The sequence below is a fragment of the Bariatricus sp. SGI.154 genome, from assembly GCF_050313795.1.
Lineage (GTDB): Bacteria > Bacillota > Clostridia > Lachnospirales > Lachnospiraceae > CAMBRQ01.
Genome location: NZ_JBNPMC010000013.1, coordinates 1 through 57,671 on the forward strand (window position 1 = coordinate 1; position 57,671 = coordinate 57,671).

62 protein-coding genes (1 of these 62 running past the window's edge) are annotated in these 57,671 nt (G+C 42.9%); 28 read left to right on the forward strand and 34 right to left on the reverse strand.

Annotated elements, in window-relative coordinates; genetic code table 11:
- Positions 1-93 precede the first annotated feature (93 nt).
- The 19 genes from mutS (at position 94) to ACQRBN_RS07825 (ending at position 20,860) form a co-directional block, all read left to right on the forward strand.
- Positions 94-2,742, forward strand: a complete 2,649-nt coding sequence (gene mutS, locus ACQRBN_RS07735) for a DNA mismatch repair protein MutS (RefSeq protein WP_427738421.1) — start codon at positions 94-96, stop codon at positions 2,740-2,742.
- A 3-nt stretch (positions 2,743-2,745) separates the two neighbouring features.
- Complete coding sequence (mutL, locus tag ACQRBN_RS07740; protein WP_427738422.1) at positions 2,746-4,752, forward strand: DNA mismatch repair endonuclease MutL; 2,007 nt, start codon at positions 2,746-2,748, stop codon at positions 4,750-4,752.
- A 2-nt stretch (positions 4,753-4,754) separates the two neighbouring features.
- Positions 4,755-5,696, forward strand: coding sequence for a tRNA (adenosine(37)-N6)-dimethylallyltransferase MiaA (gene miaA / locus ACQRBN_RS07745; protein ID WP_427738423.1), 942 nt, complete (start codon positions 4,755-4,757; stop codon positions 5,694-5,696).
- Positions 5,690-5,983 carry a hypothetical protein gene (locus ACQRBN_RS07750; protein ID WP_427738424.1) on the forward strand — a complete coding sequence of 98 codons (294 nt, stop codon included), beginning with the start codon at positions 5,690-5,692 and terminating at the stop codon, positions 5,981-5,983. The genes miaA and ACQRBN_RS07750 overlap by 7 nt, the downstream gene beginning before the upstream one ends.
- Positions 5,984-6,002: 19 nt before the next feature.
- Complete coding sequence (locus tag ACQRBN_RS07755) at positions 6,003-7,289, forward strand: aminotransferase class I/II-fold pyridoxal phosphate-dependent enzyme (protein ID WP_427738425.1); 1,287 nt, start codon at positions 6,003-6,005, stop codon at positions 7,287-7,289.
- Positions 7,290-7,326: 37 nt separating this feature from the next.
- Entirely contained in the window at positions 7,327-8,565 is a 1,239-nt protein-coding gene (locus ACQRBN_RS07760) for an NAD(P)/FAD-dependent oxidoreductase (RefSeq protein ID WP_427738426.1), read from the forward strand.
- A 38-nt stretch (positions 8,566-8,603) separates the two neighbouring features.
- Positions 8,604-10,250, forward strand: coding sequence for an NAD(P)/FAD-dependent oxidoreductase (locus tag ACQRBN_RS07765; protein WP_427738427.1), 1,647 nt, complete (start codon positions 8,604-8,606; stop codon positions 10,248-10,250).
- Between the two features lie 94 nt (positions 10,251-10,344).
- Positions 10,345-10,605 carry a DUF4321 domain-containing protein gene (locus ACQRBN_RS07770; RefSeq protein ID WP_427738428.1) on the forward strand — a complete coding sequence of 87 codons (261 nt, stop codon included), beginning with the start codon at positions 10,345-10,347 and terminating at the stop codon, positions 10,603-10,605.
- 80 nt (positions 10,606-10,685) lie between these two features.
- A complete protein-coding gene (gene radC, locus ACQRBN_RS07775) occupies positions 10,686-11,378 on the forward strand; it encodes a RadC family protein (protein WP_427738429.1) in 693 nt (230 codons plus the stop codon).
- 15 nt (positions 11,379-11,393) lie between these two features.
- Positions 11,394-12,416 carry a rod shape-determining protein gene (locus ACQRBN_RS07780; protein ID WP_427738430.1) on the forward strand — a complete coding sequence of 341 codons (1,023 nt, stop codon included), beginning with the start codon at positions 11,394-11,396 and terminating at the stop codon, positions 12,414-12,416.
- Between the two features lies 1 nt (position 12,417).
- Positions 12,418-13,308 (forward strand): rod shape-determining protein MreC, encoded by an 891-nt coding sequence (gene mreC, locus ACQRBN_RS07785; protein WP_427738431.1) that lies wholly within the window; start codon positions 12,418-12,420, stop codon positions 13,306-13,308.
- A 3-nt stretch (positions 13,309-13,311) separates the two neighbouring features.
- Entirely contained in the window at positions 13,312-13,830 is a 519-nt protein-coding gene (mreD, locus tag ACQRBN_RS07790) for a rod shape-determining protein MreD (protein WP_427738432.1), read from the forward strand.
- Positions 13,823-16,765 (forward strand): penicillin-binding transpeptidase domain-containing protein, encoded by a 2,943-nt coding sequence (locus ACQRBN_RS07795; RefSeq protein ID WP_427738433.1) that lies wholly within the window; start codon positions 13,823-13,825, stop codon positions 16,763-16,765. The genes mreD and ACQRBN_RS07795 overlap by 8 nt, the downstream gene beginning before the upstream one ends.
- Before the next feature lie 17 nt (positions 16,766-16,782).
- Positions 16,783-17,373: a septum site-determining protein MinC gene (locus ACQRBN_RS07800; protein WP_427738434.1), complete on the forward strand. Its 591-nt coding sequence runs from the start codon at positions 16,783-16,785 to the stop codon at positions 17,371-17,373.
- On the forward strand, positions 17,355-18,146 hold the full coding sequence (gene minD, locus ACQRBN_RS07805) for a septum site-determining protein MinD (protein WP_427738435.1): 792 nt from the start codon (positions 17,355-17,357) through the stop codon (positions 18,144-18,146). The genes ACQRBN_RS07800 and minD overlap by 19 nt, the downstream gene beginning before the upstream one ends.
- An 11-nt stretch (positions 18,147-18,157) precedes the next feature.
- Positions 18,158-18,370, forward strand: coding sequence for a cell division topological specificity factor MinE (locus ACQRBN_RS07810; RefSeq protein ID WP_427738436.1), 213 nt, complete (start codon positions 18,158-18,160; stop codon positions 18,368-18,370).
- On the forward strand, positions 18,367-19,491 hold the full coding sequence (locus ACQRBN_RS07815; protein ID WP_427738437.1) for an FtsW/RodA/SpoVE family cell cycle protein: 1,125 nt from the start codon (positions 18,367-18,369) through the stop codon (positions 19,489-19,491). Before ACQRBN_RS07810 ends, ACQRBN_RS07815 begins: the two co-directional genes overlap by 4 nt.
- A 12-nt stretch (positions 19,492-19,503) precedes the next feature.
- The gene (gene mgsA, locus ACQRBN_RS07820) at positions 19,504-19,899 is read left to right on the forward strand and encodes a methylglyoxal synthase (protein ID WP_427738438.1); all 396 of its coding nucleotides are present in this window, start codon (positions 19,504-19,506) and stop codon (positions 19,897-19,899) included.
- Entirely contained in the window at positions 19,883-20,860 is a 978-nt protein-coding gene (locus ACQRBN_RS07825) for a D-alanyl-D-alanine carboxypeptidase family protein (RefSeq protein ID WP_427738439.1), read from the forward strand. The genes mgsA and ACQRBN_RS07825 overlap by 17 nt, the downstream gene beginning before the upstream one ends.
- Positions 20,861-20,936: 76 nt before the next feature.
- On the opposite strand, the gene ACQRBN_RS07830 is transcribed toward ACQRBN_RS07825, so the two are convergent.
- A complete protein-coding gene (locus ACQRBN_RS07830; protein WP_427738440.1) occupies positions 20,937-21,137 on the reverse strand; it encodes a DUF378 domain-containing protein in 201 nt (66 codons plus the stop codon).
- 83 nt (positions 21,138-21,220) lie between these two features.
- Between ACQRBN_RS07830 and ACQRBN_RS07835 the strand changes: the two genes are divergently transcribed.
- The 8 genes from ACQRBN_RS07835 to ACQRBN_RS07870 all read left to right on the forward strand — a co-directional run bounded on the left by ACQRBN_RS07835 (position 21,221) and on the right by ACQRBN_RS07870 (position 27,780).
- Complete coding sequence (locus ACQRBN_RS07835; RefSeq protein WP_427738441.1) at positions 21,221-22,183, forward strand: TIGR01212 family radical SAM protein; 963 nt, start codon at positions 21,221-21,223, stop codon at positions 22,181-22,183.
- Positions 22,184-22,213: 30 nt separating this feature from the next.
- A complete protein-coding gene (locus ACQRBN_RS07840; RefSeq protein WP_427738443.1) occupies positions 22,214-23,590 on the forward strand; it encodes an HlyD family efflux transporter periplasmic adaptor subunit in 1,377 nt (458 codons plus the stop codon).
- 15 nt (positions 23,591-23,605) lie between these two features.
- Entirely contained in the window at positions 23,606-24,301 is a 696-nt protein-coding gene (locus ACQRBN_RS07845) for a YggS family pyridoxal phosphate-dependent enzyme (protein WP_427738444.1), read from the forward strand.
- Between the two features lie 24 nt (positions 24,302-24,325).
- A complete protein-coding gene (locus ACQRBN_RS07850; RefSeq protein ID WP_427738445.1) occupies positions 24,326-24,874 on the forward strand; it encodes a cell division protein SepF in 549 nt (182 codons plus the stop codon).
- Between the two features lie 3 nt (positions 24,875-24,877).
- Positions 24,878-25,633, forward strand: coding sequence for an RNA-binding protein (locus tag ACQRBN_RS07855; protein ID WP_427738446.1), 756 nt, complete (start codon positions 24,878-24,880; stop codon positions 25,631-25,633).
- Positions 25,634-25,649: 16 nt separating this feature from the next.
- Complete coding sequence (gene lspA, locus ACQRBN_RS07860) at positions 25,650-26,159, forward strand: signal peptidase II (protein ID WP_427738447.1); 510 nt, start codon at positions 25,650-25,652, stop codon at positions 26,157-26,159.
- On the forward strand, positions 26,137-27,051 hold the full coding sequence (locus ACQRBN_RS07865; RefSeq protein ID WP_427738448.1) for an RluA family pseudouridine synthase: 915 nt from the start codon (positions 26,137-26,139) through the stop codon (positions 27,049-27,051). Before lspA ends, ACQRBN_RS07865 begins: the two co-directional genes overlap by 23 nt.
- Before the next feature lie 84 nt (positions 27,052-27,135).
- A complete protein-coding gene (locus tag ACQRBN_RS07870; RefSeq protein WP_427738449.1) occupies positions 27,136-27,780 on the forward strand; it encodes an AAA family ATPase in 645 nt (214 codons plus the stop codon).
- Between the two features lie 131 nt (positions 27,781-27,911).
- Here ACQRBN_RS07870 and ACQRBN_RS07875 read toward each other — a convergent pair whose 3' ends face one another.
- The 3 genes from ACQRBN_RS07875 to ACQRBN_RS07885 all read right to left on the reverse strand — a co-directional run bounded on the left by ACQRBN_RS07875 (position 27,912) and on the right by ACQRBN_RS07885 (position 30,568).
- Positions 27,912-28,646 (reverse strand): tRNA lysidine(34) synthetase, encoded by a 735-nt coding sequence (locus tag ACQRBN_RS07875; RefSeq protein ID WP_427738450.1) that lies wholly within the window; start codon positions 28,644-28,646, stop codon positions 27,912-27,914.
- A gap of 141 nt (positions 28,647-28,787) precedes the next feature.
- Positions 28,788-29,846, reverse strand: a complete 1,059-nt coding sequence (locus ACQRBN_RS07880; protein ID WP_427738451.1) for a tyrosine-type recombinase/integrase — start codon at positions 29,844-29,846, stop codon at positions 28,788-28,790.
- A gap of 362 nt (positions 29,847-30,208) precedes the next feature.
- Complete coding sequence (locus tag ACQRBN_RS07885; RefSeq protein ID WP_427738452.1) at positions 30,209-30,568, reverse strand: LysM peptidoglycan-binding domain-containing protein; 360 nt, start codon at positions 30,566-30,568, stop codon at positions 30,209-30,211.
- Between the two features lie 221 nt (positions 30,569-30,789).
- On the opposite strand from ACQRBN_RS07885, the gene lexA reads away from it, so the two are divergent.
- A complete protein-coding gene (lexA, locus tag ACQRBN_RS07890) occupies positions 30,790-31,404 on the forward strand; it encodes a transcriptional repressor LexA (RefSeq protein ID WP_427738453.1) in 615 nt (204 codons plus the stop codon).
- A gap of 139 nt (positions 31,405-31,543) precedes the next feature.
- Here lexA and rsfS read toward each other — a convergent pair whose 3' ends face one another.
- The 30 genes from rsfS to ACQRBN_RS08040 all read right to left on the reverse strand — a co-directional run.
- On the reverse strand, positions 31,544-31,897 hold the full coding sequence (rsfS, locus tag ACQRBN_RS07895) for a ribosome silencing factor (protein WP_427738454.1): 354 nt from the start codon (positions 31,895-31,897) through the stop codon (positions 31,544-31,546).
- Positions 31,898-31,933: 36 nt separating this feature from the next.
- Positions 31,934-32,518: a bis(5'-nucleosyl)-tetraphosphatase (symmetrical) YqeK gene (yqeK, locus tag ACQRBN_RS07900; RefSeq protein ID WP_427738455.1), complete on the reverse strand. Its 585-nt coding sequence runs from the start codon at positions 32,516-32,518 to the stop codon at positions 31,934-31,936.
- A gap of 9 nt (positions 32,519-32,527) precedes the next feature.
- Positions 32,528-33,139 carry a nicotinate-nucleotide adenylyltransferase gene (gene nadD, locus ACQRBN_RS07905; RefSeq protein ID WP_427738456.1) on the reverse strand — a complete coding sequence of 204 codons (612 nt, stop codon included), beginning with the start codon at positions 33,137-33,139 and terminating at the stop codon, positions 32,528-32,530.
- 30 nt (positions 33,140-33,169) lie between these two features.
- A complete protein-coding gene (gene yhbY, locus ACQRBN_RS07910) occupies positions 33,170-33,460 on the reverse strand; it encodes a ribosome assembly RNA-binding protein YhbY (protein WP_427738457.1) in 291 nt (96 codons plus the stop codon).
- A gap of 29 nt (positions 33,461-33,489) precedes the next feature.
- Complete coding sequence (gene obgE / locus ACQRBN_RS07915; RefSeq protein ID WP_427738458.1) at positions 33,490-34,773, reverse strand: GTPase ObgE; 1,284 nt, start codon at positions 34,771-34,773, stop codon at positions 33,490-33,492.
- An 86-nt stretch (positions 34,774-34,859) separates the two neighbouring features.
- Positions 34,860-35,141: a 50S ribosomal protein L27 gene (rpmA, locus tag ACQRBN_RS07920; RefSeq protein ID WP_427738459.1), complete on the reverse strand. Its 282-nt coding sequence runs from the start codon at positions 35,139-35,141 to the stop codon at positions 34,860-34,862.
- A gap of 5 nt (positions 35,142-35,146) precedes the next feature.
- Complete coding sequence (locus ACQRBN_RS07925; protein WP_427738460.1) at positions 35,147-35,479, reverse strand: ribosomal-processing cysteine protease Prp; 333 nt, start codon at positions 35,477-35,479, stop codon at positions 35,147-35,149.
- A gap of 14 nt (positions 35,480-35,493) precedes the next feature.
- Entirely contained in the window at positions 35,494-35,802 is a 309-nt protein-coding gene (gene rplU, locus ACQRBN_RS07930; protein ID WP_235231473.1) for a 50S ribosomal protein L21, read from the reverse strand.
- 204 nt (positions 35,803-36,006) lie between these two features.
- Positions 36,007-36,798: an amidohydrolase family protein gene (locus tag ACQRBN_RS07935; RefSeq protein WP_427738504.1), complete on the reverse strand. Its 792-nt coding sequence runs from the start codon at positions 36,796-36,798 to the stop codon at positions 36,007-36,009.
- On the reverse strand, positions 36,788-37,213 hold the full coding sequence (locus tag ACQRBN_RS07940; RefSeq protein WP_427738461.1) for a CBS domain-containing protein: 426 nt from the start codon (positions 37,211-37,213) through the stop codon (positions 36,788-36,790). The genes ACQRBN_RS07935 and ACQRBN_RS07940 overlap by 11 nt, the downstream gene beginning before the upstream one ends.
- Before the next feature lie 43 nt (positions 37,214-37,256).
- Positions 37,257-38,588, reverse strand: a complete 1,332-nt coding sequence (locus ACQRBN_RS07945; RefSeq protein WP_427738462.1) for an aspartate kinase — start codon at positions 38,586-38,588, stop codon at positions 37,257-37,259.
- 63 nt (positions 38,589-38,651) lie between these two features.
- Positions 38,652-39,236 (reverse strand): HAD family hydrolase, encoded by a 585-nt coding sequence (locus tag ACQRBN_RS07950; RefSeq protein ID WP_427738463.1) that lies wholly within the window; start codon positions 39,234-39,236, stop codon positions 38,652-38,654.
- Positions 39,237-39,251: 15 nt separating this feature from the next.
- On the reverse strand, positions 39,252-39,734 hold the full coding sequence (ybaK, locus tag ACQRBN_RS07955; protein ID WP_427738464.1) for a Cys-tRNA(Pro) deacylase: 483 nt from the start codon (positions 39,732-39,734) through the stop codon (positions 39,252-39,254).
- A 55-nt stretch (positions 39,735-39,789) separates the two neighbouring features.
- Positions 39,790-40,563, reverse strand: a complete 774-nt coding sequence (locus tag ACQRBN_RS07960; RefSeq protein WP_427738465.1) for a TIGR03936 family radical SAM-associated protein — start codon at positions 40,561-40,563, stop codon at positions 39,790-39,792.
- Positions 40,547-42,412: a TIGR03960 family B12-binding radical SAM protein gene (locus ACQRBN_RS07965; protein ID WP_427738466.1), complete on the reverse strand. Its 1,866-nt coding sequence runs from the start codon at positions 42,410-42,412 to the stop codon at positions 40,547-40,549. The genes ACQRBN_RS07960 and ACQRBN_RS07965 overlap by 17 nt, the downstream gene beginning before the upstream one ends.
- A 176-nt stretch (positions 42,413-42,588) precedes the next feature.
- On the reverse strand, positions 42,589-43,734 hold the full coding sequence (gene glgD / locus ACQRBN_RS07970) for a glucose-1-phosphate adenylyltransferase subunit GlgD (RefSeq protein WP_427738467.1): 1,146 nt from the start codon (positions 43,732-43,734) through the stop codon (positions 42,589-42,591).
- Positions 43,728-44,936 carry a glucose-1-phosphate adenylyltransferase gene (locus ACQRBN_RS07975; RefSeq protein WP_427738468.1) on the reverse strand — a complete coding sequence of 403 codons (1,209 nt, stop codon included), beginning with the start codon at positions 44,934-44,936 and terminating at the stop codon, positions 43,728-43,730. The genes glgD and ACQRBN_RS07975 overlap by 7 nt, the downstream gene beginning before the upstream one ends.
- Positions 44,937-45,069: 133 nt before the next feature.
- Complete coding sequence (locus ACQRBN_RS07980; protein WP_427738469.1) at positions 45,070-46,362, reverse strand: dicarboxylate/amino acid:cation symporter; 1,293 nt, start codon at positions 46,360-46,362, stop codon at positions 45,070-45,072.
- A 1-nt stretch (position 46,363) separates the two neighbouring features.
- Entirely contained in the window at positions 46,364-47,206 is an 843-nt protein-coding gene (gene rfbD / locus ACQRBN_RS07985) for a dTDP-4-dehydrorhamnose reductase (RefSeq protein WP_427738470.1), read from the reverse strand.
- Positions 47,207-47,307: 101 nt separating this feature from the next.
- On the reverse strand, positions 47,308-47,613 hold the full coding sequence (locus ACQRBN_RS07990; protein ID WP_427738471.1) for a hypothetical protein: 306 nt from the start codon (positions 47,611-47,613) through the stop codon (positions 47,308-47,310).
- Positions 47,614-47,675: 62 nt separating this feature from the next.
- Positions 47,676-48,959, reverse strand: coding sequence for a bifunctional phosphoribosyl-AMP cyclohydrolase/phosphoribosyl-ATP diphosphatase HisIE (hisIE, locus tag ACQRBN_RS07995; protein WP_427738472.1), 1,284 nt, complete (start codon positions 48,957-48,959; stop codon positions 47,676-47,678).
- Between the two features lie 16 nt (positions 48,960-48,975).
- The gene (hisB, locus tag ACQRBN_RS08000) at positions 48,976-49,563 is read right to left on the reverse strand and encodes an imidazoleglycerol-phosphate dehydratase HisB (RefSeq protein WP_427738473.1); all 588 of its coding nucleotides are present in this window, start codon (positions 49,561-49,563) and stop codon (positions 48,976-48,978) included.
- 14 nt (positions 49,564-49,577) lie between these two features.
- A complete protein-coding gene (gene hisD / locus ACQRBN_RS08005) occupies positions 49,578-50,867 on the reverse strand; it encodes a histidinol dehydrogenase (RefSeq protein ID WP_427738474.1) in 1,290 nt (429 codons plus the stop codon).
- Between the two features lie 30 nt (positions 50,868-50,897).
- On the reverse strand, positions 50,898-51,539 hold the full coding sequence (hisG, locus tag ACQRBN_RS08010; protein WP_427738475.1) for an ATP phosphoribosyltransferase: 642 nt from the start codon (positions 51,537-51,539) through the stop codon (positions 50,898-50,900).
- A 6-nt stretch (positions 51,540-51,545) separates the two neighbouring features.
- Positions 51,546-52,799: an ATP phosphoribosyltransferase regulatory subunit gene (gene hisZ, locus ACQRBN_RS08015; RefSeq protein ID WP_427738476.1), complete on the reverse strand. Its 1,254-nt coding sequence runs from the start codon at positions 52,797-52,799 to the stop codon at positions 51,546-51,548.
- 77 nt (positions 52,800-52,876) lie between these two features.
- Complete coding sequence (locus ACQRBN_RS08020) at positions 52,877-53,425, reverse strand: Holliday junction resolvase RecU (protein WP_427738477.1); 549 nt, start codon at positions 53,423-53,425, stop codon at positions 52,877-52,879.
- Complete coding sequence (locus ACQRBN_RS08025; protein ID WP_427738478.1) at positions 53,383-54,393, reverse strand: RluA family pseudouridine synthase; 1,011 nt, start codon at positions 54,391-54,393, stop codon at positions 53,383-53,385. The genes ACQRBN_RS08020 and ACQRBN_RS08025 overlap by 43 nt, the downstream gene beginning before the upstream one ends.
- 49 nt (positions 54,394-54,442) lie before the next feature.
- Entirely contained in the window at positions 54,443-55,018 is a 576-nt protein-coding gene (locus tag ACQRBN_RS08030; RefSeq protein WP_427738479.1) for a hypothetical protein, read from the reverse strand.
- A 28-nt stretch (positions 55,019-55,046) separates the two neighbouring features.
- Complete coding sequence (locus ACQRBN_RS08035; protein ID WP_427738505.1) at positions 55,047-55,817, reverse strand: SDR family NAD(P)-dependent oxidoreductase; 771 nt, start codon at positions 55,815-55,817, stop codon at positions 55,047-55,049.
- 26 nt (positions 55,818-55,843) lie between these two features.
- A protein-coding gene (locus ACQRBN_RS08040) for a YgiQ family radical SAM protein (RefSeq protein ID WP_427738480.1) crosses the window boundary here: on the reverse strand, positions 55,844-57,671 show its 3' portion. It continues 110 nt past the right edge of the window; only the last 1,828 of its 1,938 coding nucleotides appear in the window; its start codon lies beyond the right edge, outside the window — the gene reads right to left on this strand; the stop codon is at positions 55,844-55,846.

Below are 57,671 nucleotides of genomic sequence, written 5' to 3' on the forward strand. Positions count from 1 at the left end.
TATTATCCCATAAATGAGAAATTTCCATCTTTCCTATTTGGAGAAGAAATGCTATAATGAAATGTAAAAAATAAACGAAAGAGGAGAAACAACGTGGCGGAATTAACACCAATGATGCAGCAATACATGGAGACCAAAAAGGAATACCCCGACTGCATCTTGTTCTATAGATTGGGAGATTTTTATGAGATGTTCTTTGATGATGCCCTGACCGCATCCAAGGAACTTGAGATTACACTAACTGGTAAAAGCTGTGGTCTGGAAGAACGCGCTCCCATGTGCGGAGTCCCTTACCATTCCGTAGATGGATACTTGAACCGTCTGGTTTCCAAAGGCTATAAAGTAGCAATCTGCGAGCAGATGGAAGATCCGGCAACTGCCAAAGGACTGGTAAAAAGAGACGTCGTTCGTATCGTCACCCCGGGAACGAATCTGGATACTCAGGCGTTAGATGAGACGAAAAACAACTATATTATGTGTGTTGTCTATAGCGCTGACCGCTATGGATTATCCGTAGCCGATGTAACAACAGGAGAGTATCTGGTCACTGAACTAGGTGACAGTGAAAAATTATTCGACGAGATATACAAATTCATGCCCTCAGAGCTGATATGCAATGAGGCTTTTTATATGAGTGGCATGGATATGGATCTTCTGAAGGATAAGTTTGGAATTACCATGTATTCTCTGGATGCGTGGTATTTTGATGATGCAATCTGCCAGCGCACATTAAAAGATCATTTTCACGCAAGCACCATGGAAGGGCTTGGACTTGTGGATTATGACTGTGGAGTAATCGCTGCCGGAGCGCTTCTGGAGTATCTGAATGAAACTCAGAAAAGAGACTTGTCCCATATTACGAAACTTTCTGTATATGCAACAGGCAAATACATGCTCTTAGACAGTTCTACCAGACGGAATCTGGAACTTTGCGAGACACTTCGTGAGAAGCAGAAGAGGGGCTCCCTTCTCTGGGTTCTGGACAAGACTAAGACGGCAATGGGTGCAAGAACTCTTAGAAAATACATTGAACAGCCATTGATTGACCGAGGAGAAATCGAACGCCGGCTGGATGCAGTAGATGAATTAAAGCGTAATGCTATCTCCAGAGAAGAGATCCGGGAATATCTGTCTCCAATCTATGACCTGGAACGGCTGGTCTGCAAGATCACCTATCAGTCAGCGAATCCAAGAGATCTGATCGCATTCGAGAGTTCTCTTGCCATGCTGCCTCATATAAAATATATCCTTCAGGATATGAAGTCACCTCTTCTTCAGGAGTTATATGAAGAACTTGATACACTGGAGGATCTCTGCGTGCTTGTGAAAGATGCCATCAAAGAAGATCCGCCGATTGCCATGAAGGAAGGCGGCATTATCCGGGACGGTTATAATGAGGAGGTAGACTGGCTGCGTTCTGCCAAGTCAGACGGCAAGGAATGGCTTGCCAAATTAGAGGAAACTGAGCGGGAGAAGACTGGCATCAAGAACCTTCGAATCCGTTTTAACAAGGTGTTCGGATATTACCTGGAGGTTACCAATTCATTCAAGAACCTGGTTCCTGATTATTATACGCGTAAGCAGACACTTGCTAATGCAGAGCGTTACATCATTCCGGAGTTAAAAGAACTGGAAGATACGATTCTTGGCGCAGAGGACAAACTCTTTGCCTTAGAATATCAATTATACAGCGAAGTCCGTGATAAGATTGCAGGAGAAGTAATCCGCATTCAAAATACAGCCAAGGCAATTGCGAAACTGGATACATTTGCATCTATGGCACTGGTAGCAGAGCGCAACCAGTATGTCCGACCGAAGATAAATGAAAAAGGCGTGATTAATATCAAGGATGGCCGCCATCCAGTCGTTGAGAGGATGATTCCGAACGATATGTTCATTTCCAATGATACATACTTAAATGATAAGAAGAGCCGGATATCCATTATTACAGGTCCTAATATGGCAGGCAAATCCACCTATATGCGTCAGACAGCGCTGATTGTCTTAATGGCTCAGATTGGATGTTTCGTTCCTGCGGCCAGTGCAGATATCGGACTGGTGGATAGAATATTTACCAGAGTAGGAGCATCAGATGACCTTGCAAGCGGTCAGAGTACTTTCATGGTGGAGATGACAGAAGTGGCGAATATTCTGCGTAATGCTACCAACAAGAGTCTCTTGATCCTAGATGAGATTGGACGTGGAACCAGTACATTTGACGGGCTCAGTATTGCCTGGGCTGTAATCGAACATATCAGTAATAGCAAATTACTTGGGGCAAAGACACTTTTTGCAACACATTATCATGAATTGACTGAATTAGAGGGCAAGATCGATAATGTTAATAATTATTGCATCGCCGTAAAAGAAAAAGGAGATGATATCATCTTCCTTCGTAAGATTATCAAAGGAGGCGCTGATAAGAGTTATGGTATTCAGGTGGCAAGGCTTGCCGGAGTACCTGATTCTGTCATTCAGCGTGCCAAAGAGATTGTTGAGGAACTGATTCATGCGGACATTACTGACCGCATCAAGGATATTGCTGCCCATGGAAATGAGCAGCCCAAAACAAAGGCCAGGCATTATGACGAGGTTGATCTGGCACAGATGTCCCTGTTCGACACTGTAAAAGATGACGATGTCATAGAAGAGATCAAGAATCTGGATCTTGGCAATCTGACACCGATCGACGCACTGAATACACTGTACCAGTTACAGAACAAACTGAAAAACAGGTGGTAAAACATGAGTAAGATACAAGTATTAGATCCGGTTACTATTGACAAGATTGCGGCAGGTGAAGTGATTGAACGACCGGCATCTGTGGTAAAAGAATTAGTGGAGAACGCAATTGATGCCAAGGCAACTGCAATCGTAGTCGAGATTCAGGAAGGCGGAATTTCGCTGATCCGAATTGCAGATAATGGATGCGGTATCGACCGGGAGGATGTTCGGAATGCTTTCTTAAGACATTCTACCAGCAAGATTCGTTCCGTGGATGATCTGGTACATATCGGTTCGCTTGGATTTCGTGGGGAGGCATTATCCAGCATCGCGGCAGTTTCGCAGGTGGAAGTGATTACCAAGACGGCGGATCAGACCTTCGGTACCAGATATCGGATTGCTGGGGGCAAAGAAGAAGACATGGATGATACGGGAGCCCGTGACGGCACAACCTTCATGATTCGCCAGCTTTTCTACAATGTTCCTGCCAGGCGGAAGTTTTTGAAAACTCCTATGACAGAAGCGAGTCATGTAGGTGATCTGATGACGAGAATGGCGTTATCCCATCCGGAGATTTCTTTCCAGTTCATTAACAATGGACAGTCAAAACTGCACAGTTCTGGCAACGGGAATCTTAAGGATGTCATCTACCACGTCTATGGACGTGAGATTGCTTCGAATCTTCTTGCGGCAGACTATGAAGTGCCAGGGATAAAGATTACAGGATTCTTAGGAAAACCGGTCATATCAAGAGGAAACCGAAATTTTGAGAATTATTTTATCAATGGCAGATATGTGAAGAGTAATATCATCTCGAAAGCGATTGAAGATGGTTATAAGGACTTTAGTATGCAGCATAAATATCCTTTTGTGGTACTGCATATCCAGATTGACGGAGAACACGTTGACGTAAATGTTCATCCGACGAAGATGGAACTGCGGTTTAATAATCAGCAGGAAGTCTATAATACTATATATGCAGCAGTCGATCGGGGACTGCATGCAGAAGAACTGATTCCCCATGTGGAAGTTGACGTTCCAAAGAAAACACTCTCCAGGGGAGATATTGTCAGAGAAAACCCATCAACTGCATCGGGCATCCCGGCTGCAAAAACAGTTCCACCCTTGGAAAACAGCAAGCCTTCAGATTCGTCACAGGTAAGAAATCTCGATTACTTTATGGCGAAGATGAAAGAACGTGTTCAGGCGTATCACGATAGAAGTTCATCTGCGGAAGTAGTCGATCAGACAAAGATATTCAAACCAGAGATTCAGGCAGACAGAATCCGTGAAAGTGTACAGTATGCCAAGAATATCCGTAAGCAAGATGATGCCCCTATGACGCCAAAATACATCCAAAGAGACGTGGAAGATATTCCGGCAGCCACAGAAAAGGCCCCTAAACAGTTGGATTTCTTTGAAGAGAAACTTCTGACCAAAGAAGCCAGAAGCGAATACAAGTTAATCGGTCAGGTCTTCGATACTTACTGGCTGGTAGAATATCACGACAATCTGTATATCATTGACCAGCATGCTGCACATGAACGCGTACTGTATGAGAGAACCTTAAAGAGCATGAAGACCAGGGAATTCACATCCCAGATGATCAGTCCACCGATTATCCTTGATTTAAGTATGCAGGAGGCGGAATTGCTGAATCAGTACATAGATCAGTTCACCCGGATCGGGTTTGAATTCGAAGAATTCGGGCAGGAATCTTATGCCGTGAGAGCGGTGCCTGATAATCTCTTCAGCATTGCCAAGAAAGACTTGCTGTTGCAGATGCTGGACAGTCTGTCTGATGAGATTAACCGGAATCTGTCGCCGGACCTGATAGATGAAAAGGTGGCTTCTATGTCTTGTAAAGCCGCTGTGAAAGGAAATATGAAATTGTCCGTTGCAGAAGTGGATACTCTGATCGGAGAACTTCTGACGCTGGAGAATCCATATCATTGTCCCCATGGCAGACCAACCATCATTGCCATGAGCAAGCGGGAACTGGAAAAGAAATTCAAGAGGATTGTATAGAGATGAAGAAACCATTAGTAGTGCTTACAGGACCTACTGCTGTAGGAAAGACCAAGGCCTCCATAGGACTTGCCAAAGCAATCGGCGGGGAGATTATATCAGCCGATTCCATGCAAGTCTATAAACATATGGATATCGGCTCTGCTAAGATCCGCCCACAGGAGATGGAAGGGGTGCCTCATTACCTGGTGGATGAGTTGGAGCCATGGGAAGAATTCCATGTAGTACGTTTTCAGCAGATGGCGAAAAAAGCCCTGGAGGAGATCTATTCTCGTGGCAGCATTCCTATTATCGTAGGCGGTACGGGATTCTATATCCAGGCGTTATTGTATGATATCGACTTCTCAGAAAATGACGGTGATACTGCCTATCGGGAAGAACTGGAGGAATATGCCAGAATACATGGCGGCAGCGAACTACATGAGCGGCTGAAAACAGTAGATCCAAAAGCGGCAGAAGATATCCATGCCAACAATATCAAGCGAGTAATCCGGGCGCTTGAATTCTATCATCAGACCGGACAGAGAATCTCTGAGCACAACGAAAGAGAACGGCAGAAAGAATCGCCATATAATTTCGTATACTTTGTGCTGAATGATGAGCGCAAGAACTTGTATGAACGCATTGATCACAGAGTGGATCTGATGATGCAAGAGGGATTGATCGAAGAGGTGAAAGCACTTAGGGAGATGGGCTGCACCAAAGAGATGGTGTCCATGCAGGGATTGGGATATAAGGAGATTCTATCCTACTTAGATGGCGCATGCAGTCTTGAAGAGGCTATCTACACGTTGAAGCGTGATACCAGACATTTCGCCAAACGACAGATTACCTGGTTTAAGAGGGAGAGACAGGTAACCTGGATTCAGAAAAATGATTACAATTATGATGAAGAGAAGATACTGTACGAGATGATAAGACGTACGAAGGGAGTACTATGTTAAGAAGATTATTAGGTGGGTCTAAATTTTTAAAGAAAATGAATACATTAATGGAAATATATTCTTGTTCACATAATGCACCAGCGACTTACAAAGAACTTGTAGAATTAAAGCCATTAATCAAGACTACAGGAGAGGAAGCGCTTTTCGAACTGAACCGTGCCTCTCTCCTTTATGATATGCAGAGGTACCGGGAAGCATCAGAAGTGATATTAGAGATACGTTCACTGAACCCGGAATTCGATGCCAGATGCGCTGAAGTCAGAACGAAGATTTTAGAAGCATTATAGAAAGGAACCAGATAAAGATATGTTAGAAGCAAAAGAAACATTATATAAAGAAATCGGAATCCGAAGAGAAGTTCTGGAATTCGGTCATACCATTGAGCACAATCTGAAAGAGTGTTTTGATTACATTGATCAGATCGCAGAATATAATCAGTTGAAAGTCATACATGCCATGCAGAAGAACCGGGTCAGTGAAGCGTGTTTTAACTATGCCAGCGGTTATGGCTATGATGATCTGGGGCGCGATAAACTGGAACAAGTCTATGCAGACATCTTCCATACAGAGAGCGCCCTTGTACGTCCACAGATTGCCTGCGGAACCCATGCACTTGCCATTGCCTTGAGTGCGAACTTAAGACCTGGAGATGAATTACTATCTCCTGCGGGCAAGCCGTACGACACTTTAGAGGAAGTCATTGGAATCCGACCGTCTAACGGATCGCTTGCAGAGTACGGAGTAACCTACTCTCAGGTAGATCTGCTGGAAGATGGGACTTTCGATTATGAGAATATTAAAAAGGCGATTAATAAGAAGACCAAATTGGTAACCATCCAACGTTCCAAAGGCTATCAGACGCGTCCGAGTTTTTCCGTACAGCAGATCGGGGAGTTAATTGCCTTTGTAAAAGAGATGAACCCGAATATTATCTGCATGGTGGACAACTGTTATGGAGAATTCGTTGAAACCATCGAACCAAGCGATGTAGGCGCTGATATGGTTGTTGGTTCCCTGATCAAGAATCCGGGCGGCGGACTTGCTCCAATTGGAGGCTATATCGCTGGACGCCAGGATCTGATCGATAATTGCGGTTACCGACTGACTTCTCCAGGACTTGGAAAAGAAGTAGGCGCATCCCTTGGAGTAATGCGGTCTTTCTATCAAGGCTTGTTCCTTGCGCCAACCGTTGTCGCAGGAGCACTAAAAGGCGCGATCTTCGCTGCCAATATCTATGAGAAACTAGGCTATTTCGTAATCCCGAACAGTACCGAAAGCCGTCATGATATCATTCAAGCCGTGGAATTCGGAATCCCAGAAGGGGTGATTGCATTCTGTAAAGGAATTCAGGCGGCTGCCCCAGTAGATTCCTACGTAACGCCGGAACCATGGCCGATGCCGGGATATGATAGCGATGTCATCATGGCTGCAGGGGCTTTCGTTCAAGGATCTTCGATTGAACTGAGTGCAGACGGACCGATCAAGCCACCATATGCAGTCTATTTCCAGGGAGGACTCACATGGCCTCATGCAAAATTGGGAATCCTGATGTCTTTGGAATATCTTGTACGTGATGGCATCGTGAACTTGTAGTAACCATCAAACAGCAAGAATATCAGAAGGAGTCACTATGAAAAGAATCGGAATTATCGGCGGAGGAGCATCTGGTCTTGTGGCTGCAATCGAAGCGGCAAGAACGGATTGCAATGCTCAGGTATTTATTCTGGAACAGAAAGAGAATATTGGCAAAAAGATTCTTGCAACAGGAAATGGACGGTGCAACCTGACAAATAGAAAGATGGAAGCAGCCTGCTACCGCAGTGAGAATATGGATTTTGTTGCTGGGATCCTTGAAGAATTCGGGTATGAAGATACTTTGAAGTTCTTCGAATCGCTGGGACTTCTGGTAAAATTTCGCGGGGATTATGTCTATCCACGTTCTGACCAGGCATCTACAGTGCTGGAACTCCTTCGATTGGAGCTCCTCCGGCTTGGAATTCAGATATACACCGGGAATCAGACTTTAGAATTGTCACAGACCGCAAAAGGGTTCCGTATCCGAACACAGGAACAGACTTTCCGTGCCGATAAAGTGATCCTGGCATGTGGCGGCAAAGCCTCCCATAATTTGGGATCTGACGGAAGCGGTTACGGGCTTGCCAAATCCATGGGGCATACGATGCTTCCGGTCGTTCCTGCCCTGGTACAGTTGAAGGTGCACAAGTCTCCTTTCGCCAAAGCAGCCGGAGTCCGTGTGGATGCCAGAGTCGTTGCGTTACAGGGCGATACACCGCTTGCGGAAGATCTCGGGGAAGTGCAGATTACTGCCTATGGAATCTCAGGGATACCTGTATTTCAGATTAGCAGATATATTGCAATGGGATTATATAAGAAACAAAAGATGTCTGTAATGATAGACTTCGTTCCCGAACGCACCGAAGAAGAGTTGCTCTCACTGCTTATAGAACGCATCAGCGGAAGAGAAGATATGACGACCGGTGACTTTCTTACCGGTGTCTTTCATCAGAAATTAATTCCGCGGCTATTGGAGCAGGCGCAGATTCGTATGAATACGAGGGTGGGAGAAGTAACGCGCAGAAAATGGCAGCATTTTTCCTATCTATGTAAGAGAATGATCCTGCCTATTGAGGATACGAATGGATTCGAGAATGCGCAAGTCTGCGCAGGAGGCATCCGTACGGAAGAAGTGAACCCTCTTACATTAGAGTCACGATATGTGAATGGCTTATATATTGTAGGGGAACTCTTAGATGTGGATGGAATCTGTGGCGGCTACAATTTGCAATGGGCATGGGCAACCGGATATCTTGCCGGACGAGACGCTGCAGGAAAGCCTTCCGGAAGATAGTACGGACATCCTGACTATATGCATCAAAGGAGAATGATATGATAAGAATCAATCAACTCAAACTGGACATTCATCATACCGAAGCGGATCTGAAAGCGAAGATTTTGAAGACTCTTCGCATCAAAGAGGATGCGCTCCTTTCTTATATTATTAAAAAACAATCCATAGACGCACGGAAAAAGCCAACACTGTTCTATGTCTATGCAGTAGATGTCATATTGAAGAATGAACCCGCCTTTCAAAAGCGCCTGAGGTCGTTAAAGAACAGCAATATTCAGATTCAGAAAGAGCCTGTCCCTTATAAGATACAGGTAAGTGGCACACAGCCGCTTAAGTATCGCCCGGTTGTCATAGGAACAGGACCTGCAGGGCTTTTCTGTGGTTATCAGCTGGCACTTCTGGGATACCGTCCAATTCTCCTAGAACGCGGTGCCTCTGTGGAAGAGCGAATGCAGGATGTAGAAAAGTTCTGGACTGACGGCATTCTGAATCCGAATTCCAATGTACAATTCGGCGAGGGCGGTGCCGGTACTTTTTCTGATGGGAAACTGAACACTTTAGTACATGATACTTATGGGCGTAACACCAGAGTCTTGGAAATCTTCGTAGAACACGGCGCGCCAAAGGAGATTCTCTATCAGAATAAGCCGCACATTGGAACGGATATTCTTGCCAAAGTTGTAAAACATATGCGGGAATGCATCATTGCCAATGGCGGAGAAGTAAGATTCCATTCACAGGTAACTGAAGTTCTTATGGATCATGACCAAGAAGAGCCAAGCCTTGTGGGATTAAGAATCTGCGATTCGGTCACGAAGATGGAAGAAATTCTTGAGACCGACCTTGCGGTTCTCGCTATCGGCCACAGTGCCAGAGATACCTTTTCCATGCTCTTAGACAAAGGGATTCCTATGGAAGCCAAATCATTTGCCGTAGGCGTTCGTATGGAACATCCGCAGCACATGATCAATGATAATCAATATGGAACCGATAATTCTAAAGGTCTGCCTCCGGCTGCCTATAAACTGACAACGAATCTTTCGAATGGAAGAGGCGTATATACCTTCTGCATGTGTCCGGGCGGCTACGTGGTGAATGCTTCCTCAGAATCCGGAAGACTGGCAGTCAACGGCATGAGTTATCATGACCGGGGCGGAGCAAATGCGAACAGCGCTGTTATCGTAACCGTAACACCGGATGACTATGGCAGCACAGGAGCGCTTGCCGGCATGGAGTTCCAGAGAAGATTAGAAGAAGCGGCTTACCAGGCAGGCGGCGGACGCATACCTGCACAGTTATTCGAAGACTTTTGCAAGAATCGTCCATCTATAGGGGCAAAGGGTGTAGAGCCACAGATGAAAGGCGCCTATTGCTTCGGCAATGTACGTCAGATTTTCCCGGAAGAACTGGCAGCATCCTTAGAAGAGGGAATCAAAGCCTTTGATTATAAATTGCCTGGATATTCCCGTCCGGATGCAATCGTATCAGGAGTAGAAAGCAGGACGTCATCCCCGGTCCGGATACCACGAGATGAGACGATGCAGAGCAGTCTTCGTGGACTTTACCCTTGCGGGGAGGGGGCAGGGTATGCAGGAGGTATTACTTCAGCCGCAATTGACGGTCTGAAAGTGGCGGAATCAATCGCCAAAAAATACCGCATTTTCGACAAAGGCACAAAGGCTTAAGAAATTTTTAATGGGATAAGTCTATACACTGATTTCAAAATATGATAAAATGTATTGAGTTTTTCAGATAGAGAAAAAACGAGGAGGAGTACATATGAAGGGAACAGGAAGCAAAAACGCCTGGGCTTTATTTCTGTTTGTCTTAACAGGCATTGTACTTGGTGGGTTTATCGGAATGCTGGCAGAAGGTGTTCCCGCCCTTAACTGGCTGTCTTATGGACAGGCTTTTGGGCTGGAGGAACCAGTGGTCCTGAATTTTGGAATTCTGGTGATCACATTTGGTCTTTCGATTAAGATAACCATCGCAAGTATTATTGGCGTGATTCTTGCTATTATTATTTATCGCTTCTTATAAGTTCTGATATGAGTTGCCATGCATCCGAAGGGAACTGCCATCGGCAACTCCTGTAGGTGTCGTACGAATCCAAAGATAAAATGAATCAGTCAAATACCATGAAAGAAATACCTGAGATGGAACGCCCATATGAGAAATGTGAGCAAAAAGGTGCCGGCAGCCTAAGTGATGAGGAACTGCTGGCGGTGTTATTACGTACTGGCACTCATGGAGAGAATGCGCTCTCGCTGGCAAGAAAAATCCTGTATTATGCAGGAGAGACCGGAATACTGGGGATACACCAATTCAGTATCGAGAGGCTTAAGAGTATCAAAGGCATTGGGAAAGTCAAAGCAATTCAGTTATCCTGTATATCAGAACTTGCCAAGAGACTTGCCAAAGCCTCCTATCAGGATACATTATGCTTTGAGAATCCGGAAACGGTTGCCAGATATTATATGGAAGACCTGCGGCATGAGAAGCAGGAGATGATGAAACTCTTAATGTTGAATACAAGAGCGAGACTGATTGGCGAGACCAATATCTCGAAAGGGACGGTCAACGCTTCCATCATTACGCCAAGAGAACTTTTTATAGAAGCATTACAAAAGAATGCTGTGTCCATTGTAATTATGCATAACCACCCAAGCGGAGATCCGACTCCCAGCCGTGAAGATATGCTGATAACCAAGAGAATCCTTGATGCAGGCGCATTAATTGGAATCGAACTGTTAGATCATATCATCATTGGCAATAATTGTTATATAAGTTTCCGGGAGGAGGGTATGCTTTAGAAAGGATCATATCAGATGGCAAGGAATGTATACGGACTGGATCTTGGATCTTATGAGATCAAGGTCTATGACAAGAAGAAAGATACAATTTGGAAAGAAAAAGATGTCATTGCGTTAAAGGACGTAAGAGAGATCTTTGCAGTGGGAGACGATGCCTATGAGATGTATGAAAAGGCACCTTCCAATATAGAAGTCGTATTCCCTATGAAAGAGGGAGTAATCGCACATTTTAACAATATGCAGTTCTTATTACAGAATCTGCTGAAAAAAGGACGGCAGTTTGCCAGAGGCTCTGAATACGTGATTGCCGTACCGACAGATGTTACCGAGGTTCAAAAGAAAGCATTCTTTGACCTGGTGATCCATTCTACGGCGAAGGCAAAAGAGGTTAATATCGTAGAACGCTCCATTGCAGATGCTGTAGGACTGAATCTGGATGTAAAGAACACCAAGGGCGTGTTCATCGTCAATTTCGGCGGTGATACAACTGAGTTATCCGTGATCGCCGGAGGCGGTATGGTCATGAACCGGCTCCTGAAGATTGGTGGTTCTACTTTCGATCAGTCCGTAGTCAATCTGGTTCGTCATAGTCACGACTTCCTGATTGGCATCCATACGGCAGAAGTCCTGCGTAAAAGTTTTGGAATCTTTACCAGTGATGCGGAATCCATGCTTACGGTTGCAGGACGAGACCTTATCACAGGTGTTCCGATGCGCAAGGCAATCTCCATCAGCCTTGTAAGAGCAGCTATGAAGGACCCGCTTCTGGAATGTGTCCGCGCCATCAATTCTTTGCTTGACCGCACACCGCCTGAGGTACGCAAAGCCATTCATGAGAATGGTATCTTCCTGACAGGAGGCGTTGCAAATACTGCAGGATTGGAGACTTATGTTGAGGAGATGGTTGGAATTACGACCAGAACCGCTTTAGAACCTGATATCTGCGCCGTATCAGGATTGAAAAAAATCATTCAGTCAAAAGATCTGAGAAAACTTGCTTATTCAATGTTAGATGAAAATTATAGGTGGATGAGATAATATGAAGACTAAGAATCAATCTTCTCTTTCAAGTAAATACTGGTTGATCATTCTGGCAGTGATTTGTGTGATACTGCTGGGCATTGAGCGTTTCACAGATGGCGGTGGTCCATTGCGGTTCATTGCCAATTATACAGTGATACCAATGCAGAAGGGAATCAGTTATGTAGGACGCTTCATGAGTGATATATCTGACAATTTTGATACTCTGGAAGAGATGAAGAAGGAAAATGAAAAACTACAGTCCAGAGTAGATGAACTTACAATCGATAATACCCGCCTGCGTCAGGAACAATATGAATTGGAACGTCTGCGTGAGGTATTAAAATTAGACGAGAATTATTCGGATTATGAGAAGATTGGCGCCCATGTTATTGCCAACAATGGCAGCAACTGGTTTAATGACTTTACCATTGACAAGGGCAGCGAAGATGGAGTCAAGGTGGATTCCAATGTACTTGCCGGAAGCGGTTTGGCTGGGATCGTAACCGAAGTTGGACCCAATTATGCCCGAGTTCGTTCTATCATAGATGATGCCAGCAATATCAGTGCTATGATGTTATCCACTTCTGACACCTGTGTGGTCAGAGGAGATCTGGAATTAATGGCTGATGGAAGGATCCGTTTTGAAAAACTCGCCAACAATGATAATGAGATTGAGGTGGGAGAGCAGGTGGTAACTTCTCATGTCAGCAGCCGGTTCCTTCAGGGATTATTTATCGGGTATGTAAGTGATGTAGAGGTTGATTCGAATAATCTTACCCGCTCCGGCTATATTACCCCTGCGGTTGACTTCAGTAAGTTACAGGAAGTACTGGTGATTACTACAACCAAGCAGGAGATGTTGGATGCAAAGGATGATAAGAGCCAGGACGATAACGGAGGCGAATAGAATATGAAGAGAAAACTGATAACCTTTTTGATTATTATTGTCTGTTTTCTGCTGCAAAGTTCCATATTCCACTATCTGTCATTTGCTGCAATCAAGCCGAATCTGCTGATTATTGTAACTTCTTCATTCGGCTTTATGAGAGGCAAGAAAGAAGGCTTATTCGTAGGCTTTGTTTCTGGTCTGTTTGCAGATCTTTTCTGGGGCAGTGCTTTGGGTTTTAATATGCTTTTATATGCAGTGATCGGATATGTGAATGGCTTTTTCAGACGTTTGTTCTATGATGATGATATTAAACTTCCGATTGCACTGATTGGAGCAAGCGAGTTCCTGTATGGGCTGGTTACATACGCATGTATGTATATGCTGCAAGGGGACTTTGCTTTTATAGATTATTTGATACACATTATTATGCCGGAACTGGTTTACACCATTCTGGTTACACTGGCACTATATCAGATGATATTATACATTAATAAGAGACTCGAAGCAGAAGAACAAAGGAGTGCAAGCAAATTTGTATAGTTTATGGGAACGGATCAAATCCGGCATATTAGAAATCGTACAATCCCGAATATTTGTTGTAATCATCGTATTTTGCGTTATGTCTGCCATTTTAGTCCAGCGGGTATTCTACTTGCAGATCGTAAAAGGGCAGGAGTATTTTGATGACTATAAGTTACAGATTCAGAAGACCAAAGAGGTCGAAGGTACCCGTGGGAATATCTATGACCGTAACGGGAAACTGATCGCATATAATGAACTGGCTTATTCTGTCACTATAGAAGATAACAGTGATTACGATTCTGTCAGCGAAAAGAACAAAGAGATGAACAAAGTAATCTCAACAGTGATTGATATGGTAGAATCCAACGGTGATACAGTAATCAATAATTTCGGAATTATTCTGGATAATAACAATAATTATGTGTTTATTGCAGAGAATGATACACAGAAGTTAAGATTTATTGCTGATGTGTATGGCAAGAAGACGATCGACCAACTGAGCAAAAAACAGCAAAGCGCGACGGCTGCAGATATCATTGACTATCTGTGTACCGATAAATTGAATGGTTATGGCATTGACCAGAAGAAGCTGGAAAAAGAAGAAGTCCTGAAACTGGTGAACATCCGCTATGCTCTTTCATTAAATAACTTCCAGAAATACATCGCAACTACGATTGCAGAGGATGTCAGCGATGAGACGGTTGCGGATGTTATGGAGAATCTGGACAGCCTTCCGGGAGTGAATGTTGAAGAAGAATCCTTAAGGCGCTATGCAGACAGTTATTGTTTCGCGAATCTGATCGGCTATACCGGACAGATCTCTCAGGATGAGTATGATAAACTGAGCAAAGAAGAGCAGAAGACTTATTCTAAGACAGATACTGTGGGCAAATCCGGTCTTGAACAGACTCTGGATTCCCAACTTCAAGGTGAAAAAGGCGAAGTTAAGCTATACGTGAATAGTGTCGGAAAAGTAATTGAAACAGTCAAAGGGAAAGATCCACAAGCAGGTAATGATGTATATCTTTCTCTGGACTATGATCTTCAGGTTGCGGCTTATCACATTATTGAGCAAGAACTGGCAGGTATTCTGCTGGCGAAGATTCAAAATGCACTGGACTATGATCGTACGCAAGTAGAAGACGGAAGCGACGTTATTATTCCAATTGGAGATGTTTATAATACATTTATTAATAATGATATTCTGGACATGAATCATTTTGGCGAGGAAGATGCCGGTATTGCAGAAAAGGAAGTGAATGCAATATTTACTTCCCGAAAAGAAGAGGTATTGCAGCAGATCTCGGATATTCTTCAGGATTCAGGTGCAGCTGCTTATAAGGATCAGCCAAAAGAATTCCAGGCATATCTGACATATATTGTTACCGAACTTCTGACCAGCAAAACCGGAATCCTTATGTCGGATGCCATTGATACCAGTGATGAGACCTACAAGGCATGGAAAGATGATGAGACGATTAATGTCAACACTTATCTGAACTATGCAATCTCTAAGAACTGGATCAATACTTCTCTTTTAAAAGAATATATGTCATCCGGCGGAGAATATTCCGATTCCAGCGAACTTTATCAGGGATTGACTGCCTATATTCTTGACTATATCAGTTCTGATAATAGTTTTGACAAACTGATCTATCGGTACCTGATCCGATCAGGCGCGGTTACCGGACGCCAGGTATGCATGATCCTGTATGAACAGGAGATTCTGGACTATGATGAAGGTCAGTATAACGGATTGAATTCCGGAAGTGTGAATGCTTATGATTTCGTTCGCGGCAAGATTGAAACCCTGGAGTTAACACCGGGACAGCTTGCCCTTGAGCCTTGTACAGGTTCTCTGGTCATGACAGATACGAATACAGGTGAAGTTCTTGCCTGTGTATCTTACCCTGGCTTTGATAATAACCGGCTTGCCAATGCGATGGACTCTAATTACTATAATAAACTGGTAACCGATCAGGCAAGACCGTTCTATAATAATGCTACGCAGGAGAAGACAGCCCCAGGTTCCACATATAAGCCACTGGTGGCTATCGCCGGTCTGACGGAAGGTGTGATTGATACGGGAACTTATCTTCCGTGTCACGGTGTCTATAAGAAGGTAACACCGAATCCAAGATGCTGGATCTATCCGAATGCACATGGGAGTCTGGATGTATCTGGTGCAATTCAGAATTCCTGTAACAGTTTCTTCTATGAAGTGGGATATCGTCTGAGTCTTGAGAATACTGAGACGATACAGGATACGGAAGACGGCACGAATGAAACTGAGACGAGTGTTAATTTCTCCAGTGAACTGGGAACGGATACCCTGAAGAAATATGCGGAAGCATTCGGACTTGGGCAGACTTCGGGATTAGAGATCTCTGAATCTGAGCCTCAGATCTCCAATGAGACCTCCGTAACGTCTGCAATTGGACAGGGTAATAACAACTATACCACCAGCCAGCTGGCAAGATATATTACGGCAGTTGCCAACAAGGGAACTGTCTATAGTCTGACCTTGCTTGACAAAGTCACTTCTGTGGACGGTGAAACAATCAAAAAATATGAACCGGAAGTTATCAACACCATCACGGATGTTGCAGATTCTTCCTGGACAGCAGTTCATACTGGTATGAGAAATGTAGTAACCGTTGCCCATAGTGATATATTTGCAAAACTAATTGCAAGCGATGTAAAACTGTCTGGAAAGACAGGTACAGCACAACAGAGCGAAACTCATCCGGACCACGGACTCTTTGTTGGCTTCGCGCCAAGTGATAGTCCCGAGGTGGCATTTGCGATCCGTATTGCTAACGGATACAGTTCTACCTATGCCGCTGAGATAGGGAATGATGTCATGGAGTACTATTATCAGATAACCCCGGCAGAGGAGATTCTCACCGGAACAGCAGCCAAGATAAGTGTAGGAGCGACAGGAGGAGATTAAGGAAGGGATGAGCATGTGTGAAAGATGCGGTACTCATTAAGAGTAACAGATACGGCATTACTATTTACTTTGATCCGGACATGCCCTATGAGGAACTGGTGATGGAAGTAAAAAAGAAGTTTCAGTCTTCGGCACATTTTTTCAATCATGCTGAGATGGCAGTGGAATTCGAAGGCCGTGCTTTCACAAAAGAAGAAGAGCAGCTGATGACAGAAGTCATTCAGGATGCAGCCAAGATACAGATCTTATGCATCATTGAGAAGAATACTTATACAGAACAGATCCACAAACGAATGCTGGACGAAAGCCTGGAAGCCATTCATGAAAGAGACGGCCAGTTCTATAAAGGTACGCTAAGAGGAAGACAGATTCTGGAATCTGAGACAAGCATTGTAGTTGTTGGAGATATCGAAGAGGGTGCCACCATCGTATCGAAGGGCAATATCGTAGTGACCGGCACCATCTACGGAACTGCCATTGCAGGAGTATCCGGCAATTATGATGCCGTCATAGCAGCAAACCATATGGAGCCTAAGAGGCTTCGTATCGGAGATATTGAAGTCAAACCAGTTATAGGAGGAAGTTATTCATGGGCGAAGTTATTGTAATTACATCAGGAAAAGGCGGTGTCGGCAAGACAACGACAACGGCAAATATAGGAGCAGGATTATCCAAATTCGACAAAAAAGTAGTTGTGATTGATACAGATCTCGGTCTTCGTAATCTTGATGTGGTTATGGGTCTTGAGAATTTGATCGTCTATAACCTGGTAGATGTGATAGAAGGTACCTGCCGTTTGAAACAGGCGCTGATCCGGGATAAGCGTTATGAGAATCTCTACCTGCTTCCGTCTGCACAGACGAAGGATAAGACGGCAATCTCTCCCGGACAGATGAAGAAACTCACATCCGAATTAAAAGAAGAATTCGATTACATACTTCTGGATTGTCCGGCGGGAATCGAACAGGGATTCCAGAACGCAATTGCGGGTGCTGACCGTGCAATTATTGTCACTACTCCAGAAGTATCGGCAATCCGAGATGCTGACAGGATCATTGGTCTTCTTGAAAGCAACCAGTTAAGAAAAATCGACTTGATCATCAACCGTATCCGCATGGATATGGTGAAACGTGGCGATATGATGTCCGTGGACGATGTAACCGAGATACTTGCTGTGCCTTTGATCGGAGCACTGCCGGATGATGAGCAGGTAGTCATCGGTACCAACCAGGGTGAACCTGTAGTAGGACTCGATTCTAAGGCAGGTACGGCATATATGAATATCTGTAAGCGTATTATGGGCATAGATGTCCCATTCATGGAACTTGACAGCAGTACCGGGCTTCTTTCTAAGTTGACACATCTCTTCAAAAAAGATTAGGAGGATGTGTAATGCTAAGAAAATCTTCAGTCTCAATTGCCAAGAACCGGCTTCGGGCACTGGTCATCTCAGACCGTGTCAGTTGTACGCCGGATGCTTATGATAACATATGCAGGGAACTATATGAAGCACTTTCCAAATATATGGAACTTACAGAAGAAGATTTTCAGGTGGATATTAACCGGACACAAGTAGTAATTACATTTGCAGGAGAAGAAACGTGAGATTACCTAGATTTACAAAATTGTACCATTTAAAAGATTATAAATTCAGCCTGGTAATTGCCGTTTTGGCAATCTCTATACTGGGGGTATTTGTTGTCGGCAGTGCCAAAGCAATCTATCAGCCAAAACAGATATTGGGCGTAGTCATCGGATTCATTGTAATGGTGATTGTATCTTTGATTGATTATATCTGGATCACGAACTTTTACTGGCTGATCTATGTCTTTGCAATCGCGATTCTGGGAGCTGTTATCCCATTCGGCGAGTCTGTTAATGGTGCGAAGAGATGGATCAATCTGGGATTTACGACTTTTCAGCCTTCAGAACTTGCCAAGATCCTATTAATTATATTTTTTGCCAAATTCATCATGGAGCATGAAGAAGATCTTAACGATAAAGTGACTCTGCTCAAGTATGCTATTTTATCAGGTATTCCGCTGGTATTGATTGTAATAGAACCTAATCTGTCAACGACCATATGTACAACGCTCGTTATCTGTCTTATGATCTACGTAGGCGGATTAAGTTATAAATTTATCGGAACAGTATTGATCATCCTGGTTCCGGTAGCAATTATCTTCTTAAGTATTGTTGTGCAGCCAAACCAGGTAATTCTCAAAGATTATCAGCAGAAGCGTATTCTGGCATTCTTAGAGCCAGAGAAATATGCCAGTGATGAGGCTTATCAACAGAAGAACTCGGTTATGGCAATTGGCTCCGGTCAGCTGACTGGAAAAGGACTTAATAATAATACAACGACCTCCGTAAAGAATGGTAATTTTATCTTAGAGCCTCAGACGGACTTTATCTTTGCAATTGTTGGTGAAGAACTTGGTTTTGTAGGAAGTTGTATAGTTATTGCTTTATTATTATTAATTGTGATACAATGTATTTTGATAGGAATACGATCGCAAGACATGGCTGGGAGGATTATTTGCTGCGGGGTAGGCGGACTGATTGGGGTCCAGAGTTTCATTAATATCGGGGTTGCCACGCAGATACTTCCGAATACCGGAGTGCCCCTCCCGTTTGTAAGTTATGGACTGACTTCATTAGTGAGTCTGTATATAGGAATTGGTCTTGTATTAAATGTCGGGCTACAGCCGAAAAAATATCAGTAAGGAGTGAAGACGATGAACATAGGACTGATAGCACATGATTCAAAAAAGACTTTGATGCAGAATTTCTGTATTGCATATAGAGGAATCTTAAGCAAGCATAATCTATATGCGACTGGTACGACCGGCCGACTGATTGAGGAGGTTACGAATCTGAATGTCCACAAATATCTTGCAGGACCATTAGGCGGCAAGCAGCAGTTGGGCGCACAGATTGCACAGAATGATATTGATGCCCTCATCTTTTTAAGAGAGCCGAATAATCCGAAACCGCACGAACCAGATGTCAACGATGTTATCCGCCTTTGTGATATGTACAATATTCCAATGGCATCGAACCTTGCAACAGCGGAATTGATTATATTAGCAATTGACAGAGGGGATCTTGATTGGCGTGAAATGTATCGGTAGATTAAGCAAACTGGCAATTCTATTGTTTGCGATCACCATTCTGACCTCAGGATGTGGGAAAAAACAAGAAGAAGTTGCTGTGACTTACGAGACAAAGAATTATAATACAAGTTTATATGAAGCAGAATTATTTGCCAGCGATCTTTGTGTGGCCTCTGCAGATATTGCACTTGAAGGTGCTCCTGAGACAACAGGGCTTCATGCAGCAGCCTTATTCGATGTAAATAATAAAAAGACGGATTTTGCATATCGTGTCCATGAACGTCTGTATCCGGCAAGCACCACGAAGATCATGACAGCATTGGTTGCTATCAAGAATGCTGATCTGTCTGATATTGTCACTGTATCTTCAGCAGCAGATGTTAATACTTTTGCAGCGGATGAATCGACTTGCGGGATTCATGTCGGAGATCAGATGACGCTTTTGGATCTGCTATATGGGCTGCTTCTGCAATCCGGGAATGATAATGCGGTTGCAATTGCAGAGCACGTCGGCGGGAGCGTAGAGAATTTTGTACAGATGATGAATGATGAGGCTCAGAATCTGATGGCTACGAATACACATTTTGTGAATTCCAATGGGCTTCATAACAATAATCATTATACAACAGCATATGATCTTTATCTTATCTTTAATGAATGCATCAAATATGACGAGTTTATACAAATGATTCAGGCTGATTCTTATACTGCAGACATTACTGCGGCAGACGGCACCGTTCGCCAGGATACTTGGGAGCCGACGAATTTCTATGCTACAGGGGAGGCTGCGCTTCCTGAGAATGCAACCATTATTGGAGGTAAGACAGGTACTACCAGCCTTGCGGGAAATTGTCTGATTCTTCTTGAAAAGGATGCTAATGATAATCCCTATATTTCGATTGTAATGGGTGCAGACACCAAAGCCTTATTATATCAGGATATGACCGCACTGATTAATGGAATACCAACAAATGAATAATATAGTTAGAGGGGCATCTCACATGGGATACCCCTCTTGCTTGTAACCTGGAACATTCGGTTCCTTTTGTTACAGATTATGAATTGCTGGCAATTCTTCCATACAGACTAATAAGATACAGACCGCATAAGCCAACAAGGGTATATATAATGCGGGAAAGCCAGGAGAGATTACCGAATAGAAACGCAACAAGATCGAAACGGAATATTCCGACTAAGAGCCAGTTGATTGCTCCTATAATTACGATTGTCAAAGCGGTATTATCAAACCATTTCATATTAATGTCCTCCTTTTGTCATGCTACCCTTAGTATGGCAGATACACATATAATTATACATTCTGAAAGGAAGATTTTATCAGATGAAAGAAAAAATGCCATATTATCCGTATTCTGAATATTTGAAAAATAAGTATGGCGAGAAAGTATACAAACTGCCGGTCAATCTTCCGGTAAGCTGTCCGAATCGTAAATCAGGAACTGGCTGCACTTTTTGTTCCCCAAGCGGCACCGGTTTTGAAGCCATGGACTGCCAGACTTCCGTCCATGAACAGTTAGAAAAGACAAAAGAGCATATTGAACGCCGCTATCATGCGCATAAGTTTATTGCATATTTTCAAAATTATACCAATACATATCTTGCGCCTGATCGATTCGCCGTTTATATGGAAGAAGCCGCGCAAGTTTCTGATATTGTAGAGATTGCAGTATCTACACGGCCAGATTGTATCACCTTTGAATATCTGGAAATCCTTAAGCGAATCTCCAACCGGTACGGAATTGCAATTACCATTGAACTTGGCCTTCAGACCAGTAATTGTCATACTTTAATGAATATACGACGGGGGCATACACTGGCAGAGTTCATAGACGCAGTTCTCATGATACAGCCTTATGGATTCGACCTATGTGCACACGTAATACTGAATCTTCCGGGAGATGATCTGACAGATGCTATTGAGACAGCGAAGATTCTATCTGCACTAAGGGTTCAGATTGTCAAAGCACATTCTCTTTATATTGCGAAAAACACACAGTTGTGCGATGACTTTGAAAATGGTACAATAACGTTATGCTCAAAAGAGGAATATCTAAAAAGACTGGCAGCATTCCTGGAACATCTGAATCCTGTAATTGCTGTAGAGCGCCTATTCAGCCGCATTCCTGAGAAAGATGCTGTATTCTGCAACTGGGGAATGAGTTGGTGGAAACTGCGGGATGAACTTCTGGAACTCATGGAAGAACACGGAAGTTATCAGGGACGAAGATTCCATTACCTGAATGGTGCAGCGCTTCAGTCTTTGGATTCTCAAGCAGATAACTAATCAGACTATTAACAACAGGAGGCTATATTATTGGCTGATAACAAATTGACGAATATACAGGTTTATCGTAAAAAATGGAATATTAATATTGGAATCATTATCTTCGGAGTGGTATTCATCTATCTGATCGTGACAGTTCTTATGTACCTGACCGGTAATCATGTATCTGCTTACGAAGTACGCGAAGGTTCCATTCTAAAGGACAACGCATATACCGGAATTATTCTTAGAGATGAGATGGTGGTACAATCCGATACAGGTGGTTATGTTAATTATTTTGCCCTGGAGGGCAGCAAAGTAGGCGCCAAGACGAGAGTATATTCCATATCCGATAAAAAATTGGAATTCGAAGATTCCACTACGGAAGAATCGCAAGAATTATCTTCTGAGGAACAGGCGGCACTGTTGATCAAGACTCAGTCTTTTACGGAGAATTTTAAAGATCAGCAGTTTAGCGATGTCTATACGCTGAAGAATAATATCACAACTGTGCTGGAGAGCAAATCCAACCAAAGCCGCCAGGCTCAGTTAGATGCCATGGCAGTTCAGGAGGGTGGAGGTCTTCAGATCCACTCTGCCGCATCAGATGGAATTATTATCTATGCTACGGACGGGTACGAGACCACAACGGCAGATGATGTGACAGAGGATATGATTGCCAAAAAAGACTATGAGAAGATTAGCCTTGGAAATAATGCCAAGATAAAGGCAGGCGATCCCGTGTACAAATTAATCCGGGCAAATTCATGGTCTATCGCGATTCTGCTGGATGACGATACTGCCACGCAACTGAAAGATACAACTTCTGTGAAGGTGCGTTTCTCCAAAGATAACGAGACAGCGCAGGCAGGTTTTTCCATAAAAAATAAAAAAGATGCTAAGATCGGTATCCTGTCTTTTGACAGTTCCATGATCCGTTATGCAGAAGAACGTTATCTGGATCTTGAACTGATTCTGGAAGATCAGTCTGGTCTGAAGATACCAAAGTCTTCCGTCGTGAATAAAGAATTCTATCTGATCTCGGAAGATTATCTTACTCAGGGCGGCAACAGTAAGGAAGACGGTGTACTGGTAGATACCGGAAAGGATAATCCGGAATTTCAAAGTGTAGAGATCTACGACCGTGATGAAGAAGCCGGTAAGGTGTATCTGGATGCCAATGCTTTTGATAAAGATACTGTCCTGGTAAAACCAGATTCATCCGACACATGCCGTCTGAATAAGACAGAAAGTATAGAAGGCGTATACAATATTAACAAGGGCTATGCAGTATTCAAACAAGTAAACATCCTATGTGAAAGCGATGATTATTATATCGTGGAATCAGGGAATACATACGGACTTTCTAACTATGACCATATTGCGCTATATGGAGAAGATGTCCGTGAAAATGATGTCGTATTTTAAGAAGGAGTGATAATCATGTTAAAAGAAAACCTTACATTCGTCGAAAATGAGATTCAGGCTGCCTGCCAGCGTTCCGGAAGAGACCGGGAAGATGTTACACTAATTGCAGTCAGCAAGACCAAGCCTGTAGAGATGTTAAATGAAGCATATGATCTGGGGGTTCGCATATTTGGAGAAAATAAAGTTCAGGAACTGGCAGATAAGCATGAAGTTATGCCGAAGGATATCCACTGGCATATGATCGGACATCTCCAGCGTAATAAAGTGAAGTATATTATTGATAAAGTTGATCTGATCCACTCAGTTGATTCCATACGTCTGGCTGAGACGATTGAGAAAGAAGCAGCCAAACATAATATTACTGCCAACATTCTCATTGAAGTGAATGTAGCAAAAGAGGAGAGCAAGTTTGGATTAATGCCGGAAGAACTTGATGAATTTATTACCCAAATTGCAGAATTTTCTCATATTCATGTAAAAGGACTCATGACAATTGCTCCATTTGTAGATGATCCGGAAGAAAACCGCCCGATTTTCGCACGTTTACGCAAATTATCTGTTGACATTGCAAAGAAAAACGTTGATAATATTACTATGAGTATTTTATCTATGGGTATGACCAACGACTATCAGGTTGCCATAGAAGAAGGCGCAACAATGGTCCGGGTGGGAACCGGAATTTTTGGTGCGCGTGATTATGCTCAAGTATAACGGAAGATAGGAGAATTATTTAACATGGGAGTATTAGATAAGTTTTTAGATATTATGAAACTAAGTGATGATGACGATTACGAGGATGATGATTTCTTCGATGATGATGATTACGAAGAAGATTATGAACCAAAGCCGAAGAGGAATCTATTCCGCAAAGACAAGGAAGAGGCTTACGATGATGAAGATGATTATGAACTTCCTGCAAGATCGAAGTCTTCACGTTCTGCTAATAACAATAAGGTAACTCCGATGCGTCAGCCTGCCAGAAGGAATAATGTCAGCATGGAGGTCTGTGTAATTAAGCCGAATTCCGTTGACGATGCACGTGAGATCACAGAGACTTTATTGAGTGGACGTACTGTGATTCTGAATCTGGAAGGTCTGGATCTTGAAATTGCACAGCGCATTATTGACTTTACTTCAGGTGCGACCTACGCAATCAGTGGTAATCTGCAGAAGATATCCAACTACATATTCTTGGTAACCCCAACGAATGTTGATATCTCCGGTGATTTGCAGGATCTCCTGAATACATCATTTGACGCATCCTCTATGCGTTCCAGGTTCTAAGTTATGAATAAAGAAGAGACACTGTTACAAAAACGACTGGTTGAATTATCCAGAATCGCATATACGCGCGGGATTGTTACGTTCTCTGATTTCCTGAATCTGAATGAATTGAATATACTGCATACTACTCCAAAGAATATGTTTCTCTCTAAGCATGAGACATATGGCGGGTATGACTTATCAGAGCGTCAGATGGTTGCTTTTCTACCTGATGCTCTTTATTATGACTATCAATATCCCATTCAGATGATCGAGATCTCTCCGGTGAATCGCAAATTCTCTGAAGAATTGACTCACCGTGATTATCTGGGCGCTGTTATGAATCTTGGAATAGAGCGGTGCAAATTGGGAGATATCATTATAGATGAAGGAAAAGCACTGCTTTTTGCTAAAGAGGAATTGGCTGATTATATAATAGAAAATCTTACTCGAATACGTCATACAACCGTACAGGCACACGCTGTATCAGAGTTTGACGTTACTTATGAGCCAAGATATGAGGAGGTTAAGGGTACTGTTGCATCAATCCGTTTGGATACCGTACTGTCCCTTGCTTATCCTTTGTCACGGAGCAAACTGACAGCGTACATCGAAGGCGGAAGAGTATTCGTGAATGGAAAACTGATTACCAGCAATGGATACCGTTTAAAAGAAGGAGATATGATTTCCGTTCGTAAGATGGGCAGGATTTCTTACACAGGCATACTGTCAGAGACGAAAAAAGGACGATATATGGTAATGATCCGTAAATATATATAAAGGAACAAGAATAATAATGAGAACAGAATCAAAGCGTTATATACATTATCTTGCCGCGCTGGTTGGTGCGGCTATTCTTACAATCATAGATCAAGTCACAAAGCACATAGTGCTTGTGAATCTGAAAGGGAATGAGCCTTTTGTAATCTGGGAAGGTGTATTCCAATTGGAATATCTTGAGAACAGAGGGGCTGCTTTTGGCTTGTTCCAGAATCAGCGTATTTTCTTTCTTGCCAGTGCTGCAATTATCAGTATTGTAGTTGTTATCTTTTATCTGCGAGTACCTATGAACCGCAGATTTCTTCCTCTCAGACTATGTGCTGTAGGAATTATAGCAGGAGCTTGGGGGAACTGCATTGATAGAATCCGTTTGAACTATGTGGTGGATTTCCTATATTTTAAGTTAATTGATTTTCCCATCTTCAATGTGGCGGATATCTATGTTACCGTATCGACATTCATGCTGGCAATCCTGATATGCTTCTATTATAAGGAGGAAGACCTTGAAAGAATTTTTCACCGTTGAGAATCAGGAGGGAGAGCGTATCGATCGCTATCTTTCCGAAGAACTGGAAGACAGATCCAGATCTTATATTCAGAAACTGATAAAAGAACAGTATGTAATCGTGAATCAGAGGCCTGTAAAAGCCAATTACAGGCTTTCTTTAGGTGACAGGGTAGAGATAACCCTTCCGGAGGCAAAAGAGCCGGATATCGCCCCTGAGGACATTCCACTGGATATTCTGTATGAGGATGAAGACATCATTATCGTCAATAAGCCTAAGCAGATGGTAGTACATCCTGCACCGGGACATTACAGCGGTACGCTGGTGAATGCACTGATGTATCATTGCGGTCAGGAACTTTCCGGTATTAATGGCACGATGCGCCCTGGCATTGTCCATCGGATTGACATGGATACCACGGGCTCTCTGATCGTATGTAAGAATGACATGGCACATCAGAGCCTGTCAGAGCAATTAAAGATTCACTCGATTCGTCGAATCTATGTTGCTATTGTCCACGGCAATATCAAGGAAGAAAGTGGGACTGTCAATGCACCAATTGGAAGGCACCCGACTGAACGCAAGAAGATGAGTATCTATTCTAAGAATGGCAGAACAGCAATCACTCATTATAAAGTCCTCGAACGTTTCGGAGATTACACTTACGTCCAGTGTGAATTGGAAACGGGACGTACGCATCAGATTCGCGTGCATATGGCAAGTATCGGTCACCCGCTTCTTGGAGATCAGGTATACGGTCCTAAAAAATGCCCAATCCCGCATCTGCAAGGACAGACGCTACATGCCAGAACTTTGGGAATCATCCACCCGCGGACAGGGGGGTACCTAGAGGTAAATGCACCACTTCCAGCATATTTCACCGAATTATTAGACAGACTAATGAAAAATTAATGTAAAATTTTTCGATAATTCTATACAATTAGTTCTAATTGATATATAATATATTTATAATGATTTAAGAGGAGCGTGATTGGTATGGCAAAGACTAATACGATTATAACCATTGGCAGACAATATGGAAGTGCCGGTAGGGAAATTGGCTATAAAGTGGCAAATGACCTGGGTATCAAATTATACGATAAGGAGATGCTCGACCGTGCTGCGAAGGAGAGTGGCATCTGTCAGGAATTATTCGAGACACATGATGAGAAACCAACGAACAGTTTCTTGTATTCTCTTGTAATGGATACTTATTCTCTCGGATATACTTCTGGAAGTTACACAGATATGCCGATTAACCACAAGGTATTCCTTGCTCAATTTGATGCGATCAAGAAGATTGCTGATGAAGGTCCCTGTATTCTGGTAGGTCGCTGCGCTGATTACGCTCTGGAGGAATATGATAATGTATTAAGTATATTCATTCACGCAGACTTAGATGCACGTATCCGAAGAATTGCACGAATCTATGATCTTACGGACGCAAAGGCAAAGGATCTGATTCAAAAAACAGACAAGAGACGTTCCAGTTATTATAATTACTATAGCAATAAGAAGTGGGGCGCTGCCGACAGTTATGATATCTGCCTGGATAGTTCTCTTCTGGGAATCGATGGAACGGCTGATGCGATCAAGCAGTTGGTTGAAATTAAAGAACGTGAAGGCGACAAGAGATTGTAAAGATGGGGACGTAGTAAAAGTGCATTTTACTACGTCCTTAATTAGCAAATGCGGTGTCAATTTTTAACATCTGTGGTGTACCCAAATGTAATATGTGGTGTACCCATTCAAAAATCTCAAGGATATTCTCACTATCTTACATGTGGAACCCTCTCTGGCCATCCTTGTATATTCCCATTCAAAATCGCAGTAAACATCCTCTGTTTTGCTCCGGGATGCTCTTGATTCAACTGCTTCACCAGTTCTTTTGCATATTGCCGCTTGGTATAGCCGTCAATCGGACAACGGCTCTTAACCACCGGAAGATTGTACTTATTCTTGAACCCAATCACATCTGCCTCATCTACGAACATAATCGGACGAATCACGGTCAACTCCATGCGATCCAGGTAGGACTTCGGTGAAAAGGAATAGAAACGTCCTTCAAAAAGCATGGATAATAGCATTGTCTCAATAATATCATCCTTGTGGTGTGCATATGCAACCTTATTACATCCCATTTCTTTTACAGCCTGATTTAGAGCACCTTTTCTCATCTTTGCACAAAGAGAGCAGGGATTACTTTCTTTTCGCTCTTCAAACAGGATATGGGCAATATCTGTTTTGACAATATGATAAGGAACACCAAGTTCTCTGCAAAGTTCTGATACTGGTGTAAAATCGCATTCAGAATAGCCAAGATCCACGGTAATCGCACTTAGTTCAAAATGCTTAGGATAGAAGCGCTTCAATCCATGCAGAGCATATAATAGCGTCAGACTGTCCTTTCCGCCGGAGATGCCTACTGCTATGTGGTCTCCTTCATCGATCATTGTATATTCGTCTACGGCTTTTCGCGTATAACTCAGAAGTTGCTGCAATTTCATCTGTTACTAGTCCTTTCTTAATTAGTGTTTTATTACGAACTCTCAATTGTTGAGAAGTACTATTGGCTTAAAGGTTTCTGACTGTTTTGACTAAACCCTTCATATAGAGTACATGATATGAGACAAATTTACAAGAAATATTTAAGACTCCCGCAGTTTCACAGCCGATGCCGCCTGCCGGCGTCTGTTCTCATCAATTGCAGCATAGTGTTTTTTTGTTGTATTCACATCTTTGTGCCCTAATACATCTGCTACAAGATAGATATCCCCGGTTTCCTTATATAGTGAAGTACCATAAGTACTACGAAGTTTATGAGGGGTTATCTTTTTGTTAGGTGTGACCTGACGGGAATACTTCTTCACCATATTTTCTACAGCCTGTACACCCATACGTTTCTTCTGAGTCGATAGAAATAACGCATTTTCATGGCCGGAGAGGGGAGTAGTTGCCTTTCTATCACCTTCTATATAATTGATTAGTGCATCTGCAACCTCATCACCAAAATACACAACCATCTGATTGCCGCCCTTACGGGTAACTGTAATTCCATTATTTTTAAAATCAACATCCGTAAGATCCAGTCCCACACATTCTGATACACGGATCCCGGTCCCTAAAAGCAAAGTTAGAATCGCGAGATCACGCTCCCGGGTCTTATGATAATATGTAAGTGCCTGTCCTGACAACTGGCTGCCACAATTCTCTACATAATCAAGAAGCATGGAAACTTCATCCGTATCCAAACGTATGATTGCCTTTTCATGAAGTTTTGGCATATCAACCAATAAAGTTGGATTCTTTGTAATAACCTGATGCTTGTAATAGTAATTATAAAAACTTCGCAACGCCGACATCTTTCTGGCGAGACCCTTTTCGCTATTTGTGATTAATTCATTATCCTTAGTATATACTTTCAGATACTCCATATATTCCTCAATATCCACAGGCTCCAGTTTCTCCAGATCATCGACCTGAAATTGTTCAATCGTATAATTCTTGTATACAGGATTGTTCTCCATTAAAAAATGAAAAAACACACGAATATCATAGGCATAATTGATTCTTGTTCTTGCTGAAGATTTTGGCTCAATTGCACGGAAATAGTCTTTTGCAAATGGCGGCAAAGTTTTTAAAACTTCTCTGAGACGTATGGTCTGATCGATCCTTGTCTGTTCATGATATGTTCTTGTATCTGCCATGTTTTTATTCCCACCTTATCTAAATATCAATTATTATATCATAATCCTGTTTTTTAGTCTATATCTTTTGGAAAAATCGGTATTTGTCGTATAGATCTATTTGAGTGGTAAAACCACTTTAGTAAATTATTACCTCCCTGTAACAACAGGTTAATTCTTCTCTATAGAGTAAAAGGCAATAACCTGCTACCAAGGAATCCTTGATAATGTTGGTTATTGCCATGGGTGAGTATAATATATATAAGATGATCTAACTCTTATATACCAACAATAATAAAGAAATGATTATATAATATATTAAAATATCTCAAGTTTCTGCATAACTAAATCATAAGGAAAACATTAAAACACCATTAAAACACTTATTGAAATACCGTGTCATAATAAGCCACTGTCAGATACTGTTCATCCTGAATATCATCGGACTCCAATCCATTAATATCTTTTAGTTCATAGATATACTCATAAATAGAATCATAGTTCTCATCCATATATTTCTCCGCAATTCCCCAAAGCGTGTCACCGGATGTAATCTCTATGCTTGTATAATACTTATGCTGTACAGGAGCCTCCTCAGAGTTACCATGTGCATCAACAAAATCATTACTTAAAAAGATACTCAATCCAAATACCAAAACACAGGCTGTGAGCATTAATATCATCTTTTTCATATATACCTGTCTTCTTCTCTTGCTTGCTGCGTGTAATCTGTGTGCATTCATGATACTCTCCTCCTTAAATATATTCTTCCCCTCATGAATCAAAAAACATTTGTTCCGAACAACTGTTCTGTAATGTATTATATATTCCGAACGGACGTTTGTCAATACTTCAATCCAAATTATTCGAACATATTTTCTAAACATTTGTTTGCTTTTTATATATTGCTATGTTAAAATATCAATATCAACATGTTCGTGCATACGATAAAAAGGAGGTTTCTATGGGACAGGGTAAAATAAGTCCAAAGCAGCAGGAAATATTAGAATATATTAAGTCACAGATCTTAGAGAGAGGATTCCCACCGGCAGTTCGAGATATCTGCGAGGCTGTTCATCTGAAATCCACATCTTCTGTTCACTCACATCTGGAGACACTGGAGAAGAATGGCTACATACGGCGAGATCCAACGAAGCCAAGGGCAATTGAGATTTTGGATGATTCTTTCAATTTTATGCGTCGTGAGATGGTAAATGTTCCGATGGTTGGACGTGTAGCTGCAGGCGAACCGATTTTGGCAGAACAGAATATTGAGAACTACTTCCCTATTCCGATGGAATACATGCCGAACAATCAGACCTTCATGCTTAAGGTAAAAGGTGAAAGTATGATTAATGCCGGCATCTTAGACGGTGATATGGTACTTGTAGAGCAACGTTCTACTGCACGTAATGGCGAGATGGTGGTAGCCCTTATTGATGATGGTGCCACTGTGAAGACTTTCTATAGGGAAGAGGGTGTTATTCGTCTTCAGCCGGAGAATGATACTATGGATCCCATTATTGTACCTGATGTCGTGATTCTTGGAAAAGTTATCGGTGTTTTTAGATTTTTATAAATAGTCATTTAAAAAGATTGTATTTACCAGGAGTAGTTATTTTTATAGAAAAGAAGCATAGCCCATGCAAATAAACTAATATTTACATGAGTTATGCTTCTTCTCTATGAACAATATACTTTGTTCAAAAAAGTATCTTTTATAACTCGTTCAAATCCTCAATTTTCTTCCCATCATTCCAGATGCGTTCCAGATTATAGAATTCCCGGTTATCTTTATCAAACACATGCACAATTACATCGCCATAATCAAGCAGCACCCAGTTCCCTGCCGTCACTCCCTCGCGCTGTTTCTGGGCATATCCAGCCTTGTGCATCTTCTCTTCCACATGCTCAACCAATGCTTTGACCTGGCTGTCGCTTGTTCCATTTGTAATAATGAAATAATCCGCAAGTACAGATATTCCGGATATCTCTATGATACGGATGTCTTCTCCCTTTTTCTCGTCCAGGGCTTCATATGCGATACGCACCATTTCCTTCGTTTGCTCCATATTACGCCTCCTTTACATCATTCATTGATACATCATTTATTCTTCTTTATCTAACTGTTTCTTATAATACAGATACGTCTTTTCCGTCATCGGATCTACAGATATATTCTTGCTATTCAGATACACCAGAGAATCTTCTAATATACGGTATAGACAAGCATCAATATCCGTGAATGCCAGTTTTCGTACCTCAGCCATATTCGGCAATTCTTTTCTTCCAGGCTCGATATAGTCTGCAATATAGATAATCTTATCCAGCAGTGTCATATTCGGGCATCCTGTCGTATGGCTTGCAATGGCGTTGATGACATCCCTATCCTTTATATGATACTTTTTTGCCGCCAGAAATGCACCTAATTTGGCATGAAGAAGACTTGGATTCGCCTTCTCTACCTCAGATACATTCAAATGATATTTTTTACATAACTTAATCTTTGTATCCCCTGGAATACATTTGGCACAATCGTGTAATAAGCCTGCCAGTAATGCTTTTTCAATATCCTCATTGTGGCACATCGCCATAGATGCCGCTGTATACATAACTCCCAGTGTATGCTCATAGCGTTCCTTGTCCAACTCGGTCATTAATTTCCTTCGTATCTTTGATATCTTATGGTTCATATGCTGCTCTCACTCTCCCACATACAAATGATTTTTAGAAATGTAGTCCGCTACAGCCTCCGGAACATGGGACGCAATCGACTGTCCCTCTTTTAATGCCTCCCGAAGTTCATGAGAAGATACCTTCATCAGAGGTGTAATCAGAAGTTCAATTCGTGCATCATACTGTTCTTGCAGTTCGAGAATGCGCTCTTCCATCTCGCTTCTGGTATTGATCTCACCCCGATAAGCCGCCAGTATCGTACATGTCGGAAATATTCTCTCCGGATGCACCCAGTGGTCAATCATGAACAAGGAATCTGCCCCGATAATAAAATAGAATTCATCCTCCGGATACATCTCTTTGAAATACTCCAGTGTGCTGTAGGAATAGGATACATCCCTTCTATTTGCCTCATAAGCCTCTAACTTGAATTCTCGATATGGCTCGATGGCAAGCCTGACCATCTCAAGCCGATCGCCTACATTCGACTCCATTGATATCATATCTTTGTGGGGAGGATTCCCGTTCGGCATATACCAGATCTGATCCAGATGGAACGACTCATAAGCAGCCTTCCCCAGCATCAGATGACCATTGTGTATCGGATCAAAGGTTCCCCCCATAATTCCAATTCTCATTCTCTAGATCCCGTCCTTCTAAGATTAATCCTATGGCAGTTCAATCCGCTTATTCTTATCCTTGCCTTCCTTATATAAGACAATCTTTTTCCCAATCACCTGAACAACCTGTGATCTCGTACGCTCTGCAAGCATATCAGCAAGCATACGCGGATCATCCATACAATTCTTTAATACACTGACCTTGATCAGTTCCCTTGCATCTAATGCCTCTTCAATTGCCTTAGTAAGTTCAGGCGTCATGCTGTTCTTCCCAATCTGGAAGATCGGATCCATTGTCATAGCAAGGCTCTTCAGATACGCTCTCTGTTTCGTCGTCATCTTAATTCTTACACTCCTTAACCTGTTAATTATTTATAATAATCGAACTGCAGTCCATACATTCTGACGGTATCGCCCTCCTGGATTCCTGCAGCCTCCAGTTCATCTAAGATTCCCGTATCTTTCAGGAACTTCTGGAAGAAAGCAAATCCTTTCTCAGAATCCAGATTCGTATATCCTAACATCTTTTCAATCTTCGGTCCTTCTACCACATACATACCATCTTCTACTTCAACTGTATAAGGCAGATCTTCGTAGATTAATTCTTCTTCCGGGAAATACTCCTGCTGGAAGATTACCGGCGCCTGATCCAGTTCCTTCAAACGGTCAGACACGTGATAGAGCAGTTCCTTGATTCCCTCTCCTGTCACGCCTGAGATTGGATATACAGGAATTCCTTTTGACTCGAATTCATCTTTCAGGCGTTTCAATGGATCATCGCCATCCGAATAGATCGCATCGATCTTATTAGCAGCAATTACCTGTGGACGCTTCGCAATATCAGGATTATAAGCCTCTAATTCCGCATTGATCTTGTAAATATCATCCACCGGATCTCTGCCTTCGGTTCCTGCCGCGTCTACAACATGAATCATTAATTTCGTACGCTCTATATGGCGCAAAAACTCATGGCCAAGTCCCACACCTTCTGATGCGCCTTCTATCAGTCCCGGGATATCAGCGATCACGAATCCTTTTCCATCCGGCAAGTCTACCACGCCGAGATTCGGATTCAAGGTTGTGAAGTGATAATTCGCAATCTTAGGCTGTGCGTTCGTTACACGGGATAAGAAAGTCGATTTACCAACATTCGGAAAGCCTACCAGACCTACGTCTGCAATCACCTTAAGTTCCAGGGTAACCCAGAGTTCACGGGAAGGCTGTCCCGGCTGTGCGTATTTGGGAACCTGCATAGTAGAAGTTGCATAGTGCTGATTGCCAAGTCCGCCTTTGCCGCCCTTCAGGATGGTCTGTCTGCGGTTCTCACCAGACATATCTGCAATCACTTTTCCTGACTCGGCTTCCTTGATGACGGTTCCTTCCGGCACTTTTAATACAATATCCTCCGCATCAGCACCATGGCATCTCTTCTTTCCACCCGGAGATCCATCCTTTGCTGTGTATTTGCGTCTGTGTCGGTAATCCTGCAACGTATTGAGTCCTTCATCTACTTCGAAGATGACATCTCCGCCGCGTCCGCCGTCGCCGCCGTCCGGACCGCCATTTGGCACATACAGTTCACGCCGAAAACTGACATGCCCATCTCCGCCTTTTCCTGATCGTATGAATATCTTTGCTCTGTCTGCAAACATATAATATTCCTCCATTTATCCAAAAAAGAGCGCTGCTTGTAACTGATATCAGTTATCCCGCAACACTCTCTTCGACTCATAATCGCTTAAACAACTGGATAGATAGAAACCTGTTTCTTATCTCTTCCTTTTCTCTCGAATCTTACAACGCCATCAACAAGTGCGAATAATGTGTCATCTCCGCCACGTCCAACGTTCACACCTGGGTGAATCTTTGTTCCACGCTGTCTGTAAAGGATATTACCAGCTTTTACAAACTGTCCGTCCGCTCTCTTAGCGCCAAGTCTCTTAGACTCAGAATCTCTACCGTTCTTAGTAGAACCAACACCTTTTTTATGAGCGAAATACTGAAGGTTTAATTTCATCATGGTTGTTACACCTCCTCGAATGTTAAATCAATATATTCTGCATAGTTCTCATCATCAGCCATATCTTTCAGACCAAGAATCATAGTCTTTAAAAGCAACTCCGCTTCTTTTGACAGTCTCTTGCTTAAATGATAAGCAATCATCCCATCCACTTCGTCTGTCACAACAGAACATTCATCCCCTGCATATAACTCAATGGCATTCATCGTATTGATAATCAGCACAGACGCTGCCGCGCACACGATATCCTGTCCCTCTTCACTATATTCAGCATGTCCTTCTGTCTGGAAGCCTATGCATTCTTTTCTGCTATTCTGATAAATGGTTACATGAATCATGGATGATCTCCAAATTAAGCATTGATCTTGTCAATCTTTACTGCAGTATACTGCTGTCTGTGACCGTTTTTCTTATGGTATCCAGTTTTTCTCTTATACTTGTAAACAATGACTTTCTTTGCCTTACCGTTCTCTACTACAGAAGCCTCTACGGTTGCTCCTTCAACGGTTGGATTACCAACTTTTAATTCGTTGTCACTTACTGCAAGCACTTGGTCAAATGTATAAGTCTCTCCAGCTTCTACACCAAGTTTTTCTACTTTAATGATATCGCCTTCGGCTACTTTGTACTGTTTACCACCTGTTGCTATAATTGCGTACATATGGCACCTCCTATTATCATTACTCGCCAATTACGGTGTCTGCTTCAAGATAAGCAGAACTTTAACCTCGTTGTGCGGCATACTGGTATATATTAACATAGACTTTTGTAAAAATCAATACCGTTTGATAAATTTTCTATACGAATTTTCTTGCGTAATTTTCTTGTGAATTTTCTTGCAAATCGACTCTAACCTCGCCGGATATTACATCATTCCCAGCAATTTGCATGCATTACCGGAAAAGATCTTCTCCTTCTCTTCTTCCGTAAGCGGCATATTCCTAAGAATCCTGGTAAATTCTTTCTGGCCAGCCCAAGGGGAATCCGTTGCAAAAAGAATCTTATCCGCGCCATGACTGCGTACCATACGGACGAACTGCTCCTCTGGCATCCGGTCTAATACGACTCCGGTATCAAAATACACATTCTGGTTAACCAGATAAGTCTCCACTTCATCCCACATCTCATTACCGCCCATATGCGCCAGAACCAGTTTCTCAGGCTGCACCTCCTGAATCAGTTCCAGAGCCATCTTTGGCGTACAGTGTATATCCTCCGGGCTCTTCGGATCTTGACCGGCATGTACCACCGTAATCAAGCCCAGTTCAGATGCATAAGCAACCAATCTTTTATAACGGATATCATTAAAATATGTATCCTGATAGTCGGGGTGAAGCTTAATCCCCTTCATTCCCATATTCTTGATCTGTCTTAATTCTTCTTTATAATCGGTAGCATCCGGATGAATACCACCAAAAGAAATCACAGATCCCTCCAGATAATTCGAAGCAAACCGGTTAACGGATGCAATCTGAGACACTTTCGTCACTGCAGGTAGTGCAATCGAGATATCGACACCTGCTTCTCTTCCTGACGCACTTAAGCCCTCATAGGTTCCATTCGTATATGGATGGGTTCCGCAGACTCCTTCCAGGAAATCAAGTGTTCCCTTCGCAATCTTATCCGGAAACATATGTGTATGAAAATCAATGATCATCTGTTTCCTCACACTCCTTCATCTTGTCATAACAGTATCCGATGATGTCACGCCGCGTAATAATCCCGATAAAATGCTCCTGATCGTCAACTACCGGAACAAAATTCTGTTCCATTGCTCTTCCGATCAGATCCTCCATGTTGGATTTGGCAGTTACGCACTGATAATCCAGCCTGCGCTCCACCTTCATGATACTGATATCTTCCGCATTTTTCAGATGCAGAATATCCCACTTCTTCAGCGACCACAGAAGATCTCCTTCTGTAATCGAGCCGACATATTTCCCCTCTCTGTTCAATATCGGCACAGAAGAATACTTGTGGTATTCCATAATCTCTAAAGCCTGACGCAGTGTATGATAATCATAGATATAGGCAAGTTCACTCTTAGGCTTTAGGAAGAATAAAATATTCATAGTCAAGACCTCCCCAAGTCTTCTTAATCATCCTGTAATTCTATTAAATCATCGTATTGACAAATATATCGTAAATCGCATTAATCGCAGCATTAAAGTCATGGTTTCTGACACCGATGATGATATTCATCTCGCTGGAACCCTGGTCGATCATCTTAACATTGACGTTGGCGTGTGCCAGAGCTGAGAAGATTCTTCCGGAAGTTCCGCGGGTTGCCCTCATGCCTCTTCCTACAACAGCAATCAGCGCCAAATCAGACTCTAACTCCAGGAAATCTGGCTCCACCGCTCTGTGGATTCCTGCAATCACCTTCTGCTCTTTCTCTTCGAACTCATCCTGATGCACGAAGATTGTCATCGTGTCAATACCAGAAGGCATATGCTCGATAGAGATAGCGTTATCTTCAAAGACTTGCAGCACTTTCTTACAGAATCCGACTTCTGAGTTCATCATAGCCTTTTCTACTGTAATAGAAGCAAAATCCTTCTTTCCCGTAACACCTGTGATAACGAATCTTGGCTTTCTGCAGGTATCTTCTACAATCAGAGTCCCTTTATCCTCCGGAGAATTGGTATTGCGGATATTAATCGGAATTCCTTCCTTACGTACCGGGAAGATCGCATCTTCGTGGAGTACCGTCGCTCCCATATAAGACAACTCTCTTAACTCTCTATATGTAATGACATCAATTGCCTTTGGATTATTCACTACTCTTGGGTCTGCAATCAGGAAACCTGATACATCCGTCCAGTTCTCATACATATCCGCATGAACTGCCTTTGCCACAATAGAACCAGTAACGTCAGAACCGCCTCTTGAGAAAGTCTTCACTTTCCCATCAGGCATAGAGCCGTAAAATCCCGGAATCACTGCCTGCTTTGTCTCTGCCAGCCTTGCAGACAGAATCTCGTTCGTCTTCACGCCGTCAAAATTACCCTCTTCGTCAAATTTAATAACATCTGCCGCATCGATAAACTCATAACCAAGGTATGCAGCCATAATAATACCATTCAGGTATTCGCCTCTTGACGCCGCATAATCCCTACCGATCTTCTTACTGAAATTCGTACGGATCGTCTTGAACTCATCATCCAGGCTGATGGAAAGTTCAAGCCCTTTAATAATCTCATCATAACGCGTTTTGATTGCCATCAACTGATTCTCGAATTCTTCCTCGTATTCATCATCCAGGATTGCAAGCCCATAACAACTATACAGCATATCCGTAACTTTTGTATCATCTGGGGTACGTTTTCCTGGTGCGGATGGAATCACATATCTCCGGGATTCTTCCTTTCGGATAATCTTGCCAACTTTCTTGAACTGCTCAGCACTTGCCAGCGAACTTCCGCCAAATTTTACAACCTTTATCATCTCTCCTGTAATCCTCCAAACTGCGTTTTCTTAAGCATTTCTTTACATGTTTTATATATTACATCATTTTTCCATCATCTGCAATGGAATATCTTTATGAAATACAATTCCGTTAATCCCAAGTTTTCTGGCGGCTTCTACATTCTCAGGGCGGTCATCATAGAAGAGCGCCTCTTCGGGAATAATAGAATACCGATTCAAAAGCCTGTGGTAAATCTCTTCATCCGGCTTGATGCACTTCTCTTTCCAAGAGAATATCCCTCCATCAAAATCATCTATAAAACTCAAAGTCTCTTTTGACTGACGGTATAATTCACATGAAAAATTAGACAGATAATAGATTCGGTATCCATTTTCACGAAAATATCGAATCCACGCCTCCGTATAATCCAACGGTACAATCGTCCCACCAAACCCCTGGAACACTTCCCGGATCTGTGCTTCACATTCAGGTGCATTCTCAATAAAAAGATTCAGCCATTCCTCGGTTGTTACGTTTCCAATATCACCTTGGACCCAATCCTCGTTTCTGAACACTGCATCCGCTACCCTCTGATAGATGTCTTCTTCATAATGAAACGTGCGCAGATACGTCTCCCAGTCATAATCTACTAAGACTTTTCCCAGATCAAATATTACTGTCTTCATAATCTCTGTTCCTTTCTATGCATGGATTACATCTGCGAATGTCGCGCCGGATGCTTTCTGAAGATCCAGCGGTGCAAGTTTCAACTGCATTCCCAGTTTGCCGCCGCTTACATACATACTGTCCAATTCCTTTGCAGACTCCTGAATCACTGTCGGGAACTGTTTCTTCATCCCGATTGCGGTACATCCACCGCGAACGTAGCCTGTTACCTTTGTAAGGTCTTTCAGATGAAGCATTTCCAATGATTTCTCTCCCACGACTTTTGCTGCTTTCTTAAAGTCAATCTCTGCCTCTATCGGAATAACGAACACATAATGCTGACCTGTCTTCCCGGTGGTTACCAATGTCTTATAGACCAGTGCATGATCATATCCCAACTGATCCGCAACATGTATGCCGTCTGTAAAATCATCGCATTCATATTCCTGGTATTCATAGGGAATCTTCTGGCGATCCAGAATGCGCATGGCGTTGGTCTTAACTTCTTTTTTGCTCATGTTCTCAACTCCTGTCTGTTCTCATGCTTGCATTTCTAATCGTATTCTATAAGTTTTAGCGAACCACTTCTCCCAATTCTTCAAGGGATACAAACTGCTCCCCTATATCGGCAGTCGCTTTTTCACCCTGATTCCGTAACATAGTTGCCGGAGTCTCCGGCTTCCTAGCATAAACTTCCAGCCGATGATAATGTAACGGAACTTCCTCAGGCTTCTCACCTATATAATTCAGAAATGTCTCCATCACAAGATCCGGCTTTAGATTCTGTTCGCTTCCCGTAGCCAGAAACAGATGGATGCCATCCTTGTCAGTTTCCATCTGATAGATCATCGGTTTGATATCCATCTCTTTTTCGCTGCGCTTAGTCCTTTTTAGAACCACTATCTCTGGCTGATTCATAAAATTCACAACCTTCTCTTGCCAAAGATCAGGTATTCTCTTGATAGCATCCGATGTCTTGAAAGATTCCTGGAGCGTCACCTGATACTTGGCGGCAGCAACAATCGTCATACCACTGCACTTCTTATCATCAGGTATCTCTCGGAAACTGACAACGTCGATACCTTCTACCATTACCTGATTCAGTTGATTCACGGCATCTTCTGATGTAATGGGCTCTTTCAATTCTATATCCAGATATTCGCCATCACTGGTCACTCCCACGCCCAAAGGCTGTGCAAATGACATAATCATGTGCGGGCTGTATCCGCCGGTAAACGCAATCGGGATATCCGCACGCCGCATTGCCTTCTGGAAGAAACGCATTACATCCAGATGTCCGATGAATTTCATTACGCCATATTTACGGAACTTAATTCTTGCTTTCAACGCAGACACCTCCTTTATATTTTGCCGCACCACAGCCGGAACATTGTATCCGGCAGTTCGGTGTAACTTCTCCTCTCATGGCACGTTCCCACTCGCGGCGCAGGAAGGACTTAGTCACTCCAATATCAATAAAATCCCAAGGGAAGATCTCATCTTCTGCACGCTCTCTATTATTATAGAATCCGATATCTATCCCTGTATTCTCGAATGCTTTCATCCATTTTTCGTTATCAAACGTCTCCGTCCAGGCATCATAGATACAGCCCAGCCGGTATGCCTCCAGCAGTACCTTGCCAATCCGTCTGTCACCACGGGCAAACACGCCTTCAAGAACCGTAGTCTCTGCATCATGCCAGTGGTATTTCAGGCTCTTGCGGTTCAACTGCTCCTGGAATTCATGTTTTACAATTGCGGCTCTTGCAATATATTCCTCGTTCGTGTACATTCTTGCCCACTGGAATGGAGTGAAGGGCTTCGGAATAAAGAAAGAAGTACTCGTTGTAATCTGACATTTTCCATTCCGTTCGTCTTTCGGAATCTCATAATACCGTCTGGCAATCTTATCCGCCAGTCTCGGAATCGCTTTCATATCTTCTTCTGTCTCGCTCGGAAGACCCAGCATAAAGTACAGTTTCACCTTATTCCAGCCACCTTCAAAAGCCTGTCCCGCACCTTCCAGAATGATCTCCTCCGTAAGACCTTTGTTAATGACATCCCGCATTCTTTGGGATCCTGCCTCCGGCGCGAAGGTAAGGCTGCTCTTGCGGATATCCTGAACCTTGCTCATAACATCCAGAGAAAACGCATCAATCCGAAGTGAAGGCAGAGAGATGTTAATTCCCTCATCTTTGAATTCTTCAATCAGGAAGGTTACCAGTTCTTTTAACTTTGTATAATCACTGGAACTTAAGGAACTTAAGGATATCTCCTCATGCCCAGTACTCTTCAGCATATTGTATGCGTATTGCTTCAACACCTCTACATCACGCTCTCTGGTCGGGCGATATAACATTCCCGCCTGACAGAAACGGCATCCCCTGATACATCCTCTCATGATCTCCAGCACCACTCTGTCCTGCGTTGCTTTGATAAAAGGCACAACCGGTTTCTGAGGGTAATAGGTATTCGTGACATCCAATACCATCTGTTTCTGTATCTTTTTACTGGCATGTGAATTATTTGGAGCAAACGATGCAATCGTTCCATCTTCTTTGTACGCTACATCATAAAATGCCGGGACATAGATTCCTTCTATTTCTGCGGCTTTTTTAAGGTAGTCCTTTCTAGAACCACCATTTTTCTTGTTCTCTTTATAGGCATCTAACAACTGATCGTAAACTGTCTCTCCATCTCCAATATAGAACATATCAAAATATTCCGCTAATGGCTCCGGATTATAAGTACATGGTCCTCCACCAATGATAATCGGATCTGAATCATCTCTGTCACTAGCAAAAAGCGGAATGCCGCTTAAGTCCAGTACCTGCAGGATGTTGGTGTAACACATCTCATACTGGATGGTAATGCCAAGGAAATCAAAATCTTTGATCGGATCTTGGGATTCCAAAGCAAAAAGAGGGATATTCTCCTCTCTCATAATCTTGTCCAGATCCATCCACGGAGAATATACGCGCTCACACCAGACATCTTCACGGCGATTGAACATATCGTAGAGAATCTGTATTCCAAGGTGGGACATCCCGATCTCATAGACGTCGGGAAAGCACATGCAGAAGCGGATATCTATCTGTTCCTTATCCTTCATCACAGAGTTCACTTCATTGCCTATATATCTGGCAGGCTTCTCAATTTTTAATAATATTTCATCGTTTAACGCTAGTTTTCTCATATATTTCCTTTCATATATGCCTAAATCACCCATATAATATATTGATAAATTTGCACTCTTAACGAAATAATTATACCGACTCTAATGAATAACTTCAAGCACGAAATTACGATTACTGATTGTCAAAAGAAAAACCCGGACTCTCGTCCGGGTCTTTATCAACATATTCATAAAACCTATACAGCCTGATGCTTTGCAATATATACAGGGAATGTATCCGTTCCTTTCAGTTCCTTGCCTTCTGAAACAGCCACTCTCTTATCCGTAATTACATATTCAAGAGAAGCCCCATCCTCTACTACAGTATCCTGCATCAGAATACAATTCTTTACTTTAGCGCCCTTGCCAATCTTGACGCCACGGAACAGAATACTGTTCTCAATCTCGCCTTCGATCACGCAGCCGTCAGCAACCATTACATTGTCAGCATTAGCTTCTCCGACGTATCTGGTCGGGTTATCGTCACGAATCTTGGTATAGATTGGATGTCCGGCGAACAATGCCTCCAGATTCTCATCCTGAAGCAGTTTCATGTTCTCATCAAAGTAACTCTTCATGTCAGTGATTCTTGCTGCATATCCAGTAAACTCAAATCCTCTGATATCCAACTCATCTATCTGCGGAATCAGTATATCTCTCTCAAAATACACGCCGCCGCTTACGAATGCCTTATGTACTTTATCAATCAGCCATTCTCTTTCCATAACATAGATATTCATGGAGAAGTTCTGCTCGCCGCTCTCTTGAGAGTTGATATTAATCTTCTCTACACGATCACCGTTTACTTCTAATGTATAATATAAGTCTCTGGTCGTATCATCATCTACTTCAACCAGGCTCTTCGGCAACACTTCCTTACGGTAAGTCATCGTAACATCTGCACCGCTTGCAATGTGCGCTTCAATCAACGCATTGAAATCAAAGTTCACTGCAATATTCGTATCAGAGATTACTACATATTTCTCCTTCTGGCTCTTCAAAAACGGAAGGATACTTGCAAGACCTTCTACACGTCCGCCATACATTCCGATGGTCTTCTGTGCATATGGAGGGAAGATATTAAGTCCGCCTTTCTTACGTGCAAGATCCCACTCACGTCCGGATCCGAGATGATCCAACAGTGAGAAGTAATTCTGGCGTACCAGAATCGCGATATTGTCGATTCCACAGTTTACCATACTGGATAACAGGAAATCAACCAGACGATAACGGCTTGCAAATGGTATAGAAGCCATCAGTCTTTCGCTGACTAACTCCGGTACATATTTATCATATATATTAGGGAATATAATGCCCATTGCATCTGCATTAGCATTTACCATTTTTCTTCACCGTCCTTTACATTTTCATTAATCATAGCATTCGGTCCGATCTTAGCGCCATCTCCTACATAGATACCTGCTCCGATCGTTGCTACGCCAGATTCTTCTTCCGTCGGCATTGCTCCTACTACAGCATTCTCGCCGATTACTACATTCTCAGCCACGATACAATGTGAAACTTTTGCACCAGCCTTGATGATTGTTCCACCCATGACAACGGCATCTTCTACCACTGCACCCGGCTCAACTTTAACACCAGCGAACAGAATAGAGTGCTTTACATCACCATATACTTTGCATCCATCTGTGATCATAGAATTCTCTACTTTAGCGCCTGAACTGATCTTATGTCCGGTCATACCACTGTTACGGCTGTAGATCTTCCAGTTATCATCAAACAGATTGATACCACTGTGTTCCGGATCTAATACTTCCATATTAGCCTCCCAGAGAGAAGAAATCGTACCTACATCCTTCCAGTATCCGCTGAAATGATATGCATACATACGACGTCCATCACGAAGAAGGTTCGGGATGATATTATTACCAAAGTCATTCTCTGACTCCGGATCTGCCTCGTCTTCAATGAGGTATTTTCTCAAGATATCCCAATTGAAAATATAGATACCCATAGAAGCCAGATTAGACTTCGGATTCTTCGGCTTCTCCTGGAACTCTGTAATCTTGTCATCTCCGTCAGCAACCATCAGACCAAAACGGGATGCCTCTTCCCACGGTACTTCCATAACGGCAACACTGAATTCAGCTCCTTTTTCCTTGTGGAAACGAAGGAAATCACTGTAGTCCTGCTTGCAGATCTGGTCACCGGAAAGGATGATAACATATTCTGGATCATATCTCTCAATAAATGAAAGATTCTGGTAGATGGCATTCGCCGTTCCCTTATACCAATCAGAACCAGATGCCTTCTGATATGGCGGCAGTACATGTACTCCTCCATATAGACGGTCCAAATCCCACGGCTGTCCATTTCCAATATACTCATTCAATACCAGTGGCTGATACTGGGTGAGAATTCCTACAGTGTCAATTCCGGAGTTCACACAGTTTGACAGTGGAAAGTCGATAATACGGTACTTTCCGCCAAATGGAACTGCCGGTTTTGCCAGTTTCTGGGTCAGTGCATATAACCTGGAGCCCTGTCCACCGGCAAGAAGCATAGCAATCATTTCCTTGCCCATGTTTTATCCCCCTTTTAGGTAAATATTTTATCTTAATCAATCTTCTTAATCTGATTAAGCATATCAATGTAATTATTCTACCACACTTTCAACCTGTTTGGGTTGACTATTTTTAGGAAATATAAGACTTTTTTTATGCTGTTTCCGATCCCGAATTATTAAACACTTCTCGATTCAGCGCTTTGTTCTGATGAGCAACAATTGTTGTACATACAGCGTCACCCGTAATATTAACTGCCGTTCTTGTCATATCCAGGATACGGTCAATACCCATGATCAAACCAATCGCTTCAACAGGAAGTCCAACTGAGTTGAATACCATAGTTAATGTCACAAGACCTACGCTCGGAACACCTGCCGTACCTATGGAAGCCAGGGTCGCAGTACCGATAACGGTAATATAATCCATCATATCCAGATGAATACCGAATGCCTGAGCAGCGAATACTACGGCAACTCCCTGCATGATCGCAGTTCCATCCATATTGATTGTTGCTCCAAGCGGAATCGTGAATGAGGATATCTTCTTGGATACGCCCATCTTTTTCGCCAATGTATCGATAGACATCGGAATCGTTGCATTCGAGGTTGCAGTTGAGAATGCGAATGCCATAACAGGGAAGAAATTCTTAATGAATTTAAACGGATTCAAACCGGTAAATACTTTGAGCAATGCCAGGTATACAACAAAGCACTGGATCGCCAATGCAACCAGAACACCAATCATATATTTTGCAAGCGGAATAAACGCACTGAAGCCAATATTGGCAAATGTTCTGGAAATCAGACAGAACACGCCGATCGGCGCAAGACCCATGACCATCATGGTCATCTCCATCATAATATCGTTAAACTGACTGAAGAAGTTGCCTACTGTCTCTGTTCTCTCGCCTAATTTTGCCAGAATAATACCTACAATCAATGCAAATACGATAATCTGAAGCATACTTCCTGAAGACAGTGAATTCAGAGGATTATCTGGGATAATATTAAGAAGCGTATCCGTAAGAGAAGTTGCCTCCATCGTCTCCACCGTAGCTGCATTCGTCTTAATTGCACTCATATCCAATCCCATACCCGGATTAATCAGATTACCAATTGACAAAGCAACCGTAACAGCAAGCGCGGTAGTGAACAGATAGAATACCAGCGTACGCACACCAACAGTTCCCAGTTTCTTCGTATCTCCAATGGACATACTTCCGCATACGATAGAACAGAATACCAGCGGTACGACCAGCATCTTCATCAGACGGATGAAGCCCTGCCCGATCACGTACAGAATTCCCTCTACGATAATATCATCTTTGATATGGCTTGACGGAATCAGATAGCAGAGAATTACTCCAAACAGAGCTCCCGCCAGTAAAGCAATAAATATCTTTGTTGTAAGTCCAATCTTTTTCTTTCCTTGTGTTTTTGCCATACTAATCCTCCCTCTTTTCATTCATATATTCTTCCAGTGACGTTTTCCAGTCCGGCATATTATAGACATCAATAATTCTAAGGATAAAATTATCCAGTACAGCATATGCAGGTCTTTCTGAGGATACTTCTGAAGCAGCCACCGCTTTTAACTCTATCTCTTTTCCCGCATGTTTCAAAATCTCCTGAGCGAATTCATAACGGCTGCAGACACCCTTACAGGTTGCATGATAAGTGCCGTATTCGTTGGTCTTAATCAGGTGCAGAATGATTCTTGCCAGATCCTTCGCGCTTGTAGGAGAACCAATCTGATCGGATGCAACTGACAGCGTTTCACCTTTTTTTGCAGCATCCAGGACTTTATTGACAAAATTATTCCCTTTTCCATATACCCAGCTACTTCTTACGATAAAATGCTTATGGGTAAATTCTTTTACATAATTCTCTCCTGCTCTCTTAGAACGTCCGTATACGCTCTTCGGATGTGTATCATCGAACTCGCTGTATGGGATATTCCCCTCGCCGTCAAACACATCATCCGTTGATAACTGGACAATCTTTGCTCCCATTTTACGTGCGATCAAACTTAAGTTTCTTGCGCCAAGGGCGTTGACACGGTATGCAGCCTCAGGATCTTTCTCACATAACTCCGTGTCCGTTATCGCTGCACAGTTGATAATAACATCCGGACGGCTGATTCCTCCATAATTGAGAACCTCTTCCGTATCGGTAATATCAAGTTCATCAATATCCGTATTCAGCACTTCCATTTCCAGTGGATCAACCACTTCTTTTATTGCGGATCCAATCTGTCCATTTGATCCCACAATCCAGATTTTTAACATATGTATACCTCCTCACATAAGAAAGGCGTTGATCAGAGCAAAATCAACGCCTTTCACCTTCTCAATTCAAAATTATACCAAGTCCGTAAAACCGCGTCAAGTTACAACGATTTCCAAACTTCTGCTACATCCAGGTCATATGTAATCTCCTCCACAATGCGGCTGCTGTCCACCTTCATGACTTCGCTTCCATTCTTGTCCATTGCCACGAATGCAGCAAATAACAAAAGGCATAAAAACACTCGAAGCCCGAATGTTCCTGGCGACGCCATTGGCTGGTCCTCTTCATAGAGTTGGCGGTATGCCGTGCCATAGCGAGGATGAACAGCCGGTATAGATCTTCTTTCGTTGTATAATTCTCTAGTCTGTTCCAACAGTTCCCGTCTTCGCTTTTCTGAATCATTCAAGATCATCACCTCAGAAGAATATATGCTTCAATACTTGTATATATTCCTCTTCCTAATAGGCTTTAGCGGTCTGCCAGTTCTTTAATAATATCTTCCCATGTGATTCCTTTTAATACCATCAATACCATAGCATGATATAAGAAATCAGATAATTCGTATTTGACCTCTTCTGGGTTCGGATTCTTTGCTGCAATCACGACTTCCGTCGCTTCTTCTCCTACCTTCTTCAGAATCTTATCAATTCCTTTTTCAAATAAGTAATTGGTGTAAGACCCTTCCTTCGGATGTTCCTTTCTATCCGCAATCGTTGCATAGACTGACTCGAATACCCTCAGAGGATTCGTCTCATCATAGTCATTGCCGGCTAACGGCTGGAAGAAGCAAGTTGGGTTACCGGTATGACATGCTGCACCTACCTGATCCACCTTTGCAAGCAGCGTATCACAATCACAGTCAATCGTCAGCGACTTCACATACTGGAAGTGTCCGCTGGTCTCTCCCTTCACCCACAACTGCTGTCTGCTTCTGCTATAATAGGTCATCTTTCCAGTCTTAATCGTATGATAGAATGCTTCCTCATTCATATACGCCAGCATCAGAACTTCCTGAGTCTTATAGTGCTGAACTACAACCGGAATTAATCCCTGATCATTCGTCTTGAACTGGGAGAACTCCATCATGCTTTCAAAAGTAGTCATCTGAATATCTTCCTGCGCACATTTCTCCTTGAATGCCACGAAGTCCATATCCACCTGGCTGATGTATTTGCCGGACAGCCCTCTGACACCTGAAGACTTCAGAATCTTAAAAAGTTCTCTTTCCTCCATCGTATCTGTTACGATTACACAAGGAACCTCTGTCACATTCACAACAGAATTCAGATCCAACCTATGCATGAAGACAATCTCACTGCTGCAATCTTGTATCACATGCTGGTGCTTGAATAATGCATCGAAATCATTCAGCGATACCGCAAGTTTCTCCTTGCCAAAACGTTTCGCTGCCTCTTCAATCAACTTGACACTGTCCTGCTTAGAAAAATTAACCATAGCACGTTTGGCACCTGCATATAGAATCTTCTTAATATCCTCCTGCCGCTTAATATTGCCACCAACTACCATCGGGATTCTGATCACCCGGTTCATGCGCTTAATCAGATCAATCGCCTCATCATGCTCATCATCCGCATCTGACAGGTCAAACACAATTAACTCATCCGCCCCATTATCACTGTAATTTTTCGCAAGACCTATGGCATCTTCAGCGATTACCGTATGGTCGTCAAACCATTTTACCGCCTTTCCTTTTGCAATAAAGATACAGGGTATCAATCTTTTATAACTCATAATCTATCCTTCTCCTTTATAAGCTTCCTTTTGTAGTCCACGCTTCCTGGATTCTCGGCTCTTTCATTGTTGCCATATCCAGAGTTTTTCCGAAACTCTTAAACAGCGCTTCTGCCATATGATGATTATTCTCGCCATCCAGAATCTTCAGATGGATATTCATCATGGCACTGTAGGATACTGCATAGAAGAATTCCTTAATCATCTCCGTATCCATCTTACCGATACGCTCCGCTGTAAAAGCGGCATCATACTTAAGGTATGGTCTTCCGGACAGATCCACAGCACATAAAGCAAGCGTCTCATCCATCGGCAGCATAAAGTGTCCATAGCGCTTCATCCCTGCCTTATCGCCTACCGCTTTCAAAATAGCCGTTCCAAGTACGATCCCGGTATCTTCAATGGTATGATGGCAATCTACATCCAGATCTCCATCTACCTTCACTTCAAGATCGAACAAGCCGTGTCTTGCGAATCCATCCAACATATGATCGAAGAAACCAACTCCCGTATCAATCTTGGTTTTACCGGTTCCATCCAGATTCAGCGTAACAGAGATATCGGTTTCTTTTGTTGCCCTCGTTATACTGGCTATCCTGTCCATATGCTGCGCCTCCTTTATTCAAAACGTACTTTAATCGAATTAGCATGAGCAGTCAGTTGCTCTGCTTTCGCAAAATTCTCGATATCTTCATGAATCGCCTCCAGTGCATCTCCGGAATATGAGATGATACTGGATTTCTTAATAAAATCATCTACCGACAGCGGAGAGAAAAATTTGGCGGTTCCATTGGTCGGAAGAACATGGTTCGGTCCGGCAAAATAATCTCCAAGCGGCTCACTGGAATATTCTCCGATAAAGATTGCTCCCGCATTGCGAATCTTAGTCATCACATCATATGGATCTTTTGTCTGAATCTCCAGATGTTCAGATGCAATGTCATTGGCAATATCTATGACATCCTCCATCGTATCTGCAACCAGAATATATCCATAATTATCAAGAGACTTCTGGATAATCTCTCCTCTGGACAATTCTTTTACGAAGGCATCCACCTGGTCAGATACCTTCTGTGCCAATTCTTCGCTGGTAGTAACCAGAATCGCAGAAGCCAGTTCATCATGCTCTGCCTGAGACAACAGATCGGCAGCCACATATCTTGGATTGGCAGTCTCATCTGCAATCACAAGAATCTCGCTTGGTCCTGCGATGGCATCAATACTGACATGACCATAGACGGACTTCTTCGCTAACGCAACATAGATATTTCCAGGTCCCACGATCTTATCGACTTTTGGTATGCTCTCGGTTCCATAAGCCAGTGCTCCTATTGCCTGTGCTCCGCCCACTTTATAGACAGCCGTTGCCCCCGCCTCATGTGCGGCAACCAACGTATTCGGTGTTACTTTGCCATCTTTTCCCGGAGGGGTCACCATAATAATCTCGTCAACTCCTGCAACCTTCGCAGGCACAATATTCATCAACACAGAAGACGGATATACCGCTTTTCCTCCCGGTACATATACACCTACTCTATGTAAAGGCGTCACCTTCTGTCCAAGCATGGTTCCATCCGGCTTGCTGTCAAACCAGCTATATTGGCGCTGCTTCTCATGGTACGACTCAATATTACGAAGCGCTTTACGGATAATTTCCACCAGAGAAGAATCCACAAGCGCATATGCTTCCTGTATCTCTTCTTCCGTCACTTTAATATTATCTGCATTGATACATGCCTTGTCAAACTTCGCTGTATACTCAAAGATTGCCTGATCTTTCTCCTTTTTCACCCGATTCAGGATCTCTGCAACTCCCTGTTCATATTCCCCGTAATTATTGGGGCTTCTCTTTAACAGGTCTTCCAGAAGATTCTGCTTCGTATCTTTGTTCAAACGCTGTATTCTCATCTGACTACTTCCTTTCCATCTTACCGTTCGTTACAGATTAATCTGTCCACGTAATTGTGTAAGCAACGACTTGATTCGTTCGTTCTCCATACGCATGCTTACAGGATTTACAATCATTCTCGCAGAGAGAGGACATACTTCTTCCAACACTTCCAGTCCATTCTCCTTAAGCGTTGACCCTGTCTCTACAATATCTACGATTACTTCTGACAGCCCTACGATCGGAGCCAGTTCAATGGATCCATTCAACTTAATAATCTCCACCGTCTGGTGCTTCGTATTATAGAAATAATCTTTTGCAATATTCGGATACTTTGTGGCAACACGGATCAGTTCATGATGCTGAAGCAGCGGCGCCGCATCTTTATAACCACATACGCACATTTTACACTTTCCATATCCCAGATCCAACACTTCATGAACCTTGCGCCCCTCTTCTAATATGGTATCTTTCCCCACGACTCCAATGTCAGCTGCACCATATTCCACATAGGTCGGCACATCCGGACCTTTGGCAAGGAAGAAGCGTAGTTTCAGATCTTCATTTACAAAGATTAATTTCCGCGAATCCTTATCTTTCATCTCTTCACAGGTAATGCCGATCTTCTCGAATAATTCCAGCGTCTGATGTGCCAGACGCCCTTTTCCCAAAGCAAATGTCAGGTATCTCATGATTGTCTAACTCCTATCTGTACTATTCACAATCTTGTGCTCGCCGGTTACCAGATTGATCATCGTTATCTCACCGGACTTCTTAAGATAGATCAGGTTGCCGGCATAATATTCTTTGCCATATTCCACATAATCTTCCAGCAGTCTGCTCTTATCCTTTTTGATAAGTTCTGTATTCTTAGCCTTCCTACGGAAATCTCTGGCAAGAGCGGTAGCCTCTCTCTGCTTGCCTTCATCGTATACGATCATCGTATTCTTTCTCGTATATACAATACGGATCTTCTGGCGTACCAGTGCATTCATCAATTCATCTATTACAATTACGAATCCGATCGAAGGCCATTTCTTTCCAAACTTCTCGATCAGATGGTCGTATCGTCCGCCTTTCACGATCGCATCTCCGGTACCAAAGGTGTATCCGCGGAAGATAATTCCGGAGTAGTACCCATAAGTACCGCTCATACTAAGATCGAAAGTGACAAACTTCTCTACCCCATATAATTTCAGCGTATCATAGATCTTCTCCAGTCTTTTGACTGCCATCACACCTTTGGAATTCGGCGCAACATCCTTCGCACGTGTCAGAATATCAATGCCTCCGACCAGTTCATTTAATGCCGCAAATGCTTCCTTGGAACTTCTCTTCACCTGAATGCTTTCCAAGAATTCCTCCACGCCAAAATAATTGCGATTATTAATCAGTTCTCTTACTCGTTCTTCTGCGTCTTCATCCAGACACGCATCTTCAATCAAACTCTGGAAAAAATCAACATTGCCAACGCTTAACTGGAATTCCTTAAGTCCAATTGTCAAAAGCGATTCAATTACCAACGCGAGCATCTCTGCATCTGCTTCTACCGAGTCATCTCCCATCAACTCGGCACCCATCTGAGTCGTCTCCCGCAGACGTCCCTGATAATTCGAATGGTTAATAAAGGTATTGCCCGTATAGCAAAGACGGATCGGCAGACGCTCATCCTTGAACAATGTTGCCGCTGCTCTTGCAATTGACGGCGTAATATCAGGACGAAGCGCAAGGGTATTGCCATCTTTATCGAAAAATTTATAGAGATCTTTGGACGGAATGGTCCCAATCTCTTTCCCGAATACATCAAAATATTCAAAAGTCGGGGGCTGGATATCATGATATCCATATAAATGGAACACCTTCTTAAGCCGTCCTTCTAACGCAAGTTTCTTTCCACATTCTACATTATATATATCTCGGACTCCTTCCGGAGTATGCAACACTTTCTTCATAGTTCCTCCATGTTATTGTCATTCATCCACTTTAGCATGCTACCACAATAAAACTGTATTGAATTATAAGCATTTTCTTACTCTTTGTCAAGTTCATCCCTGAGTTCCAGATCCAGATTCATCGCATCCAGATACGGAACATAATATCCTCTTAGGAATTCCATGAAAAATCTGGGATCCAATTCTTCAAAACGGAAGCTTTTTCTCCCGCCTTCCTTCGCACGGTTCCAGAAGACCAACAGTTCTTTAAGCCGCATATAATACAGAATATTCTTTGAGGAATAATAGATCAGCACGAAAGCCACGCCGCCCTGCTTTTCAAAATTCTCCATGAACCTTACCTGATGCTCATGAATATTCTGCAACGGGAATGTCTCTGCGACACATTCCTTTGCGTCAAAACATACCGGAATTCCCTGAACTGCGCCGATATAGTCAATGGTACTTCTCTGGTCAAAGTACGCCAAAGTAATGTGCCTATGCTCCTTATCCATTTTAACCGGAGTGATCGGCGTCGGAATCTTCTGGATTAAAGCAAGCCCTTTCTCCAGATACCATTCATTGGTCCGGTTGACCATCTCCTCTAATGTTGAACCTCTAAGGCCTCTCGAATTCCATGTTCCCATGCTGTCTCCTTTATCAGTCTCCAGAACACCTCTGGTACCTTTGCAGTATAAGTCTTTTCAGAAATTGCCAAAAACGGCTTCTCCATCTGCGGAAATTCTAATTCATATGCATGAAGCAACTGGGACTGTATCTGATATCGTTTCTTATACTCTTCATTCCAACTCCGGTTACCATACTTATAATCCCCCAAAAGCGGATGCCCTTCCGAGGCAAGATGCGCACGGATCTGATGTGTCTTGCCAGTAATCAGATGGACTCTCAGCAAAGTCATGGACTCATGCCAGGCAACCGGAGTATACTCTGTCTCTATCGGAAGTTCTCCTGGAGATGTTCCCCGCCTGCTGATTGTTACCACATTGTTCTTTTCATCTTTCTTAAGATATCCACGGATATGCTTAGATTCCGTAATCTTTCCTTTTACGATACACAGATAGTACTTTCGAATCGTACGTTCCTTAATGAGTTGCCCCATCATCTGCAATCCCGCCAGACTCTTTCCCGCTACGATCAGTCCACTGGTGTTGCGATCCAGACGGTTACAAATAGATGGCTTAAATGTACGCAGGTCTTCCGCGGAGATCTTATGTTCATTCAAAAGATACGCTGTCACATGTTCCACCACTGACACATCATCCTTACTGGCTTTCTGTGACAACATTCCTACCGGTTTATTCAACAGCAGAATCTCGCGATCTTCATATATAATATCCAATGGAACCGATTCTATCTGCACATCTTCCTCATTTTCCGAAGAAAACTTATGAATCGTCTCCTCTGATAGGAATAACTTAACACTATCTCCTACCACTAATTTTTCATTGCCGGACGCTTTCTTTCCATTTAATATAATATTCTTCTTCCGAAGCATCTTATAGATAAAACTTCCGGGTGCTTTACTGAGATATTTTTTTAATAGTTTATCCAGCCTCTGTCCAGCCTCATTCTGTTTAATTATTATTTCCTTCATCACATTTTATATCGAAAGCATTATAGTAGTTCTTTTCAGAAACACTTACTTACATTGAAATATTCAGTATAATCTTTCTGATATTTCTTTCCTTCCTGGTATTATTCGATCGTTCAACCGCTGCGATATTGTTCATTCCTTCTGCTCTGGACAGGAACGCTACATAATCGTGAAATATCTTAACCGTCATCTTATCATAGTGGTTATCTCTTAATATATTTTTGATATGTTTTGCCAGAAGAACTTCATCCGTCTTCGGGCTGCTTGCATATACGCAGACCACATGACCTGATATCGCAATCGCATCTGCTGGCATCACCTTCTCCGTGCTGGTAATTACCATATCATATGCAGTTGTGATAAGCGGTGTTTTCTCTTCGATCTCCTGATATTTCTCAGGAGCAATGCTCTTATATGGCGCCATAGTGATGAATTCTACCAGCATCTTTGCCGCTGGCAGGCATCCCACGATCGCAACCACCGTAAATAGATTCAATCTTGTCTTCGTCTGCATATATCCCAGAACAAAGACGGCTATCACGATTGCGAATTCCCCAATCGTCCACATGAGATATTTCGTCTTCTGTGCTTTTATATAGCCCGGCTGTCCCTTTTCAATCTTCATCTTGATTGTACACTCCCTTATATAGCATTTACTTGCTCATATTATTAGCCAATTTCATCCAATCAGCAATCCTTGCATACGGCAGCAGTTTTGCCGCAATTCTTGCACTCTTCATAGCCACGCCGTAGACAGATACCCGCCGTCCCATCACAGAATCTCTAAGCGCCGTTCTTACAACATTCCCGGCATCTGCTTTCACGGTTGCCTTAAGCGGATTCGGCAGCGCTCCCGCACGGTCGAAAAATTCCGTATCAACCGGTCCCGGACACACCGCTGTCACAAGGATTCCTCGTGGCTTTAATTCCACACTAAGTGCATGGGAATAACTGTATACATAGGATTTGGTTGCCGCATATACGGCGAATCCCGGCTGAGGCGCAAATGCGGCTGAAGATGCAACATGAATCATTCTACTTCCATTCGACATATATGGCAAGCAGACTTTCGTCATTTTGGTAAGTGATCTGCAATTCAGATCAATCATGCCACATTGCTCTTCGGTTCCAAGTTCCTCCACATCTCCGATTTTACCATAACCTGCCGCATTAACCAGCATACGGATATCTGCGTTCTGTCTGTCCAGTTCCTTTCCGATTCTCTCAAAGATATAATCCCTTCTAAGATCTCCATCAAAGATTCTGACTGGGATGGGAATCTGTTTTTCCAGTTCTTTCAACCGTTCTGTTCTTCTTGCCACTACCCATAGTTCATCCAGTCTTTTGTAGAGCCTTGGAATCTGCATAGCGAACTCTCTTCCAATCCCGGAGGATGCACCCGTTACAATTGCAATTCTCACGATAATCATCTCCCTGTTTGTCTCTAACTTTATTTTTTCACTTTCTTCTTGTGAACATTTCTGATTGCCTTTTTCTTCTTAGGCTTCCCTTCTGGTCTTGCCCCGGTTTCATTCTTGTTTTCATGTCCGTAATGATTCCTGCCATCTTTCTTCCATTCATCATGCACCGCATATTTCGGACGGATCAGGCAATGCTTATCATAGCCAACAAGATCCATTCGTCCGGCTTTCTTAAGTGCCTCCAGAACCAGATCATAATTCTTCGGATTCCGATACTGGATCAAGGCTCTCTGCATCGCCTTTTCGTGCGGATTCTTCGGCACGTATACCGGCTTCATATCTCTTGGATCAACGCCCGTATAATACATACACGTCGATATGGTAGATGGCGTAGGATAGAAATCTTGCACCTGCTCCGGCATATACCCCAGATCTCTAAGATACTCAGCCAGTTCTATTGCTTCCTTCATTGTCGAACCCGGATGGGATGACATCAGATACGGCACCAGATACTGCTCCTTGTGAATCTCCTGATTGATCTTCTTATATTTCTTCACAAACGAACGATATACGCCATTCTCCGGCTTTCCCATCTTCTGTAGGACTGCATCTGACACATGTTCCGGCGCTACTTTTAACTGTCCGCTTACATGGTACTCGCATAATTCCCGAAAGAACGTATCGTCTGGATCTGCCATCACATAATCAAACCGAATTCCGGAACGGATGAATACTTTCTTCACATTTGGCAGTTCTCTTAATTTTCGAAGCAGCCGAATGTAATCCTTATGATCCACCCGAAGATTCCGGCAAGGCTTCGGGAATAGGCACTGCTTCTCCTTACACACGCCATGTGTCAACTGCTTCTCACAGGAAGGTGCCCGAAAGTTTGCCGTAGGTCCTCCTACATCATGAATATATCCTTTAAAATCCTTATCCCAGATAAACTGTCTCGCCTCTGCAAGCAAAGATTCGTGGCTTCTCGTCTGAAGAATCCTTCCCTGGTGAAAAGTAAGGGCACAGAAATTGCACCCGCCAAAACATCCCCTGTTACTGATCAGGCTGAACTTCACTTCAGCAATTGCCGGGACTCCCCCGACATCTTCATAAGAAGGATGATAGGTTCTCATATAAGGGAAACTATATACCCGATCCATCTCCGGCTGGCTCAGAGGTTTGGCCGGCGGATTCTGGACCACATAAAGATGTTCCCCATAAGGCTCCACCATTCTCTTGCCTGCAAATGGATCGGTATTGCAGTACTGTATATAGAAACTTCTGGCATAATTAAGTTTGTCCGCCTTCATATCCTCATATCCCGGCAACGTGATTGCATCATAGACACTGTCCAAATCCTTCGTCTTATAGACAGTTCCCGGAATAAAACTGATGTCCTTTACATCTATGCCACTTTCCAGGGCTTCTGCAATCTCTACGATAGAACGCTCTCCCATTCCATAAGAGATCAGGTCTGCACCCGAATCCAGAAGCACCGACCGTTTCAGCCTGTCAGACCAATAATCATAGTGTGCCAGTCTTCGCAGGCTGGCTTCTATGCCTCCCAGAATAATCGGCGTCTTCTTATATACCTGACGAATCAGGTTGCTATAGACAACAACCGCATAATCCGGCCGCTTCCCCATCACGCCGCCCGGAGTGAAGGCATCCGTCTTCCTCCGCTTCTTAGATACGGAATAGTGATTCACCATAGAATCCATATTGCCCGCCGACACAAGGAATCCAAGCCTTGGCTCGCCATACTCCATAATACTGGACTTATCCTTCCAATCCGGCTGTGCGATAATTCCAACTTTATAGCCATGCGCTTCTAAGAGCCTGGTAATGATTGCATGCCCA

What these genes read in the sequence shown, in the direction of transcription:
- mutL (WP_427738422.1), top strand. Translation starts at nt 2,746, where the DNA reads ATGAGTAAGATACAAGTATTAGATCCGGTTACTATTGACAAGATTGCG.
- miaA (WP_427738423.1), top strand. Translation starts at nt 4,755, where the DNA reads ATGAAGAAACCATTAGTAGTGCTTACAGGACCTACTGCTGTAGGAAAG.
- ACQRBN_RS07750 (WP_427738424.1), top strand. Translation starts at nt 5,690, where the DNA reads ATGTTAAGAAGATTATTAGGTGGGTCTAAATTTTTAAAGAAAATGAAT.
- ACQRBN_RS07755 (WP_427738425.1), top strand. Translation starts at nt 6,003, where the DNA reads ATGTTAGAAGCAAAAGAAACATTATATAAAGAAATCGGAATCCGAAGA.
- ACQRBN_RS07760 (WP_427738426.1), top strand. Translation starts at nt 7,327, where the DNA reads ATGAAAAGAATCGGAATTATCGGCGGAGGAGCATCTGGTCTTGTGGCT.
- ACQRBN_RS07765 (WP_427738427.1), top strand. Translation starts at nt 8,604, where the DNA reads ATGATAAGAATCAATCAACTCAAACTGGACATTCATCATACCGAAGCG.
- ACQRBN_RS07770 (WP_427738428.1), top strand. Translation starts at nt 10,345, where the DNA reads ATGAAGGGAACAGGAAGCAAAAACGCCTGGGCTTTATTTCTGTTTGTC.
- radC (WP_427738429.1), top strand. Translation starts at nt 10,686, where the DNA reads ATGAATCAGTCAAATACCATGAAAGAAATACCTGAGATGGAACGCCCA.
- ACQRBN_RS07780 (WP_427738430.1), top strand. Translation starts at nt 11,394, where the DNA reads ATGGCAAGGAATGTATACGGACTGGATCTTGGATCTTATGAGATCAAG.
- mreC (WP_427738431.1), top strand. Translation starts at nt 12,418, where the DNA reads ATGAAGACTAAGAATCAATCTTCTCTTTCAAGTAAATACTGGTTGATC.
- mreD (WP_427738432.1), top strand. Translation starts at nt 13,312, where the DNA reads ATGAAGAGAAAACTGATAACCTTTTTGATTATTATTGTCTGTTTTCTG.
- minD (WP_427738435.1), top strand. Translation starts at nt 17,355, where the DNA reads ATGGGCGAAGTTATTGTAATTACATCAGGAAAAGGCGGTGTCGGCAAG.
- ACQRBN_RS07810 (WP_427738436.1), top strand. Translation starts at nt 18,158, where the DNA reads ATGCTAAGAAAATCTTCAGTCTCAATTGCCAAGAACCGGCTTCGGGCA.
- mgsA (WP_427738438.1), top strand. Translation starts at nt 19,504, where the DNA reads ATGAACATAGGACTGATAGCACATGATTCAAAAAAGACTTTGATGCAG.
- ACQRBN_RS07830 (WP_427738440.1), bottom strand. Translation starts at nt 21,137, where the DNA reads ATGAAATGGTTTGATAATACCGCTTTGACAATCGTAATTATAGGAGCA.
- ACQRBN_RS07835 (WP_427738441.1), top strand. Translation starts at nt 21,221, where the DNA reads ATGAAAGAAAAAATGCCATATTATCCGTATTCTGAATATTTGAAAAAT.
- ACQRBN_RS07845 (WP_427738444.1), top strand. Translation starts at nt 23,606, where the DNA reads ATGTTAAAAGAAAACCTTACATTCGTCGAAAATGAGATTCAGGCTGCC.
- ACQRBN_RS07850 (WP_427738445.1), top strand. Translation starts at nt 24,326, where the DNA reads ATGGGAGTATTAGATAAGTTTTTAGATATTATGAAACTAAGTGATGAT.
- ACQRBN_RS07855 (WP_427738446.1), top strand. Translation starts at nt 24,878, where the DNA reads ATGAATAAAGAAGAGACACTGTTACAAAAACGACTGGTTGAATTATCC.
- lspA (WP_427738447.1), top strand. Translation starts at nt 25,650, where the DNA reads ATGAGAACAGAATCAAAGCGTTATATACATTATCTTGCCGCGCTGGTT.
- ACQRBN_RS07870 (WP_427738449.1), top strand. Translation starts at nt 27,136, where the DNA reads ATGGCAAAGACTAATACGATTATAACCATTGGCAGACAATATGGAAGT.
- ACQRBN_RS07875 (WP_427738450.1), bottom strand. Translation starts at nt 28,646, where the DNA reads ATGAAATTGCAGCAACTTCTGAGTTATACGCGAAAAGCCGTAGACGAA.
- ACQRBN_RS07880 (WP_427738451.1), bottom strand. Translation starts at nt 29,846, where the DNA reads ATGGCAGATACAAGAACATATCATGAACAGACAAGGATCGATCAGACC.
- ACQRBN_RS07885 (WP_427738452.1), bottom strand. Translation starts at nt 30,568, where the DNA reads ATGAATGCACACAGATTACACGCAGCAAGCAAGAGAAGAAGACAGGTA.
- lexA (WP_427738453.1), top strand. Translation starts at nt 30,790, where the DNA reads ATGGGACAGGGTAAAATAAGTCCAAAGCAGCAGGAAATATTAGAATAT.
- rsfS (WP_427738454.1), bottom strand. Translation starts at nt 31,897, where the DNA reads ATGGAGCAAACGAAGGAAATGGTGCGTATCGCATATGAAGCCCTGGAC.
- yqeK (WP_427738455.1), bottom strand. Translation starts at nt 32,518, where the DNA reads ATGAACCATAAGATATCAAAGATACGAAGGAAATTAATGACCGAGTTG.
- nadD (WP_427738456.1), bottom strand. Translation starts at nt 33,139, where the DNA reads ATGAGAATTGGAATTATGGGGGGAACCTTTGATCCGATACACAATGGT.
- yhbY (WP_427738457.1), bottom strand. Translation starts at nt 33,460, where the DNA reads ATGACGACGAAACAGAGAGCGTATCTGAAGAGCCTTGCTATGACAATG.
- obgE (WP_427738458.1), bottom strand. Translation starts at nt 34,773, where the DNA reads ATGTTTGCAGACAGAGCAAAGATATTCATACGATCAGGAAAAGGCGGA.
- rpmA (WP_427738459.1), bottom strand. Translation starts at nt 35,141, where the DNA reads ATGATGAAATTAAACCTTCAGTATTTCGCTCATAAAAAAGGTGTTGGT.
- ACQRBN_RS07925 (WP_427738460.1), bottom strand. Translation starts at nt 35,479, where the DNA reads ATGATTCATGTAACCATTTATCAGAATAGCAGAAAAGAATGCATAGGC.
- rplU (WP_235231473.1), bottom strand. Translation starts at nt 35,802, where the DNA reads ATGTACGCAATTATAGCAACAGGTGGTAAACAGTACAAAGTAGCCGAA.
- ACQRBN_RS07935 (WP_427738504.1), bottom strand. Translation starts at nt 36,798, where the DNA reads ATGATCATTGATTTTCATACACATATGTTTCCGGATAAGATTGCGAAG.
- ACQRBN_RS07940 (WP_427738461.1), bottom strand. Translation starts at nt 37,213, where the DNA reads ATGAATATTTTATTCTTCCTAAAGCCTAAGAGTGAACTTGCCTATATC.
- ACQRBN_RS07945 (WP_427738462.1), bottom strand. Translation starts at nt 38,588, where the DNA reads ATGATAAAGGTTGTAAAATTTGGCGGAAGTTCGCTGGCAAGTGCTGAG.
- ACQRBN_RS07950 (WP_427738463.1), bottom strand. Translation starts at nt 39,236, where the DNA reads ATGAAGACAGTAATATTTGATCTGGGAAAAGTCTTAGTAGATTATGAC.
- ybaK (WP_427738464.1), bottom strand. Translation starts at nt 39,734, where the DNA reads ATGAGCAAAAAAGAAGTTAAGACCAACGCCATGCGCATTCTGGATCGC.
- ACQRBN_RS07965 (WP_427738466.1), bottom strand. Translation starts at nt 42,412, where the DNA reads ATGAGAAAACTAGCGTTAAACGATGAAATATTATTAAAAATTGAGAAG.
- glgD (WP_427738467.1), bottom strand. Translation starts at nt 43,734, where the DNA reads ATGGTAAATGCTAATGCAGATGCAATGGGCATTATATTCCCTAATATA.
- ACQRBN_RS07975 (WP_427738468.1), bottom strand. Translation starts at nt 44,936, where the DNA reads ATGGGCAAGGAAATGATTGCTATGCTTCTTGCCGGTGGACAGGGCTCC.
- ACQRBN_RS07980 (WP_427738469.1), bottom strand. Translation starts at nt 46,362, where the DNA reads ATGGCAAAAACACAAGGAAAGAAAAAGATTGGACTTACAACAAAGATA.
- rfbD (WP_427738470.1), bottom strand. Translation starts at nt 47,206, where the DNA reads ATGTTAAAAATCTGGATTGTGGGATCAAATGGACAGATTGGATCCGCA.
- hisIE (WP_427738472.1), bottom strand. Translation starts at nt 48,959, where the DNA reads ATGAGTTATAAAAGATTGATACCCTGTATCTTTATTGCAAAAGGAAAG.
- hisB (WP_427738473.1), bottom strand. Translation starts at nt 49,563, where the DNA reads ATGGACAGGATAGCCAGTATAACGAGGGCAACAAAAGAAACCGATATC.
- hisD (WP_427738474.1), bottom strand. Translation starts at nt 50,867, where the DNA reads ATGAGAATACAGCGTTTGAACAAAGATACGAAGCAGAATCTTCTGGAA.
- hisG (WP_427738475.1), bottom strand. Translation starts at nt 51,539, where the DNA reads ATGAGATACCTGACATTTGCTTTGGGAAAAGGGCGTCTGGCACATCAG.
- hisZ (WP_427738476.1), bottom strand. Translation starts at nt 52,799, where the DNA reads ATGAAGAAAGTGTTGCATACTCCGGAAGGAGTCCGAGATATATATAAT.
- ACQRBN_RS08020 (WP_427738477.1), bottom strand. Translation starts at nt 53,425, where the DNA reads ATGGGAACATGGAATTCGAGAGGCCTTAGAGGTTCAACATTAGAGGAG.
- ACQRBN_RS08025 (WP_427738478.1), bottom strand. Translation starts at nt 54,393, where the DNA reads ATGAAGGAAATAATAATTAAACAGAATGAGGCTGGACAGAGGCTGGAT.
- ACQRBN_RS08030 (WP_427738479.1), bottom strand. Translation starts at nt 55,018, where the DNA reads ATGAAGATTGAAAAGGGACAGCCGGGCTATATAAAAGCACAGAAGACG.